This window comes from Tistrella sp., assembly GCF_002684955.1.
Classification (GTDB): domain Bacteria; phylum Pseudomonadota; class Alphaproteobacteria; order Tistrellales; family Tistrellaceae; genus Tistrella; species Tistrella mobilis.
Genome location: NZ_NYWI01000081.1, coordinates 1 through 57,671 on the forward strand (window position 1 = coordinate 1; position 57,671 = coordinate 57,671).

Consider the following 57,671-nt stretch of genomic DNA (forward strand, 5'->3'; position numbering starts at 1 on the left):
ATAGCGGCGGCGCGTCATTCAAAGCTCCCTCATTCGGAAGCCTTGAATCACAGCTGCCAAAAAACGCCAAGCGAATTTATGAGTTTACCGCCTAGGAACTCATCAGCAAAGACATCCCATGCGCGCGCCGCCGACAGCTCAGTCATCAACCATTTCGCTTCGGCCGCGATCCAGCCATACTGATCCTTGGGAAGGGTGGATTTGAAAAGTCTCAAGGAAGCGCGCAGCCGCCTCAGGGCGATACGCATCTGACGAACACCTTCGGGGTCATCCGTTGCCAGAGTGACAGTTTCGTTCATTTGCAGATGATCAAGGCTGTGCTGAACAAGTTCGGTCAGAACTTGTTCGACGGTGTCGTCTTTCGTGAGGCTGAGCTTCACATATTTCTGTGGTTTGAGTTCGTCCTGCGTCAGAAGTGCGTAACCGCGCGAGGCCTTGCTCATGGCGGCAAGCCGGAACGGAACTGCCTGGCGAATCTCGGATGCCAGTTCAAATAGCCGTTCGGGGGCGCCGCTGTGCAGTTCCAGTTCGAATTCGCATATTGGTTCGGAGACGTCACCGGCGATGATCTCACCAATGTCGAGGTCGAGCGATGCCGTACTGCCGTCCTCGAATTTAAGGGATCGCGAGTTGCGTTGAAAGTCCGTGCGAAACACGGGTTGCAGGCGCGCCGTGCCGGCGCGCCGTATTAGCCGGCGAAGTTTTTTGTCTTCGATGACGGAGACTGCGGGGTCCTGGCTCGGGACCGGCCCTTCCCATTCCATCCGCACCGGAATGCCGCCCAGTCGTTTGTGGGTCTGTTTTACGCACTGCACGTAGGCGCGGCCGATCTTCCGCACACGAAGGGAGAGGCCTTGCTGACGCAGGTCATAATCCGGCGTGTCGTAATAGACCGTCACAAGCTTCCTCGACCGCGCCCGTCCGACGGCTCGCTTCCTGATGGCCGCAAGATCTTTGACCTTGTCGAGTTGCTCCGGGCGAATTGTCGCCTTCAGTTCTATCTCGCGGTTTGCCGACATGGTGCGTTTAAGCCTCTCACCTTGATCATGGGGAGCCTGTCATTATTCTGCGGCAGTCAAGGTTGAATCTTCTTGGCCGTGGCGCAAACCGGTCTGCGCGCGGTCTACCAGTGCAAGTGTTCTCCGGAGCCTGACAGCTTCTGCGCCACGCCCTTGTCCGCGCCGTTCGAGCTTCTTCAGTTTTTCTCTGAAAATCGGCGCATACATCGTAATGAGTTGACTGCTTCTGCAGTCGTGCCGGTATTGGGCATGTGGCAATCTCCATGTCTTGGTCCGACGTATAGCTTTGCCGGATAATTCGTCGGCAGCAGGATTGCTGGTCCAGTCCGACTGAAGCTGCTCAGCTTCTGTTAAGAAAGACGATGCAGGTGGCGTTTCGTTACAGTTTTATGACAGCCATTGGCTGACTGGAGTGCCCTTGTGCTGAATGTTTCTGGTAATACGCGGGCGCTTAGAGTAGTAATCGCGATCAGGCTGGCCGACGATTGTTACGCTGCATTGGAGCCCTTTTTATCCTGCGTCTTCGGAGCCGCTAGGTAGTCTCGCGTGAGAGGCACCGCGTCTTGTCTCTTGGCGATCTGGATCTGGAACACGACGTGCCCGCCGTGCCGGAAGGCAAGCTCGCTCAAGATGAGATAGAACCGCCACATTCGGCAGAAGCGCTCGTCATAAATTACGCGAACCTTGTCCAGGTTTGTCTCGAACCGCTTGCGCCAGGCCTTCAGTGTCTCCGCGTAGTGCAGACGCAAAACCTCGACATCGGTGACATAGAAACCCGCACGTTCGATGACGGCGAGGACTTCCGACAGGGCTGGGCTGTAGCCGCCGGGAAAGATGTACTTGGCGATCCAGGGATTGGTGGCCCCAGGCCCGTCGGCCCGGCCGATCGTGTGCAGAAGCGCGACGCCGTCAGCCGCAAGGCGATTGTGCACCGTCGTGAAGAATTCGCGATAGTGGGGTACGCCGACATGCTCGAACATGCCGACCGATACGATGCGATCGAAAATTTCGTCGACTTCGCGATAGTCTTGCAGATAGAAGCGGGCGCGATCGTCGAGTCCTTCGGCCTGGGCGCGCTCGTCAGCGATTTTATGCTGCTCCTGCGAGAGCGTGACTCCGGTGACCTGGGCGCCATGCTCTCGGGCGAGGTAAAGCCCAAGCCCGCCCCATCCGCAGCCGATATCGAGGACACGGTGGCCGGGTTCCAGAAGAAGCTTGGCGGCGATGAGCGCCTGCTTGTCTCTCTGTGCGGTTTCCAGGCCGTCATCCGGATGCCGGAAATAAGCGCAGGAATACTGACGGTCGGCGTCCAGGAACAGGTCGTAAAGCGCGCCCGACAGGTCATAGTGATGCGCTACGTTACGTCGCGCCCGCTCGACCGGATTGAACTGCGCCAGCCCGCGACAGAGCCGCCGGAGACGCGCCAGCCAGCGATAGTGCCATACGTCGGGCTGATGAGCCAGATTGACCACGAGCAGTTCAATGAGACCGTAGATGTCGTCATCCTCGATGGTAAGTGTCCCATCCATATAGGCTTCGCCCAGCGCGAGATCGGGATTGAGGACAAGTTTCCGAAGCAGGGGCCACGTATGAAACCGGACGGTGACAGGTAAGGATGACGCTTCACCATATCGCACCGATCGCCCATCGGGGTATACAGCAACCAAGGCGCCCTGCCGGATCAGACGGGCGAGAAAAAGTGACAGAAATTTAGCCCACATTGTCTTTTCTCATCTTTGATACCATTAAGCCTTTACAAGGATTACTTCATCGCATTAATTAATGGGCCTGACCCTGGGGCGTCGACATGAACTCACCGGCGCTGCCCCGCCCCCCCTGCACGACTATCCTTAAGGACGACGGGGCTCTCTGTTCGTTACAATAGGCGGTTAACGGCGAGACAGGCGTCGTTCGCGCAAAGCTCGGTTGGAGGGCTGCGAAGGGAAAACGTTGAACTGACCATGTATTCGCACGGGAATGGATGTCGGGAGTGAACATGACTGACGATCAAGACAGCAAATCGCCGGGAGACGCCGTTCATGCGGTCATGGTCGAGGTTCACCAGGACATGCTTCGTTTCCTCACGCGCCGGCTCGGCAACGAGGACGAGGCCGCCGATGTCCTGCACGATTTCTATGTCAAGGTGCTGACGCGGATCGGCGACGTTCGCGAGACGGAAAAGCTTCGCGCCTGGATGCGCCGGGTGCTCGAGACGACCTTGATCGACTATTACCGCGCCCAGGGCAAAAGACGCCAATCCGAGAGCGAATTCCAATATCTGGAGTCAGTACGACTCACCGGCAAGGGCAAGGACGACCTCGATCTCATCATCTGCATGTGCCTTTACAAGCTCCTGCCGACCTTGAAGCCAGAATATGCGGACATCCTGTGGCGCGCCGACTTGATCGGCGAATCGCGCGAAAGCATCGCGGCAACACTCAATATCTCCGAGAGCAATTTGCGTGTGCGGTTACACCGGGCCCGCCAAGCCCTGCGGCAGCGGCTGGAGGAGGCCTGCCGGACGTGCCCGATCCATGGTTATCTGGATTGTGACTGCGATTATGGTTCACATATGCGCACCGGGATCGGGCAAGACGCGCCTAAACTGTAACGAAGGCTCCTTTGGACCGTCTATCTGATGACTGTCCAAAAGGAGCTGACCATGCCAGACACATCCAAATCCACCAATCCGGCGGTTCTGCGCTTCCGGGGTCTTGACCTCGAAGCCATGACGGCCCTGCAGATGCGCAATATCGACGCCGTCCGGCGCATGGCGAACCTGATGCTCGACAGCACCCAAGAGATTACCGAGCGCCAGGCCGCATTCCTCAAAGCCGGCGCCGACCAGATGAACGCCACGTTCGAGCGCGGCGAGGGCGCGTCGGATCCCAAGGCCATCTTCGAGCGGCAGACCGAGGCCTATCGCGATCTGTTCGGCGCGTTCGTCACCCATGTCGGCGAACTTGGCGAGATAACCTCCAAGTGCTGCGCCGGCCTGGCTCATGAGGCGACGGGGAAATTGACTGACCGTCCCACGCGTGAAAGCCGAACGGAACAGCCGGCGAAGATGGCTGGATGCTGCTGCGGTCCTAGCAAGGATGCGGCCGAGAATGAGGTTGACCTTCCTACGGCGGAAAACCGCACGGAACCGACAGCAAAACGCGCCGGCGCGGCCTCGAAGACCAGCCCGGCGAAAAAATAGCTGCAGGTGGGGTCCATGAACGCGCTGTTCTATTTCCTGATCTGGGCGGTGATCATCTTCCTGATGATGCGTTTTGGCTGCGGCGCCCACGTCATGGGACATGGCCACGGCAAGGCCAAACATGGCGGCGGCGGCCAAGAGGGGCGGGGAGAGGCCGAGGGTATGCGGTGGATCCCGCCGGCCAAGGACGTCGACCCCGTCTGCGGCAAGACCGTCAGTACCAACGGGGCCAAGCCGAGCGTCTATGAGGGCAGCGTCTACTATTTCTGTTCGCGGGAATGCCGCGAACGCTTCGAGGCCGCGCCCGAACAATATGTCGGCCCCCACGCCAAGGGGCCGCAGCCCCAACTGGAGAACAGCCATGTCTGATGCCACAGCGTCTTCGATGACCACACCTCGGTCCGGAACGCCCCTGCCAACTCAAGCCGCGCCAAGAGTTCCCATCATTGCATTCGGAATGAGCCTCGGCTTGTTTTTAGCGATCACGTTTGCGCTTTGCGTCGGCTTCGACCTCTTGTTTCCCGGCCAGGCAATGTACGAGAGCTGGCTCCGTCTGCTGCCCGGCTTCACATGGCTGAGCTGGCCGAGCTTCTTCCTCGGCCTTGCCGAAAGTTTCGCCTATGGCTGGTACGTCGCCCTGATCTTCGGGCCCCTCTACAACTTCTTCGCCGCGCGTAGCGGCCGCGCAGGCCGGCCATGACCACGACCGCAAGACAAAAGGCCCCCGCCCGCAATAAACGACCGGCACCTGCACTCAAGGTCGTGAGCCCCGTGGATGCCAAGCGAGACATGGTCGTGGAAGCGCCGCCGGTGCCCAGACTCCCCGGTCAAGACTTCCTCGATTATCAAGTCGACTTCTGGCAGCGGTCGGTCCTGTTCTGGGACACCCTTAGGCAGCGGGCCGACAACATGCTCGCGCATGAGCGCGCCGGCCTGCCGCCGCTCTTGGACTTCAAATACGAGACGATCCTCGACGCGCGTCGCTTCGACCATCCGGCGAACTACGCTTTGTTGCGGATTACGGAGGTGGGCGAGGACTGCTGGGACGATTGCGTCGATCCGGACAAGCCGCCGGTCATGGTGCTCGATCCGCGCGCCGGGCACGGACCGGGCATCGGTGGCTTCAAGCACGACTCCGAAGTCGGCATGGCCCTGCATGAAGGGCACCCGGTCTATTTCGTGATGTTCTTCCCCGACCCCGCGCCGGGTCAGACGCTGGCCGACGTACTGCATGCGCTCCGGCGTTTCGTCGAAGAGCTTGTCCGGCGCCACCCGGGCAAGCCGCCGGTGCTCTACGGCAACTGCCAGGCGGGCTGGGCCGTGACCCTGCTGTCGGCCGACTGCGAGGGTCTCGTCGGCCCGGCGGTCCTGAACGGGTCGCCGCTGTCCTATTGGGCGGGTGAGGCCGGGGTCAATCCGATGCGGGTGAGCGGCGGCCTGCTGGGCGGCGCCTGGCTCGCGCATTTCACCGCGGATCTCGGTGACGGGCGCTTTGATGGCGCCTGGCTCGCCCAGAATTTCGAGAACCTGAAGCCCGAAAAAGCCATTTGGGAGAAATATGCCGGCCTGTTCAACAAGATCGATACGGAGCGCGACCGCTTCCTCGAATTCGAGCGCTGGTGGAACGGCTTCTACTTCCTGAGCCGCGAGGAGATCGTCGCGATCGTCGAGAACCTGTTCATCGGCAACAAGCTCGAAAAGGGCCTGATGCGCATTTGCGACGGCTGTATCGCCGACCTGCGGCGCATCCGGAACCCGCTGGTCGTCTTCGCCTCCTACGGCGATAACATCACGCCGCCGCATCAGGCCTTGGCGTGGATACCCGCGGTCTACGAGAACACGGACGATCTCAAAAAGGCCGGCCAGCGCATCGTCTATCTGACCAATCCGCATGTGGGCCATCTCGGCATCTTCGTCTCGGCCAAGGTCGCTCGCTTTGAGCACCGCGCGATTCTCGAGAGCCTGGAGGAGATCGAGGCCCTGACGCCGGGCCTTTACGAAATGAAGATCGACAATCCGAGCGGCGATCCCGACTGCCACAAGCCGCAATATTCCGTGAGCTTCGAGGATCGCCAGGTCGAGGATATCGAGTTTCCGCAACAGACCGAGGCGTTCGAGCGGGTGCGCGAAGCGTCGGAATTCAACGAGTCGTTTTACCGCACCTTCGTCAGCCCCTGGGTTCAGGCGGCGACCAACCCGTGGGTTGCCGAAGGGCTCAAATGGCTGCATCCCATGCGGACCAGCCGTTACCTGTTTTCCGGCGCCTTCAACCCATGGATGCAGGGTATCGCAACCCTGGCGGATGGTATTGCGAAGACGCGAAGCCCTCTTCCTGAGGATCACCCGCTCCTGAATAAGGAGCGGGAGCTTATCGCTCATGTCTCCGATGCGATAGAAGACGCTCGAAACGCGCGGGACGGCGCCTACGAGCAGGCATTCAAACTGCTTTATGGCGACACCCCCGAAGGGACAGCCGGGAAATGACCGATGGCGTTGACGGAACGATCCTGGTCATCAACAGCGGCTCCTCCAGCATCAAATTCGCGCTATTCGATATGGCCGCGGACGAGCCCCGCCGGGTCTGGCAGGGAGCGCTGGAACGGATCGGCTTCGACGCCGGCCGCTTCGCCGCGACGGACGTCCGGGGGACGATTCTCATCGATGAGACCCTGGCAATACCCAACCACGTCGTCGCCCTCGACCTGCTGCTCGGCTGGGTCGAGGACCGGATGTCGCAAAAGGACCTCATCGCCGTCGGCCACCGGGTGGTCCATGGCGGAGAGGAGTGCGACTGCTCGCTCCTCGTCACGCCCGCGCTCGAAGTCCGCCTGAAACGACTGATCCCTCTCGCACCGCTCCACCTGCCGCACAACCTCGCCGGTATCGTGGCGGTTCGCCTGCGCCGCCCCGACCTTCCCCAGGTCGCCTCCTTCGACACCGCCTTTCACCACGGCTTGCCCCGCGTGGCGCGCTTGACCGGCCTGCCCCGCCGTTTCGAGGAGGATGGCGTCCGCCGCTACGGATTTCACGGCCTGTCCTATGAATACGTTATCGACGAGGTGCGTCGGCGGGACGACGACGCGGCTACAGATGGGCGGATCATCGTTGCCCATCTCGGCAATGGCGCCTCCATGGCGGCGATCAAGGACGGGCGCAGCGTCGAGACCACGATGGGCTTTTCGACGCTCGCCGGCCTGCCCATGGGGACGCGTCCCGGCGATCTCGACCCCGGGGTGTTGCTGCATCTCCTGATCGAGAAGCAGATGCCCGCCGAGGCGTTGCAGGATCTGCTCTACGACGCCTCGGGATTGCTCGGGATCTCCGGATTGAGCCGCAACATGGCCGACCTCTTGGCTCGGCGGGTCGCGCCGGAAGCGGCCGAGGCGATCGAGTTCTTCTGCCACCACGCCCGCCGGCATCTGGCTGGCCTGACGGCCGCGCTCGGGGGCCTCGACCGGCTCGTCTTCACCGGCGGGATCGGCGCCAATTCGCCCGAGATCCGTGCTCGCATTTGCGACGGTCTCGGCTATCTCGGCCTTGCACTCGATGCGGGCCGCAATGCCGGTCATGAGCGTGTCGTTTCATCGGACGGCAGCCCCGTGCTTATCGAGGCCTTTAAGACGGACGAGGAACTGGTCATCGCGCGGCATGCGCGGGACCTGCTGGGCGCATCGTCAACAGTCGAAAAGACGCATGCTCATGGTTAATCAAGCCGAGACCCTCAAGGATTTGGTAGAGGCGGCGCAAGCGCACGCGCCGATCCGCGTGGCCGTCGTCGCCGCCGATCAAGGACTTGTCCTCGAGACGGTGCGGGAAGCCGCCTCGCTTGGCCTGATCGAGCCCCGCCTTATCGGCGATCCCGACGGGATCCTCGCTTGCGCCAAGGACGCCCATGTGGAGATCGACCGGGCGGCGATCGTCAACGCGAAGAGCGACGCCGAAGCGGCGCGGGCGGGCGTCGATCTCGTTCGGACCGGAGACGCCGACGCGGTCATGAAAGGCAACATCCACACCGATGCCTTCATGCGGGCGCTTCTCGACAAGGACCGCGGATTGCGGGTCCCGGGCCAGCGGGTCAGCCACGTGTTCATGGTCGATATCCCGACCTACCCCAAGCTCCTCGCGATCACGGACGCGGCCATCAACATCACGCCTGATCTCACCGCCAAGGCGCAGATTCTTCAGAACGCCATCGAGGTCTTGGGACTGCTGGGCGTGGAGACGCCCAAGGCCGCTATCCTGTCGGCGGTCGAGACCGTCAACCCGGCCATTACATCGACCCTGGACGCCGCCTGTCTGACCCTGATGGCCAAGCGGGGACAGATCGCCGGCGCCATCGTCGATGGGCCCATGGCCTTCGACAACGCGATCTCGGCCGATGCCGCGCGAGAAAAAGGCATCATCTCGGGGGTCGCCGGCGATGTCGATATCCTGTTGGTGCCCGATCTCGTCTCCGGCAACATTCTGGCCAAGAACCTCGAGTATCTGGCCGGCGCCACGGCCGCGGGTATCGTCTTGGGTCTGTCGGTGCCAGCTGTGCTCAGTTCGCGCGCGGACCCCCCGGCCGCACGCCTCGCCGCGCTAGCGCTCACTGTCCTAATGCATCAACCCCGGGCGCAAAGGAGGGAAACAACGGAGCCGGAATCGGCCATCCATTGCGCACCCCAGCCCGAAGACGCTTGCTGTCCGATCGGAGCCTGAACCATGCTGCAGGTGCCAGACGATAAGCGAAAGGGACTCGACAGTACGTCGCCTTGTCCCGATGACGAGGCGAGGTCCCGGCCGTCTCTGGATCAACCCCTACACGCGGCGCTCGGGCGGCTCACTGCCGGGATTTCGCCGGTGGCGCTTGCTCAGGCCTATACGGATTGGGCCCAGCATCTCCTGCTATCGCCCGACAAGCAGATAGAACTGGTCGGGAAGGCGGCGAGCAAGTGGGCGCGCTATCTGGAATACTGTCCGCGGGCTTGCTCGGATCCTCATTGTGAGGTCTGTATCGAGCCCCTGCCGCAGGACAAGCGCTTTGCCGGCGATCCGTGGCAGACATGGCCATACAATGCGTTCTATCAGGGCTTCCTCCTGACCCAGCAATGGTGGCACAACGCCACGACCGGCGTCCCCGGAGTCTCCAAGCATCATGAGGAGGTTGTCTCCTTCGTCGCCCGGCAACTCCTCGACATGGTCTCTCCGGCGAATTTTCCGGCGACCAACCCCGAGGTCCTGAAGGCGACTCTCGACAGCGCCGGCCAGAACCTGGTTCATGGGGCCGCCAATTTTATCGAAGACTGGCAACGCGCCGTCAGGGGCGAGCGGCCGGCCGGCGCGGAGGATTTCGAGGTCGGCCGGAACCTTGCGGTGACGCCCGGCAAGGTGATCTTCCGCAACGAATTGATCGAGCTGATCCAATACGCGCCGGCGACGGACAAAGTTCATCCCGAGCCGGTCCTGATCGTGCCGGCCTGGATCATGAAATACTACATCCTCGACCTCAGCCCCGAGAACTCGCTGGTGAAGTACCTGGTCGAGAAGGGCCACACGGTCTTCATGATCTCCTGGAAGAACCCGGCGGCGGAGGACCGCGACCTCGGTCTGGAAGACTACCGCAGGCTCGGAGTCATGGCCGCGCTCGACGCGGTCTCCGTGATCATCCCGGAGCAGCGGATCCACGGCGCTGGCTACTGCCTCGGCGGCACACTCCTGTCGATCGCCGCGGCGGCCATGGCCCGCGACGGCGACGAACGGCTGGCGACTCTGACCCTGTTCGCCGCGCAGACCGATTTCACGGAAGCCGGCGAGCTGATGCTGTTCATCGATGAGGCCCAGGTCAGTTTCCTCGAGGACATTATGGCGGAGCAGGGCTACCTCGATACCAAGCAGATGGCCGGCGCCTTCCAACTGTTGCGCTCCAACGACCTGATCTGGTCGGCCATGGTGCAGAACTATCTCTTGGGCGAGCGCCGTCCGCTGTTCGACTTGATGGCGTGGAACGCAGATGCGACGCGCATGCCGGCCAGGATGCACTCGGAGTATCTCCGGCAGCTGTTCCTCGACAACGATCTGGCGGACGAGCGCTACTGCATCGACGGCCGCCCGGTTTCGCTGCGTGACATCCGTATCCCGATCTTCGCCGTCAGCACCCTCTCCGACCACGTCGCCCCCTGGCGGTCAGTCTATAAGATCCACGCCCAAACTAATGCCGATGTCACCTTCGTGCTGTCCAACGGCGGCCACAATGCCGGCATCGTCAGCCCGCCCGGCAACGCCAAACGCTATCACCAAATCGCCACGCACGACGACCTCGCCGCTTATCTAGATCCGGACAGCTGGCAGACGCAGGCGGTCCACCATGACGGCTCTTGGTGGCCCTGCTGGCAGGGCTGGCTCGCCGAACATTCGGGCGAGCCCATCAAGCCGCTCCGGCTGGGCGCGCCGCGCAAGGGCTATCGGCCCCTGGGCGACGCGCCCGGCGCCTATGTGCGCGAACCGTGAACATTGGCATACAAATGATCGGGGTCCGGAACGACCCGTAGTCGCGATGGGTGAGGGAGTGAGCGATGGCTTGGCTGGCAGAGAACTGGGTTTGGGTCCTGATCGGAATCGCGTTCGTCGCGATGCATCTTTTCGGGCACGGCGGCCATGGCGGTCACGGAGGTCACAGTGGGGGCGGTGAATCGAGCCGGCGCCCGAGAAATGAAAACGAGACGGATCGGTCCGGGCAGCACCGGCACTGACGGATCGTTTGACCGGCTCCGATCGCCGGCGCGCCGTCGGATGATGCCGGACAGGATTCTCATGTGCGCCGGATCAGAGGAAGCGGAACAAGTCGGCGAGATGAAGGATGAAGATTATGCTGAACACGAAGCTGGTCACATGGGCGTTGGGGATCTGGACAAGCATCACATTCGTGGTTTGCGTGATCTACGGTCTTGTGACACCGCAGAGCCTTCATATGAGCGCATTTCTTGAGCAGGTCCTGCCGGCCTTCAAATGGCTGACGTGGTGGGGTTTCCTGCTTGGTCTGACCGAAAGCTTCCTTTACGGCGCCTACGCCGGGCTTGTGTTCTGCCCGGTTTACAACTGGCTGCATCGGCGCTGGGGCGCGACATGAAAAACAATACAAGGATCGATTTATGAAAACGACCGTCATCGAGGTCGCGGGGCTGGTCTCCGTGCTTAGCGCCCGGGGCGTAGAAAAACGGCTCGCCCGGCTTCCCGGCGTTCGCAAGGCCGAGGTGAACTACGTCGCCGGCAGCGCCACCGTCGTCTACGACGAAAAGCGCACGGACCTCAAGGCGATCAAGGCGAAGGTGGCCGAGTGCGGCTATCACTGCGGCGGCGAACTCGTGCCGAAGCATGTCTGCGAGACCGAGGATCCGCCGGCTGAGAGCGTCGCCGTTGCGATGCCCGCGCACGAGCACCATGCGAAGGCGGGCAGGGCGAAGGCGGAAGCCGGAAAAGCGCCCGCCGTAGATCATGCGGCGCACGAGATGGGCCATGGCGGCGGCATGAGCATGGAAGCCATGGTTCGCGACATGCGCAACCGCTTCTGGATCGCGCTGGTTTTCAGCATACCGATTTTCGTCTACTCGCCGATGGGCGGGCTGTTCACGCCGCCTGCGCCGCCGTTCGGGCTGCGCTTGGACATCTGGCTCTTCTTCCTGGCGAGCGCCGCCGTGCTCTATCCGAGTTGGCCGTTCTTCGTCGCCGCCTGGCGGGCGCTGCGCAACGGCGTCCTCAACATGGCGGTGCTGGTCGTCCTGTCGGTGGGCACCGGATACATCTTCAGTGTCGGCGCCACCTTCTTTTTTCCCGGCGTTCAGTTCTACGAAGCGGTCGCCGTGCTCTTGGTTTTTATTCTGCTCGGCCATTGGCTGGAGATGCGCGCCCGAGCGGGGGCTTCCGACGCCATCCGCTCGCTGATGGATCTCGCACCGCCCATGGCCATTGTACTGCGCGACGGCCGCGAAATCGAGGTCCCCACCGCGGAAGTACTTAAAGACGATACGGTCGTGATCCGGCCCGGCAACAAGATCCCCGTCGACGGTGAAATCCTCGAGGGCGAGTCGCAGGTGGACGAATCCATGCTCACCGGCGAGTCCATGCCGGTGGCGAAGAAGCCCGGCGATAGCGTCATCGGTGCGACGATCAACAAGAGCGGCAGCTTTAAGTACCGCGCCACCAAGGTGGGCGCCGACACGGCGCTCGCCCAGATCGTCAAGCTCGTGCAGGAGGCGCAGAACTCCAAAGCGCCGGCACAGCTGCTTGCCGACCGGGCTTCGCAATGGCTGGTGCTGATCGCGGTCGTCATTGGCCTTGCGACCTTCGCCACCTGGTTCTGGTGGGTCGGCGAGCCCTTGCTGTTCGCCTTGACGCTGACGATCACGGTCTTCGTGATTGCCTGCCCGGACGCCTTGGGGTTGGCGACGCCGATGGCGGTGATGGTGGGTACGGGCCTCGGTGCCATGAACGGGATCCTGTTCAAGAACGCCGGCGCCCTGGAGGATGCGACCAAGCTCGATGTCATCGTCTTCGACAAGACCGGGACGTTGACGATGGGCGAACCGGACGTGGTCGAGGTTGTCGTGTCGTCCGACATGACAGAAGACAAGGTCTTGGCCTTGGCGGCGACCGTCGAGCAAGGCTCCGACCATCCGTTGGCGCAGGCGATTTTGAAGCACGCGGGCGACATGCAGAAGGCGCAATTGACCGGCTTCGAGAACATCGAAGGCAAGGGTGCGCGGGCGGAAATCGATGGGCAGGAGGTGTTGCTCGGCAACCGCCGGCTGATGGACGAACGCAAGGTCGCGATGGACGCGCTTGAACCCGAGGCGAAGCGGTTGCAAGGCGCCGGTCAGACGGTGGTTCATATCGCGCGTTCCGGACAACTGGTCGGTCTGATCGCCATCGCTGATGCGCCCCGGCCGACCGCTGCCCCGATGGTGGCGAAGCTGCGCGAACGCGGCGTCGAGGTGGCGATGCTCACCGGCGACAATCAGGCGACGGCCGACCGGATCGCGGCGGGCCTTGGCATCACGACGGTCCTGGCCGACGTGCTGCCGGGCCAGAAGGCGGACAAGGTGAAGGAGCTGCAAGATCAGGGCAAGCGGGTCGGTATGGTCGGCGACGGTGTCAACGACGCACCCGCCCTGACTCAGGCTGACGTGGGGTTCGCCATCGGGGCGGGCACGGACGTCGCGATCGAGAGCGCCGATGTGGTGTTAATGAAAAGCGACCCCTACGACGTCGTGGGCGCAATCGAGTTGTCGCGCGCGACGCTGCGCAAGATGCACCAGAACCTTTTTTGGGCTGTGGCCTACAACGTCGTCGCGTTTCCCGCGGCAGCCGGCGTTTTCTATCCCTTTGTCATCAGTCCCGAGGTCGCGGCCCTTGCCATGTCGGGGAGTTCGGCCCTGGTGGCGGTGAACGCCATGCTGCTGAAACGAACGCGGCTGGAGGGCATTCATGCCGCGCCCCGCAAAGCCTGAAGTTGAAGCATGGCGCCCTTACTTGTCACCGGACGAACCGGTGACCGTCGTCGGCGCCGGCGTGGCGGGGCTCGCTTGCGCCATCCTGCTGGCCCGAGCCGGTCAGTCGGTCATCGTGCGGGAATGGCACAACACGGTCGGAAGCCGATTCCATGGGGATTTTCAGGGCCTGGAGAACTGGAGCGACGACCGGGACATCCTCGACGAGCTGCGCGTCGCTGGCATTGAGACAAGCTTCGAGGCTCATCCCGTCCGCGAAGGCACTGCCTTCGACGCTTGGGGTCAAGCCTATCCGATATGCGGCGAGCGACCCCTTTACTATCTCGTCCGTCGCGGCGGCGAAGGCAGCCTGGAGCTCGCCCTGCTCAAGCAGGCCATCGGCGCCGGCGCCGAGGTGCGGTTCGGCGACCGCGTCGCAGATCCGGTCGGGTCGACCATTCTCGCGGTCGGGCCAAGGACTGCCGACGCCATCGCTGCCGGCTATGTCTTCGAGACCGATCGGCCGAACGGCAACTGGATCGCCTTCAATGATCGGCTCGCGCCGCTCGGCTACGCCTATCTCCTGATCCACGCCGGCCGCGGCACGGTGGCGAGCTGCATGTTCACCGGCTTCAAGCGGCAGGCGGAACATGTCGAACGCACGGTGGCCTTCTTCCGCGAGAAGGCAGGGCTTGAAATGTGCGATCCCAAGCCGTTCGGCGGTTTCGCCAACTTTCGCCTGCCGCGCACCGCTCTGCAGGGAGGGCATCCCGTGGTCGGAGAGCAGGCCGGGTTCCAGGACGCGCTCGCCGGCTTCGGCATGCGCTATGCTCTGCGCTCGGGCATTCTCGCGGCTCGTAGCCTGCTCGAGGGAACTGACTACACGCGGCTCTGGCGTCAAGAGCTTCTGCCGCTGCTCAGAACGGGCGTCAGCAACCGGTTCATCTTTAACAACGCGGGCGCGCGCGGGCGGCGCTGGGCGCTGCGCGGGATGAGCCGCTCCAATACGGCGGCGAAGCTGCGACGCCTTTATCGGCCGTCGGTCCTGACCCGTCTCGTCTACCCGCTTGCAGTTTGGCGCTACCGGGCGCCGCTCGGCGATCCGAGTTGCGATCATGTGGCCTGCGCCTGTGTCTGGTGCCGCCACGGCGTAGGCCATGCCGCGCCAAGCGACGTTTAGCTCGCTCTGCCGGAGAAGGAGTAATAGTACTTATGGAAGTCATCGATCTTAAGGGCCGGAAAGGCCTTGTGGTCGGCATAGCCAACGAGCACAGCCTTGCCTGGTCGGCGGCCCAGCATTTCCGGAACGCAGGGGCCGATCTGGCCATGACCTATCTGAACGACAAGGCCAAGCCGTTCGTCGAACCGCTCGCCCGCGAGGCCGGAGCATCGCTGTTCCTGCCTTGTGACGTTGCCGAGCCGGGTCAGTTGGAGGCTGTGTTCGAAGCGATAGATAAGGAATGGGGCCGGCTGGATTTCCTGCTGCATGCGATCGCCTGGGCCCGCAAGGAGGACCTGCACGGACGGCTGACCGATTGTTCGGCCGACGGCTTCGCCGAGTCCATGCTTATCTCCTGCCATTCTTTGATCCGCATGGCGAAGCTCGCCGAACCGCTCATGGACAAGGGCGGCAGCCTGATGACGTTGAGCTATTACGGCGCCGAGAAAGTGGTCGACCACTACAATGTGATGGGCCCGGTCAAGGCCGCGCTCGAGGCCTCGGTCCGCTACCTGGCGCATGAACTCGGGCGCCGCTCGATCCGGGTTAACGCGATCTCCGCGGGCGCGGTTGCAACCCGGGCCGCCTCTGGCATCGAACATTTCGATGAACTGTTGAACGAGACCGTTCGCAAGGCGCCGCTGCGGCGTACCGTGGACGCCTGCGAAGTGGGGCGCGCCGCCCTCATGCTGGCAAGCGACTATACGAGCGCCATTACCGGGGAAACCCTCTATGTCGACGCGGGATTTCACATCGAGGGGATGGTATTTCACTGATGGCTGCACTCGGACCCGAGAAGGACATGATCGTCACAGACCCGGTATGCGGCATGCGTCTGGCGCTGGAGAAGGCCGCGGCCCAGCACGAGCATGAGGGCTGGGCCTATTTCTTCTGCTCGAATGCCTGTCACAAGCTCTTTCTGGCGGCGCCGGAGCGATATTCTTCGAGTCGCCGCCAAGTCTCGCCGGCACAGGTCGACAAAGAACCCTAGCCACGCCAGCCCGCTGTTGACTGAAGCGGCTGATTCTCGGGCAATAGCTCGATTCGGAACAATGTCTGGTTGCGGGCGTTCTTATTTTCATTAGACTGGAGGCGTGAAGACATTCCGGCATTTACTGTGGGCTAGTACTGTGAATAGAGCGTGCCGACATCTTGTAATCCTCTTGCAGGTTCTTGCGCTCGTGACCTTCCCACAGTTGGAGAGCGTTGTGCGGGTCGACGCGCCGGAATTAAAACCTATGATGATCGGCGCTTCACCCCATCACCACAATGGGACCGTTCGCCGCGAAGCTCGCGGTCATGATCGCACTCAGGTCGAGGACTCCGAAAGTCGGACCTCCGCCGTTCCCACGGGCTCGCCAGTTGAGGTCCCGATTACATGTGATCCCTGCTGTACCGTGGGCATAGGCCACTGCGTTGCGCTCATGTTTGCACTGCCAGGGATCCCGGAACCAGAGTGGCTCCGCGCATCTAAAATCACAAGGGTCGACTCTCTGAACTCGCGTCAAGTCGCCCCGCTAGGTCATCCCCCCAAAGTTCACGCCTGATCGACGCGCGCTGACGTCCCGTCACTGGCTCTCGTCATGTACGGCTGAGTAAAGCTGCTTGCGCATGAGCCTGCCGTCTCGTCGGTAGCCCATCAAACGCAGAACTCCACGTGGTTTCGAAATGCTGATCCGCAGAGCCTCGGCTCGCGGGGCAGGGCTTGTTGGCCAAGTCCGCAAGCGGCGCGTTGCCGGACCACAGTGCAATCCAGCAATCAAGGTTGCCGCCAAGTGGATGCCGAACACCCGCAGGCAAGCAACCCGAGATCAGGAAGATCGAAATGACACCGCACTTGAAGAATCGGCCCGTCAAGCGACAGCTTGGCCAGTCGTCGTTGGCCGGGCATGGACGCCAACAGGATATCGAACCGCTCGATCCGAAACTTACGGCGATACTCACGGCGAGCCGCACGCAGTTTCTACGTTATCTCCAACATCGCCTCGGCGACCGGGACGAGGCCGAAGACGTGCTCCAGGACTTCCATATGAGGGTCCTTGCCAAAGCCAGCCAGATCAGGGACACGGGCTCTACCATGGCTTGGCTGCGTGCAGTGCTCAAATCGGTGCTTGCCGATCACTTCCGTCGCGCGGCAGCGGAAAGAAACGCTCGCCAACTGATGGTAGCCGACTGGTTGGCGACAAACACTGAACAGGAGATGATTCCGACCGAGGAAGAAGGTTTCGATCGCATTGCATGCAACTGCTTTTACAAGCTGCTGCCCACGTTGAAGCGGGAATATGCGGATGCTCTCATGCGGATCGACCTGGCGCAGGAGCCGCGCGAGGACGTCGCCCGCTCCCTTGGCATTACGGCGGGCAATATGAGAGTCCGGTTGCACCGTGCGCGTCGTGCCTTGAAGGAAACACTCAAACGCTCATGCTGGCGGTGCCGGGCGCACGATTGCTTCGGGCAATGTGGGCCGCCGGGTGGGCCAGAACGAGGGAATACACGCTCGACTTGCGAACTGTAACGAGGCCGCGATAAGCCCGTCGCCTATGAGGAGAAGACGGTGATAGCGCCGCTTTCCTTGTCGTATAGAGGCCGGGTGGATTTGCCACTACAGCGGATAGTGTTTCGGGACAGATTCCCGGGATGATCCGAGAGGCTGGCTTCAGGAACATCGCCGGGTTGCCAACCCTGCCCCGGAAGACCGCCGCGCTGTAACGCTTCGGGTTCCGATCCGTCTATTAGGATAAGTCAGTTGCTGAACTGCGACTGAAGTAGAGGTGCATGCCGTCACGAGCGAGCGATGGAGATTTACATGATGGCAAGACTAAAGGCGGCCCTGTTCGTATTCCCGAGCGCCTTCGTATCGCTGCCGGCCCTGGCGCAGGCGCCGGCTGATCGGCCGGGTTACTGGCATCCGGACTGGGGATGGGGTCATATGATTTTTGGTTCGCTCATGATGATCTTGTTCTGGGGCGGCATAATCCTGCTGATTATCCTTGCGGTCCGCTGGATAGGCGGCGGGCCCTCCGGTGAACACGCGTCTCCGGCCGCGCGCAAGACGCCGGTCGACATCCTTCAGGAGCGCTTCGCCAGAGGTGAAATCGACAAGGACGAGTTCGAGGAGCGCAAACGGCTTCTGTCGGATTGAACGCGACAATAGCGGGACATCAGCGGATGGCGCGCCGGACCGGCTACGGGACAAGACAACAGTTGAGGAATAGACAATGGAGAAAGTGGTTGAGTTCCCGGATCGCAGTGACAGCTCGGTCGCGGACAGACCGTCCCGCGGTGGCGCGCATATCGACCTTTCGGTAGGCGGCATGACGTGCCGTCATTGTCCGCCGATGGTCGAGAAGGCGCTTGAGGGGATCGATGGTGTCAAAGCGGCGCAGGTGAACCTCTCCTCCGGAACTGCGGCCATCGACTACGACCCCGGTCAAGCCTCAGTCGGCGACCTGGCAAAAGCGATCCGATCCGCCGGCTACAGCGCGGGCACCGCCAAGACGCGTCTCCTGATCAAGAACATGCATTGTTCTTCTTGCGTGACACGCATCGAACTCGCCCTGCGGATGACGCCCGGTGTGGTCTCGGCTCGGGCCAATCTCGGTCCCAACGCGGTCGATGTCGAGTACCAGCCGGAGGTCGTCGATTTCGCCGCGATCCGCAGGGCGATCGAGTCCGCCGGCCACAAGATCGCCGAACCCAAGCCCGCCGAGATCAAAGCCGCCATCGAGGAAGATGCCGATCCGGAAGAAGCGGCGCGCAATCAGGAATACCGTACCCTGATGCGCAAGTTCTGGTTCGCCGCGATCGTTTCGGTCCCGGTGATGGGGCTGAGCTATCCGGACCTGATCCCTGGCCTTCGTGACTGGATGCCGATGGGCAGCGAGACGCGGCGCATCGTCTGGGCGCTGTTGGGCGTGCTGACACTGCCGGTGCTTGTCTGGTCTGGCTCGCAGTTCTTCTCGGGCATGTGGGACGGACTCAAGCACCGGTCCGCCAACATGCACACGCTGATTGCCATCGGCGTCTCGGCGGCCTTCGTCTACTCGGTTGTTGCAGTGGCCTATCCGGCGATGTTTCCGACGGTTGCGTTGGCGGAAGTGTTTTGGGACGTGACGTCAGTGGTGATTGCCCTTGTCGTGCTGGGGCTAGCGCTGGAGTTGAAAGCAAAGGGGCGAACCTCGGAAGCGATCAAAAAGCTGATGAGCCTGCAGGCGAAGACCGCGCGGGTTCTTCGGGACGGCAAAGAGATTGACCTGCCCGTAGAAGAAGTCGTGGTGGATGACATCGTGATCGTGCGGCCGGGTGAGAAGATCCCGGTCGATGGTGAACTGTCCGAAGGGTCGAGCGCGGTCGACGAGTCGATGATCACCGGCGAGTCGATCCCAATCGAGAAGCAGGTCGGCGACGAAGTCATCGGCGGCACGCTGAACAAGACCGGCAGCTTTCAGTTCCGCGCCACCAAGGTTGGCAAGGACACCGCGCTTGCCAGCATCATCCGTATGGTGAAAGACGCACAAGGTTCGAAGGCGCCGATCCAGCGCGTTGTGGACCTGGTCTCGGGCTATTTCGTGCCGACGGTGATGATCCTTGGCATTCTCGCCTTCGTGGCGTGGTATCTGGTGGGTCCGGAGCCCAGAATCATCTATGCGACCATCGTTCTCGTCACGACACTGATCATCGCCTGCCCCTGCGCGCTCGGCCTCGCGACGCCCACCTCGCTGACTGTCGGTATCGGCAAGGGGGCCGAGAACGGCATCCTGATCCGCTCCGGCGATGCGCTCCAAACGTCCGAGAAGCTGGATTCTCTTATCCTCGACAAGACCGGCACCATCACCCGCGGCGAACCGGCACTCACCGACGTGGTTACGGCCGAAGGTTCTGATGAGACGGAGGTCTTGCGTTTAGCCGCGTCCCTGGAGCGCGGCTCCGAACATCCGCTCGGTGAGGCGATCGTCAAAGGCGCGGAGGATCGCGGCATCGATCTGACGAGTGCCGAAGGTTTTGCCGCTATTCCCGGTCACGGTGTGAGTGGCGGTATCGACGGCAAGAATGTGTTGCTCGGTAACGCCAAGCTGATGCGTGATCGCGGCATCGAGATCGATGCCCTGACAGCTGACTGGGAGCGGCTGGCAACCGAGGGCAAGACGCCGATGTATGTCGCGGTCGACGGCGCCGCAGCCGGTCTGGTGGCCGTAGCAGACACCGTCAAGTCGGACTCAAAGGAAGCCATCGATCTCTTGAAAAAGATGGGCATCGAGGTGGTCATGCTCACCGGCGACAACCAGCGCACCGCTGACGCTATCGCGCGCGAGGTGAATGTTGACCGGGTTCTGGCGGAAGTTCTGCCCGACGATAAGGCCCATGAGGTGCAAAAGCTCCAGCTCGAGGGCAAGCGGGTCGGCATGGTGGGTGACGGCATCAACGACGCCCCGGCGCTTGCTCAGGCGGATGTTGGTTTCGCCATTGGCACCGGCACCGACGTGGCGATCGAGGCAAGCGATGTCACCCTAATTAAGGGCAGCCTCATAGGTGTGGTCACGGCCATCGAGATCAGCCGGGCGACGATGAAAAACGTTCGCCAGAATCTCGTCGGCGCTTTCGGTTACAACACCGCCGGAATCCCGGTAGCTATGGGCGTGCTGTACCCGTTCTTTGGGCTGCTGCTGTCGCCCCTGATTGCGGCTGCAGCGATGGCGTTCAGCTCGGTGACCGTCGTCACAAACGCCAACCGCTTGCGCTTTTTCGAACCGAGGAGGGCCGTCAAATGACGCCGGATCGCTGGATCGTTCTTATTGGCGGGCTCGTGCTCGTTGCCTTCATCGTTTGGTTCTTCTGGCTGAAGCGCGCCAAGGGCGTGCGAGCGGCGGAGACCTCCGGCGGGCACCAGGAAGTCATGGTGCTGGTCAAAGGCGGCTACACGCCCGACACCATCATCGTCCGGCACGGCAAGCCGGTGCGCCTTAACTTCCGGCGCGAGGAAACCGCATCCTGCTCGGAGAAGGTCATCTTCGCCGATTTCAATAAGAGCGCCGACCTGCCGACCGGCGAGACGGTGCGCGTCGAGTTCGTTCCCGATACGCCCGGAGAGTACGAGTTCGCCTGCGCAATGGGCATGTTCCGCGGCAAGCTGGTTGTTGAATAGGGAATGGCATGATCATCGGCAGCGCCATGGAAGCCTTGGTCACTTGGACCATCGTCGGTCTCGAACTGGCGGCGCTCGCGGTCATTGCAGGCGGATTTGCGTGGAGCGCCGGGAAAACGTTTGTCGTTTACATCCGTGACAGAACGGAACAGCGCTACCCTTCATTTCGGCGGGAGCTGGGCCGCAGCACGCTGATCGCGCTCGAGCTTTTGGTGGCTGCCGACATATTGCGTTCGCTCGTGCTTGAGCCATCGCTATCGAACATCGCGGTTCTCGGCGCCCTTGTCGCCATCCGCACCTTTCTCAGCTTCTCCATCGACGTGGAACTGGACGGCTGCTGGCCTTGGGAGCGGGCGAAAGCTCGTCCACAAGGGGCGGCGGAGCAGGGGACACTATGAGTAACCGATCGACGCAATCCCATCCACGGTTCTGGCGTTCGCGCGCCGGTATCGTCCTTCTCGTTTTTCTGGGGATCGCTGGCTTCCTTCTGCTCTATGAGCATCGCGCTCATGTGTTCACGGGAAGCGGCATACTCATCGGCCTGCTCGTCTTTTGTATCGGCATGCATCTCTTCATGCACGGTGGGCACGGCGGCCATGGCGGTGGTCATGGTCACGACGCACCGACAAATCCGGACGAGGACTAACCATGGAAACAAGCTCCTACGGTCTATGGCTTCTGGTCGTCATTAACTCCGCGATTTTCATTCTGTTTGCGTTCAGCTTCTTCAAGCCGAAGACCGGCAGGGACTGGCGGTCCTTCGGCGCTTTCAGCGCTTTCCTCGTCGCGCTCTTCACCGAGATGTACGGCTTCCCGCTCACCATCTATTTCCTGTCCGGCTGGTTGCAGACCAATTACCCCGACATCGACTGGCTTGCCCACGATTCCGGCCATCTTTTGGAAATGCTGTTCGGCTGGAAGGGGAATCCGCATTTCGGGCCGTTTCACCTACTGAGTTTTGTCTTCATCGGCGGCGGGTTCATTCTGCTCTCGGCCGCTTGGCGCGTCCTCTATCAAGCGCAGCGGTCCGGAGCGCTGGCGGAGACCGGCCCCTATGCCCGCATTCGCCATCCGCAATATGTCGGCTTCGTCCTGATCCTGATCGGTTTCCTATTCCAATGGCCGACCATCCTCACCCTCGCAATGTTTCCGGTGCTGCTCGTCATGTACTGGCGCCTTGCTCTGCGGGAGGAGCGGGAGGTTGAAGCCGAGATGGGTGACGCCTATCGACGCTACGCTGCGCGGGTGCCCCGCTTCGTGCCGCGCCTGCAAGGCATCTTGGGCAAGTCGGCCGCCGAACAGGACCGGCCATGAGGCGAACCTGTTGTAAGCAGTAATGCAAGGGCGGCGACACGGAAAGGATCGATAGGAGTGACGTCTGCGACAGTTGATAGCCCATCTTCGGGTTCCGATTCTTTGGAGATCAAACGGCGCGATTTTCTCTACGTTACGGCCGGCGCCATGGCGACGGTCGGCACAGCGGCTGCCCTGTGGCCGTTTATCGACAGCATGAATCCGTCGGCGGACGTTCTTGCCCTGTCATCGACCGAGCTCGACCTCGCTCCCATCCAAACAGGACAGCGCATCACCGTGGTGTGGCGGGGCCAACCGGTGTTCATCGTCCGCCGCACCGCCGATGAGATCGCACGCGCCAGGGCCGATGACGGCAACCCGGACCTGATTGATCCGATGGCGGATGCCGCGCGTGTGCAGCGGCCGGAATGGCTGATCGTCGTGGGTGTCTGCACACATCTCGGCTGCGTGCCACTCGGACAGAAATCGAGTGATCCTCACGGCAAATACGGGGGATGGTTCTGCCCTTGCCACGGGTCCGTTTATGACACGTCAGGCCGCGTCCGGCGGGGACCGGCGCCGCGCAACCTCGACGTCCCGCCCTATACGTTCCTGGACGACTTGCGCGTCCGGATCGGATGAGACGGGGACCGGACACTCCGCGGATGGTTGCGGCGGAATTTTCCAAATTCCTGTACGGCGAAAGGGAGACAGAACCCCTCGAGCAAGTCCAGCAACACAGAGGACTTGGCGCCAATTGCAGGGCGAGGTTGGTAAGCCGGATCGCTTCCCACGCGGCATGCCAGCGTCGCGGCTTTAGCACCGCTAAGTGCCAAGATACTCCATCGACTCACAACGATCGGAGTTCCCAACAACCAGAAGGGCGGAATTAAGAATAGCATGGCCAACCGGGTCAACAGGAAAGGAAACTTAGCGCTCCTCGATCCGGGGGCTTCTTGCCTGCTGTTCATCGATTTTGACGAAACGTCGCCGGGCATAACGCTCGAAGCGCCAGTCGTGAGCACCACCCACCAAGAGGTTTTGAGCAAAGCGGTCGAGCTTTCCATTCCCGCCTTTGTTTCTTTTATGGCCAGTAAAGAGCATGAACACTCGAGCTCTCCGCTGGATCTCCTCATACCGAAAGAAGCCCGATTGCAGCGATCAGTCATCAATCCATGGAAGGATGACCGTCTCTGCCAAACGATCTCCGAACAGCGGCGACATTGCCTAATTCTCGCGGGTGGGTGGCCGGAGGGCTCTTTGGCTCAAGCCGCCCTCGGCGCATTGGGAGAGGCATACGACGTCTATGTTCTATTCGATTTATGCAATGGACTTCTCGACTTGCAAAACTCTCCGGTTGCAGCCCGATTGATGCAGGCCGGTGTCGTTCCTCTGACAGCGCGTCAGCTCATCCTTGAATGGACCGACGCAGCGGGGATTACTTAAAAGTCACTATCTAAACCCTCTCAGCCACGAAGTTAAATTACTGACCGCGACCTTAAGGAATGCGGCTTACCCAAAGGGCCCACTGTCGCATCATCTCACCCGCCTAGTCGCCAGACATCATTCATCTGAGCCCCGACTCCGCGCGGTCGTCGCTCATCCAGGACATGATCCCTCAGCCCTGCGCAAGATTTTTGGCCGTTGAGGGCGCCGCGAGCCTGCTTGTCGCTGCTCCCTGCGCGGAGGGTGCGCCCTTCCCCAAAAGTAAAAGTCCTGTTCCAGCCGGGCGAAGCCCGGCTTCCCGGAAAGCAAAGGGGCCGGAGCTTCTCCTCAAAACTTCAACCTGAAGGAGACTGGCTTATGACCCAGCACCAGACCCCACGGCACGAAATCGGGGAGACCGTGCATCTCCCGCTTTCCAAGCTCGTGATGTCCCGCGAGAATCCGCGCAAGACCAAGCCGAATACGGCGGACGACCTCTTGGTCGCGTCGATCCGTTCGCGTGGTCTTCTGCAAAATCTCGGTGTGCGTCCGTCCGACACCAGCGCCGGCAAGTACGAGGTCCGCTACGGCGGACGGCGCCTTGCGGCGCTCCGCCTGCTGACCAAGGAAGGCCATTTCACCAAGACGCAAGAGTTCCCGTGCCGGATCGTCCCCAGCGACGACGCCGACGCTTCCGAAGAAGCGCTCGCGGAGAACATCGTCCGTGAAGCCCTGAGCCCGATCGACGATTTTGAAGCCTTCGCCAAACTCGACGCTCTGGGCCTTAGCGTCGAGGAGATCGCAAAGCGCTTCGGCGCGACGGAGCGAGCCGTGCGCCAGCGCCTCTCGCTCGGCCAGGCCGCGCCCTGCGTCCGCAAGGCGCTGCGCGAGGGCGAGATCAGCCTCGACATTGCCAAACTGTTCGCGGGTTGCCCCGATCTTGCCCGGCAAGAGCGCGTCTTCAAGGCCATCGACGAGGGCGGACATTTCTCGGCCCATTCGGTGCGCAAGATGCTCTACGAGAACGCTGTCTCGAGCAGCGACGCCATCGTTAAGTTCGTGACACTCGACGCCTATGAGGCTGCGGGCGGCACGGTGGAGCGCGACCTCTTCAGCGACGAGGCGCATCTCACCGATCTGGAGCTTCTGGCCAGCTTGCGCGACGCTAAGCTTGCGGAAGAAGTCGAACGGCTCACAGCCGACGGCTGGTCCTGGGTCGAAGCTCACGAAGGCTACGCCTACGACCTGATGCACGGGTTCGATCGCATCTACGGCAAGATCGTCGAGAAGAGCCCGGAAGAACAGGCCGAGCGGGTCAAACTTGAAAAAGAGCTCGACGTCCTCCTCGAAAAGAACGCCGACGCCGAAGACTGGAGCGACGAAGACTCCGAACGCTATGACGCGATCGAGGAACGGCTCGACGACCTGCGCGACGTCGAACGGGCCTTCACGGCCGAGCAGAAGGCCGTCGCCGGCTGCATCCTCTATCCCTCCCATGACGGTGTGACGGTGCATGAAGGGCTCGTCCGTAAGGAGGACCGCAAGAAAGTCCGGGCTCTGACGGCGGACGACACCGGTGCCGGAGAGGGCGGTGCGGGTGGCAGTGTCGATGTGGACGGCGATGACGAGGATGCGCCGAAAGCAGCGCCTGGCTATGGCCTCGGCCTTCGCAGCGATCTCGCCGTCTACAAGGCCCAAGCGCTTCAGGCGGCGCTCGCGGATACCCCGGAGACGGCGATCCTCATGCACCAGTTCATCCTGGTGCGGCGCATCTTCGGCCCGGTATTCGCGTCGCCCCACGGCACGACCTTGCAGGCCAATAAAGCCGATCTGCGGGTCGAACGGGGCGAGCTCGGCGAAACCACGGCGGCGGCCCTTCTCGACCATGCCGAACGGGCGCTGCGCACCGACATCTTCGACAGCGCCGGCCTTATCGCAAGCTGGAGCGCATTCAAGGCGCTCGAGGCGGACGAGCGCGACAGCCTTGTCGCTTTCGCCGTGGCGATGACAGTCGAGTCCATGAGCAGCGCGACGACGCTCACGGCTCTGGTCGCCCATGAGATGGATCTCAACATCCGCGACTATTGGAAGCCCACCGGCGAGAGCTTCTTCGCCCGGATCAAGAAGGACCAACTCATCGCCTTCCTGAAAGAAACGGTGGGCGGCGACGTCGCGGCCAAGCTGTCGAATGACTTCAAGGCCAAGAAATCGGAACTGGTCGATCTCTGCGACGGGCTGATCCACGACACCACGCCGGTCGACACCAAGCATCGGGACGCGCTCGACGATTGGGCGCCGGCTGGCATGGCCTTCGCCGCGCCAGAGCCAGACGACGACAATGTCGATGACGATGAAGTCGGGGAAGACGCCGCGCCCGGCGCCGAAGCCGAGATCGACCCCGGCGAAGACCCGGCCACCGACGAGATCGCCGCCTGACGGCGCTCGTCGACACCCTCTCAACCTTCCACCAACGCCCGCGGCTTTCGCGGGCGTTTTTCTTTTTCGGAGACAGACTATGACACGGCACAAGAAACCGCGCCGCGATGTGGCGCAAGAGATCACCGATCGCATCATCAAGGCGCTTGAGGCTGGCGCGCCGCCTTGGAAGCAACCCTGGAAGAACGGCCTCGGCGCGCTGCAGCCGCTGCGCAACACCGGCGCGCCTTATACCGGCATGAACGTCCTGATCCTCTGGGACCGCGCCAGCGAGATGGGCTTCGAGAACCCGCGCTGGATGACCTTTCGCCAGTCGCTGGAGCTCGGCGGCCATGTGCGCAAGGGCGAGAAATCCGTGGCCATCATCTATTACGGCACGACCACGAAGCGACAGGAGGACGACCAGGGCGAGGAAGTCGACGAGACCATCCGATTCCTCAAATGCTATCCGGTCTTCAATGTCGAACAGATCGACGATCTGCCGGCGCATTTCTATCAGCACCACCGGTCGGAGATCGAGAAGACGCCGCCGCCGTCCGAACGCGAAGCCTTCTTCGGCCGGATTGGCGCCGAGGTGCGCCATGGCGGCGACCGGGCCTTCTATCGACGCTCGGAAGACTTCATCCAGATGCCGCCGTACGGGGCCTTCGACGATCCGGAACGTTATTTCGCGACCCGTGCGCACGAGACGATTCATTGGTCGGGAGCGCCGCATCGCCTCGACCGCACCAAGGGTAAGACCTTTGGCGATACTCGGTACGCGTTTGAAGAGCTCGTCGCCGAGATCGGCTCCGCCATCCTGGGCGCCAACATCGGCCTTCCCCCCGACCATGTCGAGGACCACGCCGCCTATGTGAGCTCCTGGCTCAAGGCGCTCAAAAACGACAAGCGCTTCATCCTCAAAGCTGCCGCGGACGCGCAGAAGGCGGCCGATTTCGTGCTGGCGCGAGCCGGACACCCGGCCGCGGACAGCAACCGACCGAACGCCGACGGGACCGGCGTCCGGTCCGCGGCGTGAGGGAGGCGGACCATGGGTTGGACCTACACCTCCGATTATCGCGGCGGCGGCGTCCGCGCCTATCTCGACGCCCACTTCGAGAGCGAGAACGATGCCGGCAAATGGGAAATCCTCGACAGCGCGCTGGTTCAGATGCGCCGCTATTACGCCGCCATGCGCTGGACGAACAAGACAAAGGGCGAGGTTCGCACGCTCGCCCTCGTCGGCCTTGTCAATCACGTCCCGCGTGCGAGCGACGGCTATACGCTGGGCTGGAAGGACATGTCCGAGGACATGGGACCGGTCGTCATAGACTGCCCGTTGCGCATTCTCGACCGGCTCGATCCGCCGGCTAGCGATCATGCCCGCAAATGGCGCGAAGACGTCCGGGCCCATCACGCCCGCCGCCGCGCCCGTCCCAAGGTCGGCGACATCTTCACCCTGGCGGAGCCGATGACGTTCACGGACGGTTCGGTCGAGCAGCGCTTCCGCGCCGAGCGGTACGGCAAACGCGGGATCGCCCATCGCGGCCTCACGACCGGAACGCTCTATCGCATCGCCAGGATCGAGACGGTCGACCTCACCGTCGAGTCCGAGCCGTCCGCCGAAGCGGCGTCGGAGCAAGACCGGCCGACGCAGACGTCATTGCTCTGACGCCGGCATTAACGCCTACCCATTCCAACAACGAAAGGAGGCCTGCCATGTCAGGCTCAAGGATCATTCTCGGCTATGCGATCGTCGATCCGGAGGGTCGCTTTCCCGAAACCCCCGAATACGGGATCGGCTGTCTGAACGAGGCGCGTGAAGAAGCGCGCGCCCTCAATGAGGATTTCGCGGAGGAGCTCGACGGCGGCGCCTACGCCGTCCTCACCCTGTTCGCCGACGGCGGCGCGGAGCGCGTCGCATGACCTCCTTCCGCCCCTCTGCACCCGAGGTGCGGGCGCTTTCCGAAAAGTCAAAGGCCGGGTTCCGGGCGGGCATGAGGCCCGCCGAGGGGAAAGAAAGCGGGCCTTCGTCACCTCACACAGGAGATCCACCCCATGAATGATTTCACGACACAACCCGATCAAGCCCGCGACGCGGACAGCCGCGGAAAAGTGGACGCCAGGATGAGATGCCCGAGTTGTGGCTCATCCGATCTGCGCGTCAGCGCCGAGATCACCTGCCGGGTTGTTCAGAAGCAATCGCTTAATGGCGATCCGTATGACGCCCTTGAGGCGTTGACCGGCAGCGAACCCTATTGGGATCGCGACACGTTTACGTCCTGCGCCGATTGTTACCACGACGGCGCGGCAAAGGACTTCGAACCGGCGCCTTCGGAAACGGAGGTTCGCCATGGGCATGATTGATCAATCGACCCCGCGGTCGGGGCCGACGCCAAGCAAAACCAACCGCATTGACGCGATCGAAATCGCCGCCATGCGCAACCTTTCGCAACATGTCGGCGATCCTGATCGGGAGATCGTGACGATCCGTCCGATCAAGCCCGGCGAGACGCCGGACCTTTGGACGGTCATCGCCCGCCTGTCGGGTGGACGCGGCGAAGTCCTAGCCGACGAAGACAGCCGCAGAGCCGCCTTCGCCTTCGCCCGCCGCTTTCGCCGCAAGCTCGCCGGCGCTAACGCACCGGCCCCGTCGCATCGATCGCTCCAGATCATTGAACGATAAGGCATGCCAACGGCGAGACCCTGCGCCTTAAGCGCCGCCGCCGCTAACGCCTGAGACCCAGACGCCGGATACGGCGTCCACGACCCTTCACCCGCAACCCCTGGAGACACACCATGACCGATATGGTTACGCACATCCGCGCCCGGATTTCAGCCGACGCTCTCGACAAGGCCACCCGCTTCTTCAACGCGGGCCTCGAAGACATCTTCAACGAGCTCCTTCAAAACGCCCGCCGCGCCGGCGCGACCCGGGTGGAGATCATTGAAGAACCCGATCACATCATCGTTCGCGATGACGGCGTCGGGATGCGCAATCCCGAGACGCTTCTGTCCTTCGGCAAAAGCGGCTGGGAGGGCGAGACCGCGCGGCTGGAAGATCCCGCCGGCATGGGGTTCTGGAGCCTGTCGCGCCGGGGATGCGAGATCTGGTCCATGCCCGAAGGCGCCTTGTCCGGATGGTACGCGAAGATCACGTCGAAAGCGTTTCAGGGCCGGGAAAGCGTTCCTTTCGAGACGCTTGACGATGAACGGCAGGGGACGGGCATCTCCTTTCCCAAGAAAGACGGCGGCGAAATGTCGGTACGTCCCCTCCTGGAAAAGGTCGCCGGCTTTTACCCCATCCCCGTCTTTTACAGCAGTCATCCGGACGACCCCATCGAGATCGTCCGCAGCGACTTCCTCGAAAAAGCCGTCCGTATCGAGACATTTGACGGCGGCCGGATCGGGGTCATCCCGAATGGCCGTTGGCGCGACACGATCGCCGCCAATTTCTTCGGGCTGACCCTCTCGCCGTCGACGCCTGATGTTCATGAGACCTTCAACGCCGGATCGTACCACGCCGCCTTCGATTTTACCGGCGGCGCCGGGCTGGAACTGGTTCTACCCGCCCGCAAGGAAATGGTGCTGAACGATGCCTGGCGCGACTTGCTCGAGGCCGGCGAGCGGGCGATCTACCGGCACATCGCATCCTGCAAAGACCATTCCCTGGCGTACAAGGACTATTGCCGAGCCCATGAGCTCGGCGTCGACCTGTCGCAAGCGCGGGACTGGCTGCGTTCCTTTTCGCCTCCGACAGCTCAGGACAATTGGGCCGGCTTAGATAAGCTCGAATCGGTCAAGGACGGGGCCGTCGTCATCGCGGTCAACGAAAGCCCGGTCATCATGCAGTGCCTGTCTCGGGCACTCGACGGCGGCGCCTTCAGTCACCTCTACCAGGAGCATGCGGCCTATGAGGGCTATCGCTGGTATGACGCCTTGGCGAAAATCATCGAAGTGCGTTGGACGTTGATCGACGGCGACAGTGAACTCGTCCTCCTCGATCTCGATGGCGCACACGCCTCGATAGACGGCGTTTCGTTCGACGGCCTGACCGATAAGGATTGGGCCGACCGGGCGCGGCCCGACAGGATCGTCGCCAATCTCGTGATCGAACAGGACGGCGCGCGCCGGTCCCTCGATATCGATACGGACCTCATTCTGATCGGCGAAGGCGATGACGCCGAAGAGGTCCTGCCGATCATCACAAAGACGGCTCTGACCGAACGCGCTCTCGATCCCGACGACCTCTCCACGCTCATCGTCGACAGCTATTTCAGTCCATCCGACGACGCCGAGGCCAATTCCTATCAGACCCAGCGCCGCGACTATGAGATCGCCGCCTATGCGCGCGCCTGCGAGGTGCTGATCGGCAAGGAGGCGGCATTGATCGCTTTCATTCGCGATCACGCCGCCGAGCATGTCCGCTGGACCTGCCCGTCCGACAGGCGCGTCGTGATCGTCATCGACAATTACAACGTCGACGTCGCTTTCGCCGAGCCTCCCATCGAAGTCGCCGCCGCCGACAAGACTGCGGCCCCGCCGCCCGGCGCCTGATCCGCCGACACCACGCCTGATCCAGCGAAAACGCCGCCTCCGGAACCCTCCGCGGGCGGCGTTTTCGTTCGCCCTCGAAGGAGACAGACACATGGACCTCTTATCGCTTACCGAAGACCCGCCGACCGGGCCGAACGCCGCATCGGCGCAAGGCGCGGCACATGCCTTACCGTCACCCAATCCCCGTATGGAGGCCGCACGCCTCATCGCCTACCGCATCGCCAATGCGCAACGCATCACCCGCGCCAAGCTGCGTGAGGCGATGACCGCAGCCTATGGCGGCTCCGACGCCGAGGGTGCCTGGAGTTGGAAGGACGCCTATGACGCCGCCGAGGTCGCCGAAACCCGCCATCTCCTGAAGGTCGGCAAGACGCTCATCGCCGCCGATCCAGCGACGGCGCTCGAACGCCTCGACGCCATGGCGGCGCTGCAACCGCCCAATCGCCTCCGGACCGAAGACAGCATGGCCCTGCAACAGTTCTCCACGCCCGCGCCTTACGCCTACGCCGCCTTCCTCGCCGCCGAAATTCGCGACGGCGACCTGGTGCTGGAGCCTTCCGCCGGCCACGGCGCGCTCGCCGCCTTCGCCCGCATCGGTGGCGCGAGGCTCATCCTCAACGAAATCGACCCGGACCGCGCCGGTGCCCTCGAGGCCCTGTTCGACACAAGCGTCCACCGCGAAGACGCCGCCGAGATCGACGATCTCCTGGGCGATCCCGAGCGTCCCTCTGTCGTCCTGATGAACCCGCCCTTCGCAAAAGGGCTGGCGCGCGGCGACCATGCCGGAGAAGCCGCCGCCCATGTCTGGAGCGCTTTCAAGCGCCTGGCGCCTGGTGGACGGCTCGTCGCCATCGTCAATCACGGCCTCGCGCCCGGCGCGCCGTCCCATGGGCGGTTCTGGCGGCGCCTGTTCGAGAGCGGACAGCTGCGCCTCGCCGCCGGCCTCGACGGCGCGGTCTACGCCCGCCGCGGCACGACCATTTCGACCCGGCTCCTCGTCATCGACAAGCTCAAGGGCGACCGGCCGCGCGGCGCCGATCCGGAGGCCTCATGCGAGGCGGGAACGCTCCAGGGGCTCCTCGACCGGATCGCAGCGCTGCTCCCGCGCGCGGGCGCCGCCAAAGCTGCGCCGCGCCGCATCGACCGCAAGCCGCCAAAGGCCACGAGGGCGGTCGCTGCGTCCGCGCCGATCATCCGCAGCGTCACCCGTCAGGGCGCGGAGATCGACTATGAGGTGATCGACCCCAATGAGGCCGGGGGCCCAGATCCCAGAACCGGCGCCGCAATCGACGCATCAGGCATCTACCAGGCTTATCGCGTCGCGCGCATCCGCATCCCCGGCGCAAAGGACCATCCGACGCCGCTCCCCCAATCGACCGCGCTCGGCTCGATCGACCCGCCGGCGCCGACCTACCGCCCGCATCTGCCCACGATGCTGGTGACCGACGGCATCCTTTCCGACGGCCAGCTCGAAAGCATCGTCTATGCCGGCGAGGCCCATGCCCGCTTCATGGACGGCGCCTTCGTGCGCCATCCCGAAACCGGCGAGGTGACGGAGACAGGGGAGGACGACCCGGCAGGCTTCCGCCTGCGCATGGGCTATTTCATCGGCGACGGCACCGGCTGCGGCAAGGGCCGCCAGGTCGCCGGGGTCGTCATGGACAACTGGATCAAGGGCCGCCGCAAGGCCGTCTGGATCTCCAAATCCGATAAGCTGAAAGAAGACGCGATCCGCGACTGGACCGCGCTCGGCGGCGGCGCGGCCGAGATCATCCCCCAATCGCGCTACAAGCTCGGGCGGCGCATCGGAGCCTATGAAGGCATCCTCTTCACCACCTTCGCCACCTTGCGCGGCGCGGGGCGGGATGGCAAGGCCTCGCGCCTCGACCAACTCCTCGACTGGCTCGGCGAGGACTTCGAGGGCGTCATCGCCTTCGACGAGGCCCACGCCATGCAGAACGCGGCCGCCGTCAAGGGCGACCGGGGCCTCAAGGCCGCGTCCCAGCAGGGACGGGCAGGCGTCGATCTGCAACTACGCGCGCCCGGCGCCCGCGTCGTCTACGCCAGCGCTACCGGCGCCTCGGCGGTGGAAAACCTCGCCTACGCCGAACGGCTCGGGCTCTGGCGCGGCGCGGACGCGCCCTTCACCTCGCGCGAGCACTTTATCGCCGAGATGAACAAGGGCGGCGTCGCGGCAATGGAGATGGTCTGTCGCGATCTCAAGGCCATGGGGCTCTACTGCGCTCGCAATCTCTCCTTCGACGGGGTCGAATACGCCTTCCTCGACCATCAGCTCACCCCGCAGCAGGTGGAAATCTACGACGCCTATGCCGGCGCCTTCAAAGTCATCCACCACAATCTCGAAGCCGCCCTGGAAGCGATGAACGTCGTCGACGAGGAGGGCTCGAAGAACCGCCACGCCGTCGCGGCCGCCCGCTCGGCGTTTGAATCGACCAAGCAGCGTTTCTTCAACCATCTCCTGACCGCGATGAAGGTCCCGACGCTGATCAAGGCGATCGAGGCGGACATGGAGGAGGACCGCGCCGCCGTCGTCCAGATCGTCTCCACCGGCGAGGCGGTCATGGACCGCCGTCTTGCCGAGATTTCCGCCGCCGATCTGCGCGACGGCAACTTCGATCTGACGCCGCGCGAGGCCGTCATGGACTATCTCGTCCATTCCTTCCCGACCCAGCTGTTCCGGATCGTGCGCAAGGAGGACGGGTCGGAGGTTGCCGAGCCGGTCTTCGACGCCGCCGGCGCGCCGGTCCACAGCCAGGAAGCGCTGGAGCGACGCGACGCGATGATCGAACGCCTCGGCGTGCTGCCGCCGGTGACATCGGCGCTCGACCAGCTCATCTGGAAATTCGCGCCGGAGAATGTCGCCGAGATCACCGGACGGCGCCGGCGCGTGATTCGTCACAAGGAGCTCGGCGGCGAACGCGTCGAAATCGAAAACCGGCCAGGCTCGGTCAACATCGCCGAGACCAACGCCTTCATGGACGACCGGAAACGCATTCTCGTCTTTTCCGAAGCAGGCGGCACCGGGCGCTCCTATCACGCCGATCTCGGGCGGCGGAACCAGCGCCGACGGTCTCACTATCTGCTGGAAGCCGGATGGAAGGCCGACGCCGCCATCCAGGGCCTCGGCCGATCCCACCGCACGCATCAGGCGTCCGCACCGCTGTTCCGTCCGGTCGCCGCCGATGTGAAGGGCGAAAAGCGCTTTCTGTCGACCATCGCGCGCCGGCTGGATGCCCTCGGCGCGCTGACGAAGGGCGAACGCCAGACCGGCGGCCAGGGCCTCTTCCGCGCCGAGGACAATCTCGAAAGCAACGAGGCGCGCGAGAGCCTGCGCATCTTCTTCCGGCGTCTCGCCTTCGAACCCCAGGGCGGAATCACGCTGGCACAGTTCGAGGATATGACCGGCCTCACGCTTCTCGACAAGGACGGGACGCTGAAAGAGGATCTGCCGCCGATCCGCCGCTTTCTCAACCGGCTTCTGGCGCTGCCGATTGCTGTGCAGAACACACTGTTCGGCGTCTTCGAGGAGATCGTCGAGACCCGCGTCGAGGCCGCCCGCGCCGCCGGGACGCTCGATGTGGGGGCGGAGACCATCACCGCGGACTCCCTCAAACTGATGGATGCCCATGTCCTCCGGGTCGACCCCAAGACCAAGGCCGAGACGAAGCTCCTGCGCATCGCGCGGCGCACGCGCAATCGCCCGCTTAGTCTTGACGCGCTCCATGGCGGTTATGGGTCGAAGAAGGCGGAATACTTCGTCAACGAGCGCTCGAAGCGCGCGGCCGTCGTTCGCCCGGCCACCCCGCTCACCGACGAGAACACCGGCGCCGTCCTCGCGCGCATCGAGCTCATCCGGCCTAACGAACGCCAGAAGATGCTCGCCGAAGAGTTCGAGGAGACGGCCTGGGCGCCAGCGACGCGCGACGCCTTCGAGCGTCTGTGGCGCACCGAGGTGACAGCGACGCCGGAGTTCAGCCAAGACGAGTTCGGCCTTGTGGTCGGCCTGATCATGCCGCTCTGGTCGCTGCTCGCGGCCAAGCGTCCGATCGTCTACCGCCTGACCGACGATGACGGCGCGGCTCATCTCGGCCGCTATATCGTGCCGTCCATGATCGCGCCCTTGCTGGAGGCCTGCGGCGTCGAGGGCGCCGCCGTCCGCATGACGTCCAGCGACATGATTGCCGCGCTTGAGCGTTGGGAGCGCGTGCCGCTGTCCGAGGGCGCGTTCATCGCTGCCTGCCGCGTGATGGATCAGCAGCGTCTCGAGATCCGCGACGCGCCGGCGTCCTGGCTGCCGGGCCTCAAAGCCTGCGGCTGCTTCACCGAGATTATCCAGTGGCGCACCCGGGTCTTCGCGCCGGTCGGCGACGCCCAAGTCCTTGAGCGCGTGATCGCCCGCTATGGCCCGCCGCTCGCGTGCCGTACGGCTTGATCCGCGTCCTGTCCGACAGATCATGCGCCGGCATCTTCGAACGCCGGTCGCGTTGGGCGGTCGCCGGGTGTCTTCGTCTCCTCGCCCCGCGGCCGTTCTCCTCTCTCCCCCTCAAGGCCGTCCATGCCGGGCTGACGACCGCCGCCGATCCGTCCGGGCGACACCGGTGAACCGGCTCGCTTCATCCTTCTCTAACCCGCGCGATCGAGACCGCCATCCGCCATCCGCGGTGCGTTTGGCCATGGATCGCGTCTCTCCGCCTCGGTTCGAAAGTCCGCCCGCTCCCCGAGCGAAGGGGCGGGGACCATGCGGCCGGGCGCCCGTCAGTCAAGCGCTGACGCGCTCGGGCTCGCTGACGCGGCCCGCCCAAAGGGTGACAGCCGGGCTCGGTTCCCGGCCGCCAAGGGGTCCCGCCGCTCGGGCAGGCCGGGCGGCCTCGAACCAGGAGATGACGACCCATGGACTCACCAACCGCCCGCATCTGTGACGATCTCGCCCTCTACGGGCCTGGTCCCATTCCGATCGAAGACGATCCGCTCTCCGAGGAACGCGACTTTGACCGGTCCGCCGCCGGCTTCGTCGTGGCCCTTCACGACATGTTCGACGGCACCGCGCTCGAGAGGCACACGGAAGACCTCGCCTGGAGCCTCGTCAACGTCTTCCACCGCAAGATAGACCGCCTCGAACGCGACCTCGGCGACAACGAAACCCGCCAGCGCACCCTCATCGACGAACAGGACGGCTCGGAGATCAGGTCGGTCGAGCTCGAACGCGAGACCGCCAAGGGCCAGGCGCTTTTGGAGCATATCCGCGCCTTCGAAGACATGCGCGCCGCCATGGCCGACGCCTTCCAGACGGTCACCGGGTCGAGCTGGAAACCCCGGTCCGGCTCGCGCAAGGCCGCACCAGGCCTCACCTCCGCCATCGTCGACTCCCGTGATTTTTCGCGCGCGCTGGTCAAGCGCGAGCTCGCCGACCATCTCCCCGAGGGCCCGAAGATCGCCTTCGGCGGCGGCCCCGACTGGCTCGATATCGACGCCGTCTACCTCGTGCTCGACAAGGTCCGCGGCCGCTATCCCGACATGGTCCTCTGCCACGGCGGACAGGCCCGCGGCGCAGAAGTCGCCGCCGCCGCCTGGGCCGAGGTGCGCGGCGTCGCCCAGATCGTCTTCAAGCCCGACTTCGCCAAGCACGGCAAAGCGGCGCCCTTCAAGCGCAACGACATGATGATCGCCGCCGGTCTCACCGGCGTCGTCCTCTTCCCCGGCAACGGCATCCCCCTCAATCTAGGCCAGAAAGCCGACAAGGCTCGCGTCACCGTGATGCGCTGCGGAGGCGGCCGTTAGGCCGCCTCCGCCCCTGAGCGTCACCGCGATTTTGACCCATCGCGCGGCTCTATGCCGATCCTGACGCGGCGCAAAGGCCAGGCGATCGCCGGCCCCCATCACACTTTCCTCAAAGCCAGTAGGCGCACAACGTCTCATCTTGGGCTTTCACCAACCTGAGCCCGGCAAGGTAGTTGGGTCGAGAAACTCCGGACATGATGGTCTTAGTTTGTGCAGGTTTCTCGGTCTTTCATGATCGTTGAACCGAACGTCAGCTTTCGCATTGGAAGCCGGCCGTCCAGCTGCGGCCATCGGTTATGGCGTTCCTAGCCAGGAGAGGATCTTGCGCTCGGCACTCAGAGCGGAGGTTGCCATCCCACCTACTATATTTCGGTTGATGGGGACAAAAAGTGACTGTATCTTGATCTGTGTTCGTGTATTGTTCCCGCCAGTCGATTTAGTTGAATCAGGGCCAGCGTATGAGTCACTCAGACACTGTTCGCGAACTTGTGTCGCTTCTCAAGCCACATAACGAGGCGCGCCCAACAGTTTTGTTGGGCGCTGGCGCTTCATTCTCGTCCGGAGTGCCACTCGCCGACGAAAGCGTCAGGCGAATTGCGAGACGGTACTATGCCGAGCGAGTGGTCGCCGGTCAGGTGCTGCCTGAACAAGTGAAAACCTCGGAATGGATGGCCTGGCTTGGCGATCAGCCTTGGTTCATCCGCGATCCCGCGAGGCTCTCAGAAAACTTTCCGTTGGCCGTCAAGCATCTGCTCAGACCACAAGCATATCGGCAGAGATTGCTACTCGACTTGATCGCACCCAACGCCGAGATTGGAAACGGATATCGGCACCTCGCTGAACTTGTCTTGCGCGGGCTAGTCGGAACGATTCTCACGACCAATTTCGACATCTGTCTTCCACGGGTCCTAAACGACAAGCGGCCGCATATCCGTCACGTCGCGGAAGTAAATCGGGGTCCGGACGATTTCCGCGAATTTGACATCTTCAACCGGGCCCAAATCGTATGGCTCCACGGGAAAGCGGAGCAATATACCGACAGGAATCTGTCGGAAGAAGTCGCACAACTCGATCCGAAGCTAGTGGGAGTCCTGCTCCCGCTTCTCCAGTCCACGCCTCTCGTCGTGGTCGGCTACCGAGGTGCCGAGCCATCGATCATGACCAGCCTGCTTGGTGAGACCGGAGACCTCGCGTTCAAGAAGGGAATATTCTGGTGCCATCGTGGTGGCGATTTGCACCCGAATGTCGAGGCGCTTCAGGAGCGACTCGGCAGCAATTTCAAACTCTGCGACATTGATGGCTTTGACGACCTGTTCGCCGATCTCGACAAAGAACTCGCTCGGCAGCAACGAAACCTCGGCGCTCCCGTCGTAGACGCCATTCCGAATTTCGACGATCGTATGATGGAAGGTGCGACACTTGCCGATCTTGATCTGGACCTTGCCCTTCATACAGCCCTCCAATATTCACGCAAGTTGGGCCTCCGAGAACCTACTGCAGGCACGCTCAAGGTGTTTCTGCGCGAACTTGGACTCCTTGTTGGAGCGGCCGAAATCGAGCGGCCCAGCATAGCAGCAATGCTCCTTTTCGGACGAGAACCGCAGCGCTTTCTGCCTCACGCGATCGTCACCGCGACAATCGATGGAAAGAAGCGCAAAGTCTTCGCGGGAAACCTCCTGAAGCAACGGAGCGAGCTTCTGGAATGGCTGGAGCAACCCGACGTTAATCCAACCCTGAAGGTGAAAGTGCGCGGGAAGCATGAAGAGCGACGCGCATTTCACGAACGTGCCTTGATTGAGCTGTGCATCAATCTGCTGGTTCACCGCGACTATGACGACGACCGTCCCGCGACCATGGAGGTTCGAGGCAACAACGGGATCTATTTTCAAAATCCCGGCCGGTTGCCAGAGCGCGTCGCGGACAGGCTCACGCTGGACGCGTGGGGACGGTTCGAGCCAGTCCACGAATTGACCTCACCAAGGAACCGCGCCCTTTGCGACATCTTTTTCGGCATGAGCGTTATGGAACGGGCCGGTACCGGACTCTCTGATGTTGTCAAGTTCGCGAAGGAAGGCGATGGCGACGCAATTTTCAGTATCCCGCCAGGGAGTGATGATTTCAGGGCTGAGATCTTGCAGCCCGATGCCTCCGGCAGGTCGTCACCGGTAGCGCGGGAGACGCGGCCAATCGGCACCTACGTGATCAATCTGATGCCGTTCTCCTCCCTCCCGCCGGCGGTCTCAAGAGTTCGTGTTTCTGGGACAATGCAAACGATCGCAAAGAAAGTGCCGTTGGACGAGATTGACACGGCATTGGTCCATTCAGGCGAGCTTTGGTCATTCGCACCGACACCGCTGCTCCATACGGTTCTTAAACCCGTGATGACCGAACAGAATGTCCGAGAAATTCCTAGAGAAGTCTTGGCAGATGATTCAGACTCTGCGCGCGTTCTTTCGTGGCTGCTTCGAAAGCACTTCGAAAGCCACCTGCACGCTCTGCGCGGGCAGGGGTTTATGATCGAGCCCGACCGCAAGTCCAACCGCCGCGCCTACTTCTTCGGAGAGAAGAATGGGCCGAGAATGATGATCTACGACACACCGCGCCGTCGCGGTGTGCCGCGTGAAGTCGTGAAACAACGCGGCGACCCTCCGCGCGCGTGGTTCGAGAACGAAGGGATAGCCTACGAGATTGCCCGATTGGGTTCCGTGTGGGGCGTGCGAGTGAAGCCGTTCTACATGTTCACCGGCCCCGATGCGCGTACGCCTTTACCAGGATATGCCAGGACGGCGAAGGCGGCCCGAAGAATGAAGTTCGATCGCAATCAAAGCGTCGAGAGTGATCTGACTTTCTGGGGCCGTTTTATCTCGGGAGGCGCGCCCGTCGTGAACCTCGGCCATGGCCCGGTCAAAGATCTGCTGCTCGAGGGCTCATTCATGTCATTGGATGTTCCCGAGGAAGGATTGCTTGATGTCGATGGCGATAAAGATCAAATGTCTGCCTGAACCGGAGTTGCAGTTCAGCAACGGGCGGCGAGATCTCGATCCGCGCCGTGCGCTTTCCGCGAACGGCCCTGCCGACCACCGTGGATTACGAACGATCCGAATTGGCCTGATCGCTCTCAAGGACGATGTGAATGCGGCGCACGCTTGGATCGAGAGCCTGAGTATCTTCAAGGCTGCACACGAGCGCAATGCCCGTCGATTCCGGGATTGGCCCGGGGCTGAAAAGGCGCTTGGCGCCAAGTTCGAAATCGAACAGCAATTCGTCCGCATAATCGACAAGTTACAGTTCCAGCGTCTTTTTAGAGAGCGCATCACCGGTGACGAATTCGAAGCACTTGTTGAGCTTTTCGAAGGCCCTCTCAGCGCGATGTTCGGTGACATTCGCCCGGACTGCATCGTCGTCTGCATTCCAGATGACCTGGGCGATCTGCGTGTGCAGAACCCCGGGCTTTCGGCAAGGGAGCGAAGGGCGCTTGAAATTCTCAAGCGTGAGGAGGAAAGCGCCCAAGGCGATCTGTTTGCCCCAACGGAGGAGGAGTTGGCGGAGGCCGAGGCGCTGCGCACAACAGCCGAAGACTTGCTGTTCCGCACGTTCTATCGGGCGTTGAAGGCTAAGGTTCACAAATACGACAATGCGGTTCCCATTCAGGTGTTACGCAGAAGCACGATCGATCGCCCGGAGGATGCCGGACATAGCCAGGCCACGCGAAGCTGGAACTTCGCAACCGCGCTCTACTACAAAGCAGGTGGCCTTCCTTGGCGACCGGCTGATCTGCCTGAAGGCGTGTGCTTCATCGGAGTATCTTTCCATCATCTAAAAAAGCGAGGCGGGCATCTTGTCTATGCCAGCGTCGCTCAAGCCTTTTCGTCTGACCACGAGCCGTTCTGTCTGAAGGGCGCGCACATTGACCACGAGCAACGGCGCGACAGGCAGCCATATCTCAACAAGTCGCAAGCGTTTGCAATGATGCGCGACATCCTTCACGGCTACGAAAAGCGAACCGGTGTAAAACCAAAGCGCGTTGTCGTTCACAAGACATCGATGTACCAGCCCGAAGAAGAGGAAGGTTTCCGCGAGGGCACGAAGGACATTGTGCCGGCCTGCGATCTTGTCTGGCTCAGGCAGACGTCTTTTCGGCTTGTTCGGAAAGGCTCGCAGGAGCCTTGGCGCGGAACGCTCTGTCGAATTGAAGGCGAATCTTATTTGTTCACGAGCGGGTATGTGCCGTGGTGGGATGAATTTCCCGGCGCTCATATTCCAGCGCCGCTGCAAATTGGGTCGGCGGGACCAACGGATATCGAGGCACGGTCAAAAGAGATTCTAACGCTGTCAAAAATGAACTGGAATTCAAGCGACGGAATCACCCGTCTTCCGGTAACGATCTTGTTTGCCAAGAAGGTTGGAGAGATCATGACAGAGCTATCCGACAACGTGACGCCAAATCCCTCTTTCCGGTTTCATACATGAAGTTTCGAGAGCAAGTGACGTAGCATAGCACTTGAGCAAGAGCCGGAGCGCACAAGCAGTCGGCGTCAGTTAGCGGTGGAGGGTGTCTACGTGGGGTATGCGCGACGATTCTGGCCAACGTCCGCTCGCCGCCCAAGCGCGCAACCTTGGTCTCACCGTCATCACCGCGAACGCCGAAGAGTTCTCGCGCGTGCCCGACCTCCCCATCGAGACCTGGCTCTGACGTTGAAAACATCCTCGTCTTTACTATCCTGATCGCCCGCGCGGCGCCGCGATTGAGGTCTGCGGGTGCACGCCGAGCGCTGGATCCGTGATCGCGCCATCATGGTTGAGATGGGCTGCACGGTTTTTCCGACGGCGGACCGGGCCGGGGCCGGCAGGCGTCCCTGTTTTCGCTCTGATACGGCGGCCTCACGGAGGCGGTGGCCATCGGCGCTCGACATGAAGCGTGGCGGACGTCGCAGCGCTCTGATCCGGGAGGCTTTTTTGTTTCGCCCAGGCGGTGCTTCGCTTTGCTTCACTTGGCGCCAACCCAAATTCGCGACGCTCGCTCTCCGTTCTTCATCGTTGACGCCTGTTCGAAGGACCTGATCCCTTCGTTCGGACGGGTCTTATGAGGGACGCGATACGGGCCTTCAACCCGGCCCGGCTCCCCCCGTGTTGTTCGCGGGGGCGCTGCATAGGAACCCGCGCCGGACTGACGCCGGCGCGGAACCCTTGCGCGCCATGCCCGCTCACGGCCCGCGCCAGGAGGCCGGTCCGGGTCCTCCGCTGCCGCTCCGGTCCGCGCGGAAGGTTTAAGAGACGGACCGCTTTCGCGGTCCGGCATATCTTTTCGCGCGGATGAAACCCCGATCTTTGCGCCCCTCATTGGCCGACCCGTCGAAGGGATCGGCCCTTCGGCAGTCACTTTGAAGAAGGAAATCGAACGATGTCGAACATTGGCTATGTGAAGCAAACCGGCGAACACCGCTATGAGGGCGAACTTTCCGGCCTCCTGACCTGGCGCGGCAAAATCCGCCTCCAGCCTCTGACGGGCGCGGTCTCGGCCAACGCCCCCGAGATGGAAGTCGTCGCTGAAAACGGCGCCCAGATCGGCACGGCCCGGGTCCGGGTCAGCAAGAAGTCGGGCAACCCCTACGTCAACGTCGCGATCAAGCATCCCCAGATCGCTCGCGGCGGCCCGATCTTCGCCAATCTCGGACCGGCCAACGATCAGGACGACGAGGAAGTCTTCGCCATCATCGCCAACTAACCCCCGGTTGGCGATACCGGCCCCGCGCGGGAAGCCCCTCCCGGCCCGCGCGGGGCCTCCTTATTGAGACGGCTGCGCGCTCGGGCTCACCACAGGGATGGCCGCCCTCCCGCTGCGCCGCGCGCCGCTCGCCAAGCGGGGCGAGCGAGCGACGGCGGCTCCGCGGGGATGGCTTTACCGGCCCGAACCCTTTTCGGGAAGGGACGGAGCCTGCTGCAACACCCTGGTTTCCGTTCGCCATTCCCCAAGTCTGCCGCAAAGCGATCGGCCGCCTCAACGATCGGCGGTCCCCCCAATTTTTCCCTCCGCTGCGCTCCGAGAAAAATCGGTTCCCCCGCCGGCCCTCCGGGCGCGCGTACCGCGCGTCGTTGACCCGGCCGATCGTTTCCGACCGCTGGGCGGTGTCGAAACACACTCAAAGGAGACACCGAGATGACCACTCCCACCGACATCGCTTTCCCGTTCGATCTTACCGAAGAGATCGCCGTCAGGCGCAAGGAGCTCGACCGCGAGATCGCCCATGTCCGATCCGCCGAGGCCGACTTCGACGACTACGGCGTCGAGGGAACACCCTATCTCAAAGAGATCGCCGACCGCCTCGACGACCTGATCGCCCTGGCGAAATCAGAAGAGGAGGCGGAGCGGGGGGCGGCTTGAGCCCCCCCTTTTTGCTCACGGCAGATCGGGAGGCGGGACGGCTGAACAGCGCATCCGACTGACGCGCCGGTGCGCCTTGCGTTCCTTTGCAAAGGCGTCCCACTGGGACGTTTTTCGGCTTCGACCCTCTTGGAGAGCCCTCAGTGCGTCCGCCACGGGGCCGGGTCAAGACCGGAACGCCGCCGGCAGGCGGGGCCGAAAGGCCGTCTTGACGCGGGTTTGGGACGCGCTCGGCATGGCATCCATGAGGGTCTGCCGCGCCTCGACAGGGCCGGCGTCTTGGGGCTGTATCGGGAAGGAGCCACTCGCATTTTAAGCAATTCGTCATAGTTCTTAACGGATCGTTGATGACTACCTGTCATGGTTGAGCAACGAGATTGACCCCAACCGAGGTCAGTGGCGCGGCGGTTGAAGCGCCGGTTGAGAACATGACGCATAAGAAGAGAGGGGCTTGTTTGAGACCACGACGCTGACCGCGTCGGCCGCCGCCGCCTTGCCGAAAGGAGAAGGTGATGGTGGCGTATTCAAAGCCGTCAGCAGCCGGTCTGCCAAAGCTCAGTGACTATGATTATCTGCGGTTTCTCACCCGCTCACGGTTCGCCTGGGAGTATTTGAGGCGCAATCCCGATTACCGACGGGACTGGCGTCTTTCCGCGCCAGGACGTCCGAACCCCATCAACTTGATCGACGGCACGATCCTGCTCCGGGCCCGGCGGCGCTTTGCGCGCGCCGAGGCCTGGGGCCTCTGTATCTTTCGCGGACCCTGACGAAAGCGCGCTCAAAGCCGGCGTCTTCTGGCTGGTGGAGGATTTTCGGCGGGCTATCTCCGCCTATGTGCGCCACGGCGGCGACCCCGGGTTGGGCAGTGTCGTCTCCCTTGCCAAGGTGCGGTGCCGGAAAACGCTCCTGAAGGCGGTCGACGGCGAGCAGCACCTTCTCTTGAGCGGCCGCCATCGCGTCGTGCAGATCCGGTGCATCGGCGCGGATATCCGGGTCGAACCCTTTGTGCTGGAGCCTGTCGTCGACCAATTTCCCGACGTGGAGCATCCGCAAAGGCTCATCCGGCGGCTTGCCGATCTCTATCGGAACCGCCTGATCGGCGGCCCTCAGGGCGGCTGGACGGTCGAGGCGATGCGCCATCGCGATGCGCTGATCGCCGTCGATTTAAGGCGGCGACACTGGTTGTTTCAGGACATCGCGCGGTTCATTCACGGCGATGAATTTGTCGATGAAGAGTGGACCAACCCGAATGCGACGCTCAAGAACCGCACCACTCGCGCCTACAAACGCGGGCGGCGCTACATCAATGGCGACTATCGAAAGCTGTTGAGGTAGCGGCTCGTGAGAACCATCAGGGGTATCGTTGTGACGACTCGGCGAGAACGATACTCCCGCCGATAAGCGCCTTGGATCATGTTTTCCCGGCATAGCGCAATTACGCGGAAGCCGGAGGGCGTATGACCGAGCATGATACAAAAGCCGCTGTCGATGGACCTTTCCTGACCACCAAAGAAGCGGCCCGTTTTCTCAAGCTTAAGCCCAACACCCTTGAAAAAATGCGGGTCTATGGCGGCGGTCCGCAGTACCGGAAGCATGGCCGTTTTGTGCGCTACCACATCGACGATCTGACCGCCTGGTCGGACCTGCGCAAGAAGGACTCGACCGCCGATGTCTGAGCCCTTCACCCGCGTCGAAATCGCGTTCTACCCGGAACATCTGAACCATTGGCTGCGCTTCGGCGCGCCCGATGAGCAACAGGATCTGGATCGCCGGCGGTCGCTTGCCTTCTTCAAACCGGGACGGGTACTCGGCTATGTACGCTGGCGCGCCAACGAGTACGGCACCCAGGACTGGCGATTCACCATCGTCAAAACGGTCGAGCCTTCGCTGCTCCTGAGCAGGTTTGAGGGCGTTCATCCGGGCGGCGAAATCCTCCTGCTGGCGACGGGCAACACGAAAGTCAAGCGCGCGCTTTTGCAGATCGACGCTCTTGAAATGGACGGGTTCGAGCCCGCCGACGTGTCGCCCGCATACTACCGCCATGTCCATAACCGGATCGCTACGAGACGGCCGATCCGCACGTATTCGATGGCCCAGCATCAAGCCTATTTGGCGGCCCAACAGGTGGCGAAGGGGGCGTAGGCATGAGGCGGATTTGGCTCCTTGTAACAGCGGTTCCGGTCCTCGCTTTGGCGGTCGCATCGCTTGTCAGCCTGCCGAAAAAGCTCGTCTACAACGGCTCCGCAAGCGCCCCCATCGGCCTTTATTGGCTCGACAAGCGGCCCGTGCGACGCGGAGATTACGCCCTCGTTGGCGTGCCCGAACGGGTTCGGAATCTCGTCGAAGGGCGCGCATATTTGCCGCCGGACGTGCCTCTTTTGAAACGCGTTGTGGGGCTGAACGGTGACCGAATCTGCCGCCGAGGGGAGGAGATTTTTGTCAATGACGAGAGGGTCGCAATCGCAAATCGCGTCGACGGGTTGGGCCGAGACATGCCGGATTGGCACGGCTGCCACATCCTGACTGAGCAAACGGTCTTCCTGCTACAAGACCATCCGCAATCCTTCGACGGACGGTATTTCGGACCGGTGGATCGGCGGTTGATCATCGGTCGGGCGACCAGGCTGCGGTTTCCTTGGCGGGAGCGCGAGGAAAGTTGATCCGGCGTCAGGAAGGAGTTGGAGCGTGGGAGAGGTCTGAGGCGGCGGAGGGCAAGAGAAAAGGATCAGCGTCAATGACGCTTAAGTTCCTGTCTGCACATCTCTTTTTTGGCGCCAGAGGGGTATGGGTGACTCCCCATTTTTGCGTAACCCATTGATGAGGCTTGCATATTGATGACGTTACCTTGTTTCCGGCGTTTGCCGCGCTGATCTGGAAGCCATGGCTACAGACGGTGAAGACCGCTTCAAACCGAAACTCGGGAAGATCCGATCCCGCGGCGACAGGAAGGCCAAGACCTATCTGCAACGGGTGCTGCATGCGGCCAGTCTGTCCGGGCCGGGGTTCGGGCGCATGGGCGCCTCCGCGTTCAGCGGGTCCCGGATCGGGCGCGGCGGTGGATGGGGGACCGGCGCGGCGATGCGGCGCGGACGGGTGACCGGCCGCCGGCGGGTCATCGTCAAGTCGCGGATCGTCAAGCTCCAAGGACAAGGGATCGGCGCCGCGAGAGCGCACCTCAAATACATCCAGCGCGACGGCGTCACCCGCGAGGGCGAGCCCGGCCGGCTCTACGATGCGACGAGCGACGAGGCGGATGGCAAACAATTTCTGGAACGCAGCGACGGCGACCGCCATCAATTCCGCTTCATCGTCTCGCCGGAAGACGGGGCCGAGCTTGACGATTTGAAGCCCTTCGTCCGTGGCCTGATGGCGGAGATGGAGCGCGACCTCGACACCCGCCTCGACTGGGTGGCGGTCGACCACTTCAACACCGACAATCCCCATAGCCATATCGTGCTGCGCGGCAAGGACGAGTTCGGCAAAGACCTGGTGATTGCCCGCGACTATATCTCCCATGGCATCCGGGAGCGGGCGAGCGAGCTGCTGACGCTGGAGCTGGGACCGGTCAGCGAACAGCAAATCCAGCGTGGCTACGCTCGCGAAGTGGACCAGGAGCGGTTCACCCGCCTCGACCGCGAATTCCTCGGCCAGGCGGACAACGGCGTGGTCGATCTGCGCCGCGATCCCAAGGGTGACTTCGCCCGTTTCAAGCACACGCTGAAGATCGGTCGCCTCCAGACGCTCGAACGCATGGGCCTTGCCGAACCGGCCGGGACCAAACGCTGGCGGCTTTCGGCAGGGCTCGAAACCACGCTGCGCGACATGGGCACGCGCGGCGACATCATCCGGACGATGCACCGTGAGATGCGCGCGGCGGGCGTGGACCGCGCCGGCGCCGATCATGCGATCTTCGATCCCGCGCAGCCGAACGCGCGGATTGTTGGCCGTGTCGTGGCGCGCGGGCTCTCCGACGAGCTCAACGACCGGCACTATCTGATTGTCGACGGAACCGATGGGCGGACGCACTATGCCGAGGTGGGCGAGCTTGCCGATCCCGGCGATTATGAACCGGGCGCGATCGTCGCTATCGAAGGTAAGGCGGCCGAACCGCGTCGCGCCGACCGGACCATCGCCGAGATCGCCGAGCAAAGCGGCGGTCTCTACAGCGAGCCGCTGCATCAGGCCGTCGACCCGCGCGCGTCGGCTGAGTATGTTCGCGCCCATGTCCGGCGGCTGGAGGCCATGCGCCGGGCCGGCTTCGCCGAGCGCTTCGCCGACGGCTCCTGGGCGATCCCCGAAGATTTCCTCGACAGGGCGCGCGCCTATGAGGAGGGTAACCGGATGCGGCAACCGGCGCGCCTGGCCCTTATGTCGAGTTTCAGCTTGGACCAGATGGGAGAGACGGAGGGTGCAACCTGGCTTGACCGCCAGCTCGTTGCGGAGCGGCCCGAGCCGTTGCGGGGGAGCGGACTCGGGCGGGAGGCGAATGACGCGATTGAGCGCCGGCGTCGCTGGTTGATGCAACAGGGGCTCGCCAGGGAGCGCGACGGCCGGACCGTCTATCAGCGCAACCTCTTGACCGAACTCCGCCGCCGCGAGGTGAGCGCCGTATCGGATCGGCTGTCGAAGGAGTTGGGCAAGCCGTTTTCCAAGCCGCTTGACGGCGAGCGTATCGAAGGTGTCTATCGAAGACCAGTCCGGCTTGCGAGCGGCAAGTTCGCCGTCATCGAGAAGTCGAAGGAATTCACGCTCGTTCCTTGGCGGGCCGCATTGGAACGCCAGCGCGGCAAAGTCGTTGGCGGCATCGTGCGCGGATCATCCGTGTCTTTCGATTTCGGAAAGAAGCGTGGGATTGGGATTGGTTGAAGAAGCTCTGAAACCGACCAGCATCCGCCATTAGCTGCGGCCAGGGCAATGACGGGTTCGAGCCTATAATGACCGATGCTGCGAACTTTTCCGATGGCCGCTTCGGAGAAGCGATATTTCGGCAGGCGCGCTTAATTTACGTCAGCCCATCCACCGGCTGCGCCAAGAAGTTGCGGAGACGCCCAGGTCCATTCAGATCACGACCGTTCATCAGATTGTCCAAGTGTTCCGACGTGCCGCAGCGCCACCGCCGAGAGGATGGCGAGCACTATCATGCTAATCGCGCTAACGACGGCCGCACTGTTGAACCCTGCTGTGAACGCAATTTGCGCTTCTTCGATCAGCCCAATTGGCAGGTCTGGCGCTATGGCCGATGCCGCCCAGAGGCTGTCGCTGACCGCTTCGCGTGTGTCTTCGGCCAGGTTATCGGGCATATGATCGAGCATTGTGCGTCGATAGACGGCGGTGGCGAGGCTTCCGAGAACGGCGATACCGATCGAAACACCAGTATCCTGAACGGTCTCGGACATGGCCGAGGCCGATCCCGCCTTCTCGGGCGGCGCCGCGCCGACGACGAGATCGGTGCCGAGCGCAGCGATGAGCCCGTTGCCGAGATAAGCAAGACCCAAACCCGCCACGACCACCGCGATACTAGCGCCGCCGTTACCGACCCCGGCGAGCATCAGATATCCGACGGCTGACAGAACGAGCGATCCGGCAACGACGAAGCCGGGCCGGATGGACCGGGCAAGGAGCGGTGCACCCACGCCGCCGGCGATCATGCCCAGCGCCGCAAGGCCCATCCACAAGCCTGCGGCAAAGGGTGCGTAGCCGGCCACCAGTTGCAGATATTGAGCGGAGAGCAACATCGTCCCGCCAACCGCCACCAGTCCGACCAGCAGCACGATCAGGGCCACAGAAAAGGCCCTGTTGCCGAACAAGCTCATATCGACAAGCGGATCGGAAAGCCGCCTTTGCCGCCGCACAAAGAGCACGGCGAAGACAAGGCCCGCCGCGATGGCGCCGATGGCGTCGGGAGCGAAACCATATTTGGCGATCTGCTTGATGCCGTAGATCACCGGCAGCATGGCGGCCAACGAGATCGCCACATTGAACAGATCGATCCGACCAGCATTCGGCGCGCGATATTCAGGCAACAGAATGGGGGCGAGCACAAGCAACAGCGCGACGATGGGCACAGCAAGCAGGAAGGTGGCGCCCCACCAGAACTGCTCCAGAAGATACCCTCCCAGGACAGGTCCCAGCGCATAGTCGACCCCAAAAATTGTGGCCCATATGCCAAAAGCGAGCGCGCGCTCACGGGGATCGGCGAAGAGATTGCTGATGAGCGCCAGGGTCGAGGGCATCCGCGTCGCGGCGGCCACACCGAGTGTCGCGCGCGCCGCGATCAACATCGCAGCGCTCGTCGAAAAAGCCGCAATTGTGGGGTCTGATGCCGGAGGGAGCAGAATAGTACGAGACCATCTTGATCGTTCTCGCAAAGCCCCCCAATTTTCAGTGTTATATTAAAAATAGGGTGATTCAGCACGTATGTGGCGGCAATGTTTTGCCGCCACTATTCTTACCAGATTAGGAACGGAGCTTGAGGCGTTTCGAGGCGAAGTATGATATCAGGCGTCTTTTTGCTTGAATACCTGAATGGCTATTCCAAAAAGCGGGATACCGATCGCGAGCAACGCGAGCGCGCTCGGCCACAATTCGCGGATTCCCACACCTTTCAGAAAAACTCCCAGCGTAATGTCCATGTAATGGCGCAACGGACTTGCCAGGGAAGCAATCTGAAGCGCTTTTGGCATGCTCTCGATCGGCGCCAGCGTGCCGGACAGGAACATCAACGGAAAGAGCCCGAAAAACGCCAGCAGCAGCGCCTGCTGAAGCGACCGGCTGACGCTGGCGATCAGAACACCGATGGCAATGGCGCTAAGCAGGAATACCGCAGTGAGGCCGAGAAAAAGAAGCAGACTGCCGCGCAGAGGGATGCCGAACCACCAGACGATCAATAGGCTGGGGAACACCGACAGAAGTCCCACCACCAGCGTCGGCAGGGTCTTGGCGACGAACAGCTCAAACGTCCGGATCGGCGTGACGCGCAATTGCTCGATTGTTCCCGCCTCCTTCTCGCGTACGATGGACGCGGCGGGATGGATCACGCCGACCATCAGCGCGGCGAGCGCCACCATCGACAGCACGATAAAGGCAGTAAAGGTCTGGTCGGGATTATACCAGACCCGCACCATCGGCACCGGTCCAGCCGCAATCCCACCGCTGTCGCCGCCATTGATTGAGAAGCGCCCGACGATCTCAAGGGCGTAGCCCCGTGCCTGGGCAGCCATGTTGGAGTTCGCCCCGTCCAGCAGCAGTTGCAGTTCAGGCGTCCGATCATTCTGAAGATCGCGCTGGAACCCCGGCGGCACCACCAACGCCACGCGGGCGCGTCCATCCTGCAGCCAGGCACCGGCCTCGGTCGCGCTTGCGGGCCGGCCAGCATCGGCGAAGACGTCCGTTGCGAGAAACTCTTGCACCAGCGAGCGGCTTTGCGGGCTGCGGTCCAGATCGACGACTGCCAGCGGCATGTTCTCGACTTCAAAGGACAGCGCGTAGGCGCAGATCACGACCTCGATCGTGTAAAGCCAGAGGATCAGGATCAGGATCAGCGGATCGCGCAGGAGCTGGATCAACTCCTTCACCAGTAGACCTGCGAGACGTGCGCCCATCACGCCACCTTCTTTCTGAAACGCCAGACCGCCAGCGCAAAGATCACCAGCGTATAGGTCAGTATCAGCAGCGCTGAAGGCCACAGCTCGGCAAGGCCTGCTCCCTTCAAGACCACACCGCGCGAGAAATCCACGAAATACTGCGCCGGGAAGAGCCGCGTGTAGAGTTGCAGCACGTACGGCATGGTGAAGATCGGAAACAGGAAGCCGGAAAACAGGAAAGACGGCATCAGCGAGAGGATCAATGCCAGCAGCATGGCGGCGAGCTGGCTGCTGGTGATCGTCGAGACGAGCAGCCCGATCCCGACCGTGGTGAAAACATAGATCATGCCGACCCCGAACAGCAGACCGAGACTTCCCTTGAGCGGCACGGCGAACCAGAGGAAACTCACCGCGATCACCATGACGAGCTGCAGGAACGCGATCAGCCCGTAAGGGATCAGCTTGCCGGACAGGAACTCGACCGGTGTCACCGGCGAGGCGAATATCTGCTGGATCGAACCGGTCTCCTTTTCACGGGTGATCGCGAGTGCGGTCAGGAGCGGCGGGAAAGCCATGAGTATAACGCCGAACAGGCCGGGCACGACAAAGTTCACGCTGCGCAGCGCAGGATTGTACCAGACCCGCGCAGCCACTTCGATCGGAGGTGCCGTCTGGACACCGAAGCCGGTGATGATCGCGTTGGCATAGGCCGCCACCAGATTGGCGGTTGCCGAGAATGTCCCATCCACCAGCGCCTGAACCGGAGCGGGTTCCCCCCGCGCGAGTTGGTCCGCGAAACCCGGCGGAATGATCAACGCTAGCATGACGGCACCGCGCTGCAACGCGGTCTCGGCCTCGATTGCGCTTCGGTAACTGTCGGCCATGACGAAATACCCGCTGGCCAAAAACCGATTGACAAGCGCCCGGCTTTCCGTCGACTGGTCATGGTCGAGCACTCCAATCGCGACGTTGTCCACATCGAACGAGATCGCGTACCCGAACAGGAACAACATCACCGCCGGTATGAGCAACGCCACCGCGACGGTAACTGGATCCCGGATGATCTCCTTCGTTTCTTTCTCGACGATGGCGAGTATTCGCGACAACTTCATGAGACGGCTCTCTCCGACTGCGGCCTGGCCCGCTCACGTTCCATGAAGGCCAGGAAGACATCCTCCGCCGTTGCTAACTCCTGCCCGGGAAAATGCGCGCGCAGTGCCGGCAGGTCACCGACGGCGATCATGCGACCCATGTCCATCAGGCCGAGACGGTGGCAATAGGCCGCTTCCTCCAGATTATGGGTCGTCACGAGAACCGTCATTCCTTCTTCGGCGAGGATCCGGATCAGGCGCCAGAACCGGAACCGCGCCAGCGGATCGACGCCCGAGGTCGGTTCGTCGAGGAACAGTGCTGCCGGGCGGTGTAGGACGCTGCAGCCAAGCGCCACGCGCTGGCGCACCGCACCGGAAAGACGTGCCACCATCTCACCTTGCTGGCCACCGAGTCCGGTCATCTCCACCGCCCAGCCGATCGCCTCGCGGGCATCGCGCCACGACAGCCCGTAGGCGCTGGCGAAGAATGACAGGTTTTCGCCGACGGTCAGATCGGGATAGAGCGAAAAGCGCTGTGACATATAGCCGATCCGCTGCCGCAGCCGACGTGGGTCCGATAAGACGTCGACGCCGGCCACCGTCGCGCTGCCCGCCGAGGGCGGCAAGAGGCCGCAGAGCATGCGGATCAATGTCGTCTTACCCGCGCCGTTCGCCCCCAGCAGACCGAAGATTTCGCCCGGCGCGATAGTGAGGGTGACTTCTCCCACCGCGACGAAATCGCCGAAGCGGCGGGTCAGCCCCTTGGTCGCGATCTCTCCCGTCTTGCCTGTTGCGGCGCGCGCGACGGGCTGGGTCGCCACAGCGGTATCGGACTCTTCCGGTACGGACTCGCCCCCGCGCAGGATCGTGAACACGTCCTCCATTCCCGGCTCCGCCACCGCGACCTGTCCAAGATCGTCCAGACGTGCCCGCTCGTCTGGCGAAAGTTCGGCACCCGGCTTCATCACGAAACGCACGCTGTCTACGCGCCACTGGATGCCCAGAACTCCTGCGATTCCATGCAGTGCCGCCTCGGCTTCCGCTGGCTGGTCAGAGACGATGGAATGGACCTGTGCCTTCGCCTGCGCGCGCAGTTTATCGGGTCGCCCGAGCGCCATCAGCCGGCCCCTGTCCAGAAACGCCACCCGGTCGCACCGGTCGGCCTCGTCCATGTAGGATGTCGCGAGCACGATTGTCGTCCCCTGGCGGCGGAACTCGTCGAGGATTTGCCAAAGCTCCCGGCGGGAGAGCGGATCGACTCCGAGCCCTGGCTCGTCGAGAAGCAGCAGCGGCGGCTCGTGGATCAAATTGACGCAGAGTGCGAGCTTTTTGCGCATCCCCCCCGATAGCGCCCCCTCGCGCCGGTCGAGAAAGGGTGCCAGCCCCGCCATCTCCAGCAACCGGCGGCGCCGGGCCATATAGACTGCCCCCGGCACGCTGCGGGTTCTGGCTGCGAAAGACAGATTCTCAGCGACGGTCAGCCGGTCATAGAGCGTGAAGCCCTGGGCCATGTAGCCGATCTGCGAAGTGATACGGGCCGATTCCGCCACGGTGTCGTGACCCAGCACTCGACATCTGCCTTCGCTGGGATCGAGAATCGCCGCGAAAAGTTGCAAGAGCGTCGTCTTTCCCGCACCGTCCGGTCCGACTAGGCCGACGATCTCGCCGACACCGATCTTGATGTCGATGTCGCTCAGCGCCCGGTGTGACCGATACCGGCGCCCGAGCCCCTCTGCTTCAATGACCGTATCGTTCGTTGCCATGGCGGAGCCTTCGCTATGTCGGCACGAACAGCCGCTCGGGCCATCCGGCATCGGGTTGCCACAGGATCCAGGCATCGGTCGGCATTCCCGGTTTCAGCACGCCGTCGGGATTGTCGATCGCGAGCGTCACGCCGAAGACCAGTCGCACCCTTTCGTCGGGCATGTGGATGTCGCGCGGCGTGAATTGCGCGGTCTGATCGACCCGCGCGACCCGCGCCTCGAACAGCCGGTCGGGAAAGGCGTCGACGCGCAGGCGCGCCGGTGCGCCCAGTTCCACCTGTCCGATCCGGCTTTCGGGAATGAAGACGCGGACCTCCGCTCTGGTAAGATCGAGCAGCGTGACCAATGGCTGTCCCGGTTGAACGAATTCGCCGGGTTCGGCCGCCTTGACCAGCACGGTGGCGTGCAGCGGGGCGGTGATCCGGGTCTTGGATATCTGGTTGTCGAGAAGGGCGATCTCGCGCTGCACGGCGGTGATGCGCTTGCTCATCGCGCTTTTTCCCGCTTCAAGCGCCGCCACATTGCCCTGCGCCTCGCGAAACGCATTCTGGGCGATTTCCAGCGTCCGGGGCGCAACGGTGCCGCGGGCCTCGAGTTTCCGTACCCGGTCCAGCTCGGTCCGGGCCGTGCCCAGATGATGCCGGGCCACTTCGAGTTCGCTTTCCGCGCGGTTGAGTTCCGCCTCAAGGGCTTCAATCTCCGCTTCTGCGCGCGCTTTGTTCAGGTTGGCATCGGTGTCATCGAGCCGTACCAGCAGGTCGCCCTCGGCAACCAACGCACCTTCGACAAGTTCGCTTTCGACAACGCGGCCGGCCACTTCGGCGGCAACCCGGATTTCCGTGCCCTCCACGACGCCATTTCCGTAAACAACCTGCTCGGGAAGCGGCACGGGCCGGAGATAGACATAGAGACCGTAGGAGCCTCCCGCGATCAGGAGAAGTACGATTGCTGTCCAGATCCAGGTCTTGCTCATCCCGTCTTTCCTTCTTCATCGAAAGGTCCAGACATCGGTCGCCTTTGCGGCCGCTGTCGATGATGCAGGCAGATTTAAACGATCGCGAGCGGCCGGCGCCTACTTTGGTCTCGTGCCCCGACGATACCAGTCGGGCGAGACCGAATCGTACCTCGAAAACTCTGGAAGATCACCCCACACAGCGTACGAAGAGCTTCTCCGCACCGCCGAGTAACAGCGCTTCAGGCGAGAATCCACCGGTCGTGGCGGCAAGCCTAAGCTCCGACGCGTCGACGCCCTCAAGGTCGAATTGAACAGTCTCATTGATGACATCGTTGCGAAAGTCACGTCGGAAACCATCATATTCGACGCGATGATCGAAGCTCATGATCACCGTGCCGTCGCGCAGCTCCCATCGGCCCGTGCGCCATGGCAGGAGCCCAACGTCCTGGTTCGCCGCGCGCCACCATTCGATCGTGCCGTCCCCATCTCGCTCGAACAGGATCACGCGCTCGTTGGCGCAGTCGGACTGACTGGCGGACCAGACACCGGTCAGCGCAGCGCGATCACCGCCGGATACCCGGCCAATCAGCCCGGCCGGCTGCGCCTTGGCAACGCTTTCCGCAAGAGCCACGTCATAGGTGGCGCGAACCTCGGCAATCTCAGCGGCCCGCTTATCCGCACGAACTCGATCCGCCGCCTCCCGTTCGGCCTGGGCCGCCGCCAGTCGCGCGTCCCGGTCCGCCGTGATTGCGGCGGCTGTATCATCAGCGCCGCCGGCGGCGGCGGCGACGGTGTTGCGGCGAACCCGAAGTTGATACGCGCCGGTGAACGAAGAGACCACTGCATCGAGGACGCGCACGTCGCCCATAACCCGGCCCTGCGTATCGGGCGCGCCGTCGCCGACAATGATGCCAGCGACCTTGCGCTGGTTCGACGGATTGGCGCCGAGCGACCGGCAAAGCTCGGCATAATGGGTCATGCCCGTGAGCGCGGCGGATTCGATCAGGGTGTCGTTGCGCAGTTGATCTCGATTTTCGAACAGAAGAACGATCTCGCCGAGCTCATGGCATTTCGGATCGCCGGGGTTCAGGACATGAAGGGCGACATCGATGGGTTCGTCATAAACGAACCAGGCGGGTCCGCCATCGAAGGCTCGGATCTCATACTCGGCCGCTGTCGCCACGTTGGCGATCCCGCACGCGGCAAATGAGAGCGCTGCGAGGCCCCGCAGGGCGGAACGACAAGCGAAACGCATGGATCATCTCCTTTTTAGTCCCCGCGAATCCCCCGCCAGACAGCGTTTGCGCGGATTTCGCAATGTGCCATCGCTTCGGTCCAACTCCATCCAAGAACTTAGCCATTCCGGCCACCAAAAATAAGATCTGACGGTCTTGGCTAATCATTGCCGTACTTGGCGCTTGCTTCTTCTTTTATGAACACTTGGATCAACTTGGAAGTTACTTCATTGATTAAACACTGATTTTGCCGCGATCTTTTGCCAACTGCAACGGGCGTTTTGCTCAAACAAAGCGGTAAAAGATCGATGACTCCAACCAAGCTTCTGATCGGCCAGATCATCACCGTCTTCGCCATCGTGATTGGCGCGGTCTGGTTTGCGACGCAGTGGACGGCCGGGCAACTCGGTTATCAACCGCGTCTCGGCCCGGCTTGGGTATCGATCGGCGACTATCCGGTTTATCTGCCATGGCGGCTATTCGAGTGGTGGTACGCCTACGAGGCCTACGCCCCGGCGATCTTCAACCGCGCGGGCGCTATGGCGGCGGCGGGCGGCGTTCTCGGCGTCGTTGTCGCCATTATCGGATCGCTCTGGCGGGCGAGACAAAACCGGCTGGTCACCACCTACGGCTCGTCGCGCTGGGCGTCGAAGACAGAGATCGAGAAGGCTGGGCTCTTCGATTCGGGAGGCGTCTTTCTTGGAACGCTGAAGGGGCGCTATCTGCGTCATGACGGACCAGAACACATCATGTGCTTCGCGCCGACCCGTTCCGGGAAGGGCGTCGGCCTTGTCATCCCGACGCTTCTGAGTTGGCCGCATTCGGCCGTCATCCACGATATCAAGGGCGAGAACTGGCAGCTCACGTCTGGCTGGCGCGCCAAGTTTTCGCACTGCCTGCTGTTCAATCCGACCGATCCGGCGAGCGCCAGATACAACCCGCTCCTGGAAGTGCGCAAGGGCCGCAACGAGGTCCGCGACGTCCAGAACATTGCCGACATCCTGGTCGATCCCGAAGGCTCGCTTGAGAGACGGACGCACTGGGAGAAAACGGGCCACTCGCTGCTCGTCGGCGTGATCCTCCACATCCTCTATGCGGAAGAAGAGAAGACGCTCGCCCGCGTCGCGGCCTTTCTCTCCGATCCGTCGCGCTCCTTCGAGCGGACGCTCCGGGTCATGATGAGCACCAATCATCTCGGTACGGAGGACAACCCGCAGGTCCATCCCGTCGTCGCCCAGGCCGCGAGAGAATTGCTGAACAAGAGCGAGAACGAACGCTCGGGTGTGCTGTCGACCGCCATGTCCTTCCTCGGGCTCTACCGCGATCCGACCGTAGCGGAGACGACGAGCGCCTGCGACTGGCGCATCGCCGATCTGATGGACGCGGAACGGCCGGTCTCGCTTTACCTGGTCGTTCCACCCTCGGACCTGTCACGCACCAAACCACTGGTGCGTCTGATCCTCAACCAGATCGGCCGGCGTCTCACGGAACGTTTGCAGGGCGAGCCCGGTCAGGGTCACCGCCACCAGCTTCTGATGATGCTCGACGAGTTCCCGGCGCTCGGGCGGCTCGACTTCTTCGAAAGTGCGCTGGCCTACAAGGCCGGCTACGGCATCCGCAGCTTCCTGATCGCGCAATCGCTCAACCAGATCTCCAAGGCCTATGGCGAGAACAATGCGATCCTCGACAATTGCCATGTCCGGGTCGCGTTTGCCTCGAACGACGAGCGCACGGCCAAGCGTATCTCAGACTCTCTCGGCACGGCGACGGAACTGCGCGCCCAGCGCAACTACGCCGGCCACCGGCTCGCGCCGTGGCTCGCCCACGTCATGGTCTCGCGGCAGGAGACCGCCCGGCAATTGTTGACGCCTGGCGAGGTGATGCAGCTCCCGGCCGACGAGGAGATCGTGATGATCTCCGGTCAGGCGCCGATCCGCGCCAGGAAGCTGCGCTATTTCGAGGACGCCAACTTCACGGGCCGGGTGTGCCCCCCGCTGGGCCTGTCGGCGGACGGTCCCTATGCGGATCGTCCGCCCTCCCGCGCCGACGACTGGTCGGGACAGGTGCGCAAGCCCCATGCCGATCTCATCAAGCCCTGGTCCGAACTCGTTTCCGGTGGCGAAGAGG

Annotated in this window: 52 protein-coding genes and 1 pseudogene (1 of these 53 running past the window's edge); 45 read left to right on the top strand and 8 right to left on the bottom strand. The window is 62.7% G+C overall.

Translation table 11 applies throughout. From position 1 onward, the window contains the following. Window positions 1-47: 47 nt before the first annotated feature. Together CMO28_RS27150 and CMO28_RS27155 are read right to left on the bottom strand one after the other, a co-directional pair. Entirely contained in the window at window positions 48-1,019 is a 972-nt protein-coding gene (locus tag CMO28_RS27150; RefSeq protein WP_296719903.1) for an inorganic triphosphatase, read from the bottom strand. 488 nt (window positions 1,020-1,507) lie between these two features. Next, a complete protein-coding gene (locus CMO28_RS27155) occupies window positions 1,508-2,740 on the bottom strand; it encodes an SAM-dependent methyltransferase (RefSeq protein ID WP_086466606.1) in 1,233 nt (410 codons plus the stop codon). A gap of 275 nt (window positions 2,741-3,015) precedes the next feature. Here CMO28_RS27155 and CMO28_RS27160 point away from each other — a divergent pair, with 275 nt between their 5' ends. From CMO28_RS27160 to rlxS, 43 genes are all read left to right on the top strand, one after another. Further along, entirely contained in the window at window positions 3,016-3,630 is a 615-nt protein-coding gene (locus tag CMO28_RS27160; protein WP_086466675.1) for an RNA polymerase sigma factor, read from the top strand. A 27-nt stretch (window positions 3,631-3,657) separates the two neighbouring features. After that, window positions 3,658-4,221, top strand: coding sequence for a phasin family protein (locus CMO28_RS27165; protein WP_086466607.1), 564 nt, complete (start codon window positions 3,658-3,660; stop codon window positions 4,219-4,221). 15 nt (window positions 4,222-4,236) lie between these two features. After that, window positions 4,237-4,590 (top strand): YHS domain-containing protein, encoded by a 354-nt coding sequence (locus CMO28_RS27170; RefSeq protein WP_086466608.1) that lies wholly within the window; start codon window positions 4,237-4,239, stop codon window positions 4,588-4,590. Between the two features lie 16 nt (window positions 4,591-4,606). After that, on the top strand, window positions 4,607-4,921 hold the full coding sequence (locus CMO28_RS27175) for a DUF5676 family membrane protein (RefSeq protein WP_086466676.1): 315 nt from the start codon (window positions 4,607-4,609) through the stop codon (window positions 4,919-4,921). Further along, window positions 4,918-6,705 carry a DUF3141 domain-containing protein gene (locus CMO28_RS27180; RefSeq protein ID WP_086466609.1) on the top strand — a complete coding sequence of 596 codons (1,788 nt, stop codon included), beginning with the start codon at window positions 4,918-4,920 and terminating at the stop codon, window positions 6,703-6,705. Before CMO28_RS27175 ends, CMO28_RS27180 begins: the two co-directional genes overlap by 4 nt. Continuing rightward, complete coding sequence (locus CMO28_RS27185) at window positions 6,702-7,928, top strand: acetate/propionate family kinase (protein WP_086466610.1); 1,227 nt, start codon at window positions 6,702-6,704, stop codon at window positions 7,926-7,928. Before CMO28_RS27180 ends, CMO28_RS27185 begins: the two co-directional genes overlap by 4 nt. Then, the gene (locus CMO28_RS27190; protein WP_245825961.1) at window positions 7,921-8,922 is read left to right on the top strand and encodes a bifunctional enoyl-CoA hydratase/phosphate acetyltransferase; all 1,002 of its coding nucleotides are present in this window, start codon (window positions 7,921-7,923) and stop codon (window positions 8,920-8,922) included. Before CMO28_RS27185 ends, CMO28_RS27190 begins: the two co-directional genes overlap by 8 nt. Window positions 8,923-8,925: 3 nt before the next feature. Continuing rightward, window positions 8,926-10,710, top strand: a complete 1,785-nt coding sequence (locus CMO28_RS27195; protein WP_176342563.1) for a PHA/PHB synthase family protein — start codon at window positions 8,926-8,928, stop codon at window positions 10,708-10,710. A 65-nt stretch (window positions 10,711-10,775) separates the two neighbouring features. Next, on the top strand, window positions 10,776-10,952 hold the full coding sequence (locus CMO28_RS30005) for a DUF2933 domain-containing protein (RefSeq protein ID WP_086466612.1): 177 nt from the start codon (window positions 10,776-10,778) through the stop codon (window positions 10,950-10,952). Window positions 10,953-11,068: 116 nt separating this feature from the next. Next, window positions 11,069-11,329, top strand: a complete 261-nt coding sequence (locus tag CMO28_RS27200; RefSeq protein WP_086466678.1) for a DUF5676 family membrane protein — start codon at window positions 11,069-11,071, stop codon at window positions 11,327-11,329. A gap of 22 nt (window positions 11,330-11,351) precedes the next feature. Next, entirely contained in the window at window positions 11,352-13,706 is a 2,355-nt protein-coding gene (locus tag CMO28_RS27205; RefSeq protein WP_086466613.1) for a heavy metal translocating P-type ATPase, read from the top strand. Between the two features lie 40 nt (window positions 13,707-13,746). Beyond that, complete coding sequence (locus CMO28_RS27210) at window positions 13,747-14,865, top strand: NAD(P)/FAD-dependent oxidoreductase (RefSeq protein ID WP_176342564.1); 1,119 nt, start codon at window positions 13,747-13,749, stop codon at window positions 14,863-14,865. Window positions 14,866-14,897: 32 nt separating this feature from the next. After that, window positions 14,898-15,680, top strand: a complete 783-nt coding sequence (fabI, locus tag CMO28_RS27215; protein WP_086466615.1) for an enoyl-ACP reductase FabI — start codon at window positions 14,898-14,900, stop codon at window positions 15,678-15,680. Next, window positions 15,680-15,895, top strand: coding sequence for a YHS domain-containing protein (locus tag CMO28_RS27220; RefSeq protein ID WP_086466616.1), 216 nt, complete (start codon window positions 15,680-15,682; stop codon window positions 15,893-15,895). The genes fabI and CMO28_RS27220 overlap by 1 nt, the downstream gene beginning before the upstream one ends. Before the next feature lie 834 nt (window positions 15,896-16,729). Next, on the top strand, window positions 16,730-17,419 hold the full coding sequence (locus CMO28_RS27225; RefSeq protein ID WP_086466617.1) for an RNA polymerase sigma factor: 690 nt from the start codon (window positions 16,730-16,732) through the stop codon (window positions 17,417-17,419). 279 nt (window positions 17,420-17,698) lie between these two features. After that, window positions 17,699-18,046, top strand: coding sequence for an SHOCT domain-containing protein (locus CMO28_RS27230; protein ID WP_245825962.1), 348 nt, complete (start codon window positions 17,699-17,701; stop codon window positions 18,044-18,046). A gap of 76 nt (window positions 18,047-18,122) precedes the next feature. Next, window positions 18,123-20,672: a heavy metal translocating P-type ATPase gene (locus CMO28_RS27235; RefSeq protein WP_296719941.1), complete on the top strand. Its 2,550-nt coding sequence runs from the start codon at window positions 18,123-18,125 to the stop codon at window positions 20,670-20,672. After that, window positions 20,669-21,046: a cupredoxin domain-containing protein gene (locus tag CMO28_RS27240; protein ID WP_086466619.1), complete on the top strand. Its 378-nt coding sequence runs from the start codon at window positions 20,669-20,671 to the stop codon at window positions 21,044-21,046. The genes CMO28_RS27235 and CMO28_RS27240 overlap by 4 nt, the downstream gene beginning before the upstream one ends. Window positions 21,047-21,054: 8 nt before the next feature. Continuing rightward, on the top strand, window positions 21,055-21,444 hold the full coding sequence (locus tag CMO28_RS27245; RefSeq protein WP_217895505.1) for a DUF1622 domain-containing protein: 390 nt from the start codon (window positions 21,055-21,057) through the stop codon (window positions 21,442-21,444). Beyond that, window positions 21,441-21,692 (top strand): DUF2933 domain-containing protein, encoded by a 252-nt coding sequence (locus CMO28_RS27250; protein ID WP_086466620.1) that lies wholly within the window; start codon window positions 21,441-21,443, stop codon window positions 21,690-21,692. Before CMO28_RS27245 ends, CMO28_RS27250 begins: the two co-directional genes overlap by 4 nt. Window positions 21,693-21,694: 2 nt before the next feature. Beyond that, a complete protein-coding gene (locus tag CMO28_RS27255; protein WP_296719951.1) occupies window positions 21,695-22,360 on the top strand; it encodes a methyltransferase family protein in 666 nt (221 codons plus the stop codon). A 57-nt stretch (window positions 22,361-22,417) separates the two neighbouring features. Next, complete coding sequence (gene petA, locus CMO28_RS27260; RefSeq protein ID WP_176342566.1) at window positions 22,418-22,981, top strand: ubiquinol-cytochrome c reductase iron-sulfur subunit; 564 nt, start codon at window positions 22,418-22,420, stop codon at window positions 22,979-22,981. 258 nt (window positions 22,982-23,239) lie between these two features. Beyond that, window positions 23,240-23,785 carry an isochorismatase family protein gene (locus tag CMO28_RS27265; protein WP_296719956.1) on the top strand — a complete coding sequence of 182 codons (546 nt, stop codon included), beginning with the start codon at window positions 23,240-23,242 and terminating at the stop codon, window positions 23,783-23,785. Window positions 23,786-24,142: 357 nt separating this feature from the next. After that, the gene (locus CMO28_RS27270; protein ID WP_296719959.1) at window positions 24,143-26,200 is read left to right on the top strand and encodes a ParB/RepB/Spo0J family partition protein; all 2,058 of its coding nucleotides are present in this window, start codon (window positions 24,143-24,145) and stop codon (window positions 26,198-26,200) included. A gap of 79 nt (window positions 26,201-26,279) precedes the next feature. Further along, window positions 26,280-27,218 carry an ArdC family protein gene (locus CMO28_RS27275; RefSeq protein ID WP_296719962.1) on the top strand — a complete coding sequence of 313 codons (939 nt, stop codon included), beginning with the start codon at window positions 26,280-26,282 and terminating at the stop codon, window positions 27,216-27,218. A 12-nt stretch (window positions 27,219-27,230) separates the two neighbouring features. Next, window positions 27,231-27,851 carry a DUF6927 domain-containing protein gene (locus tag CMO28_RS27280; RefSeq protein ID WP_296719965.1) on the top strand — a complete coding sequence of 207 codons (621 nt, stop codon included), beginning with the start codon at window positions 27,231-27,233 and terminating at the stop codon, window positions 27,849-27,851. A 47-nt stretch (window positions 27,852-27,898) separates the two neighbouring features. Then, the gene (locus CMO28_RS27285) at window positions 27,899-28,105 is read left to right on the top strand and encodes a hypothetical protein (protein WP_296719968.1); all 207 of its coding nucleotides are present in this window, start codon (window positions 27,899-27,901) and stop codon (window positions 28,103-28,105) included. A 132-nt stretch (window positions 28,106-28,237) separates the two neighbouring features. Continuing rightward, window positions 28,238-28,546: a hypothetical protein gene (locus CMO28_RS27290; RefSeq protein WP_296719971.1), complete on the top strand. Its 309-nt coding sequence runs from the start codon at window positions 28,238-28,240 to the stop codon at window positions 28,544-28,546. After that, the gene (locus CMO28_RS27295) at window positions 28,533-28,865 is read left to right on the top strand and encodes a hypothetical protein (protein WP_296719974.1); all 333 of its coding nucleotides are present in this window, start codon (window positions 28,533-28,535) and stop codon (window positions 28,863-28,865) included. The genes CMO28_RS27290 and CMO28_RS27295 overlap by 14 nt, the downstream gene beginning before the upstream one ends. Window positions 28,866-28,978: 113 nt before the next feature. Beyond that, the gene (locus CMO28_RS27300; protein ID WP_296719977.1) at window positions 28,979-30,736 is read left to right on the top strand and encodes an ATP-binding protein; all 1,758 of its coding nucleotides are present in this window, start codon (window positions 28,979-28,981) and stop codon (window positions 30,734-30,736) included. Between the two features lie 91 nt (window positions 30,737-30,827). Continuing rightward, entirely contained in the window at window positions 30,828-35,189 is a 4,362-nt protein-coding gene (locus tag CMO28_RS27305) for a strawberry notch-like NTP hydrolase domain-containing protein (protein WP_296719980.1), read from the top strand. A gap of 458 nt (window positions 35,190-35,647) precedes the next feature. Further along, window positions 35,648-36,535, top strand: a complete 888-nt coding sequence (locus tag CMO28_RS27310; protein WP_296719982.1) for a DUF2493 domain-containing protein — start codon at window positions 35,648-35,650, stop codon at window positions 36,533-36,535. A 620-nt stretch (window positions 36,536-37,155) separates the two neighbouring features. Then, window positions 37,156-39,537 (top strand): SIR2 family protein, encoded by a 2,382-nt coding sequence (locus tag CMO28_RS27315; RefSeq protein WP_296719984.1) that lies wholly within the window; start codon window positions 37,156-37,158, stop codon window positions 39,535-39,537. After that, window positions 39,509-41,005, top strand: a complete 1,497-nt coding sequence (locus tag CMO28_RS27320; RefSeq protein WP_296719987.1) for a hypothetical protein — start codon at window positions 39,509-39,511, stop codon at window positions 41,003-41,005. The genes CMO28_RS27315 and CMO28_RS27320 overlap by 29 nt, the downstream gene beginning before the upstream one ends. A 97-nt stretch (window positions 41,006-41,102) precedes the next feature. Further along, window positions 41,103-41,228 (top strand): hypothetical protein, encoded by a 126-nt coding sequence (locus CMO28_RS27325; RefSeq protein WP_296719993.1) that lies wholly within the window; start codon window positions 41,103-41,105, stop codon window positions 41,226-41,228. 708 nt (window positions 41,229-41,936) lie between these two features. Beyond that, window positions 41,937-42,260: a DUF736 family protein gene (locus tag CMO28_RS27330; RefSeq protein ID WP_296719995.1), complete on the top strand. Its 324-nt coding sequence runs from the start codon at window positions 41,937-41,939 to the stop codon at window positions 42,258-42,260. A gap of 432 nt (window positions 42,261-42,692) precedes the next feature. Then, window positions 42,693-42,917 carry a hypothetical protein gene (locus CMO28_RS27335; RefSeq protein ID WP_296719998.1) on the top strand — a complete coding sequence of 75 codons (225 nt, stop codon included), beginning with the start codon at window positions 42,693-42,695 and terminating at the stop codon, window positions 42,915-42,917. Window positions 42,918-43,429: 512 nt separating this feature from the next. Continuing rightward, window positions 43,430-43,684: a transcriptional regulator domain-containing protein gene (locus CMO28_RS27340; protein WP_296720001.1), complete on the top strand. Its 255-nt coding sequence runs from the start codon at window positions 43,430-43,432 to the stop codon at window positions 43,682-43,684. 34 nt (window positions 43,685-43,718) lie between these two features. Further along, entirely contained in the window at window positions 43,719-44,252 is a 534-nt protein-coding gene (locus tag CMO28_RS27345) for a DNA -binding domain-containing protein (protein ID WP_296720005.1), read from the top strand. 122 nt (window positions 44,253-44,374) lie between these two features. Continuing rightward, window positions 44,375-44,593, top strand: a complete 219-nt coding sequence (locus CMO28_RS27350; RefSeq protein WP_296720008.1) for a helix-turn-helix transcriptional regulator — start codon at window positions 44,375-44,377, stop codon at window positions 44,591-44,593. Further along, window positions 44,586-45,059, top strand: a complete 474-nt coding sequence (locus CMO28_RS27355; protein ID WP_296720010.1) for a DUF2840 domain-containing protein — start codon at window positions 44,586-44,588, stop codon at window positions 45,057-45,059. Before CMO28_RS27350 ends, CMO28_RS27355 begins: the two co-directional genes overlap by 8 nt. Before the next feature lie 2 nt (window positions 45,060-45,061). Further along, window positions 45,062-45,577 (top strand): S26 family signal peptidase, encoded by a 516-nt coding sequence (locus tag CMO28_RS27360; protein ID WP_296720013.1) that lies wholly within the window; start codon window positions 45,062-45,064, stop codon window positions 45,575-45,577. A 220-nt stretch (window positions 45,578-45,797) separates the two neighbouring features. Beyond that, window positions 45,798-47,783: a relaxase/mobilization nuclease RlxS gene (gene rlxS, locus CMO28_RS27365; RefSeq protein ID WP_296720017.1), complete on the top strand. Its 1,986-nt coding sequence runs from the start codon at window positions 45,798-45,800 to the stop codon at window positions 47,781-47,783. Window positions 47,784-47,980: 197 nt separating this feature from the next. On the opposite strand, the gene CMO28_RS27370 is transcribed toward rlxS, so the two are convergent. The 5 genes from CMO28_RS27370 to CMO28_RS27390 all read right to left on the bottom strand — a co-directional run bounded on the left by CMO28_RS27370 (window position 47,981) and on the right by CMO28_RS27390 (window position 54,327). Continuing rightward, window positions 47,981-49,285 (bottom strand): MFS transporter, encoded by a 1,305-nt coding sequence (locus CMO28_RS27370; RefSeq protein ID WP_296720020.1) that lies wholly within the window; start codon window positions 49,283-49,285, stop codon window positions 47,981-47,983. A 129-nt stretch (window positions 49,286-49,414) separates the two neighbouring features. Then, entirely contained in the window at window positions 49,415-50,518 is a 1,104-nt protein-coding gene (locus CMO28_RS27375) for an ABC transporter permease (RefSeq protein ID WP_296720021.1), read from the bottom strand. Then, the gene (locus tag CMO28_RS27380) at window positions 50,518-51,612 is read right to left on the bottom strand and encodes an ABC transporter permease (protein WP_296720023.1); all 1,095 of its coding nucleotides are present in this window, start codon (window positions 51,610-51,612) and stop codon (window positions 50,518-50,520) included. Before CMO28_RS27380 ends, CMO28_RS27375 begins: the two co-directional genes overlap by 1 nt. Then, window positions 51,609-53,354: an ATP-binding cassette domain-containing protein gene (locus CMO28_RS27385; protein WP_296720025.1), complete on the bottom strand. Its 1,746-nt coding sequence runs from the start codon at window positions 53,352-53,354 to the stop codon at window positions 51,609-51,611. Before CMO28_RS27385 ends, CMO28_RS27380 begins: the two co-directional genes overlap by 4 nt. Window positions 53,355-53,367: 13 nt before the next feature. Next, window positions 53,368-54,327: an HlyD family secretion protein gene (locus tag CMO28_RS27390; RefSeq protein WP_296720026.1), complete on the bottom strand. Its 960-nt coding sequence runs from the start codon at window positions 54,325-54,327 to the stop codon at window positions 53,368-53,370. A gap of 31 nt (window positions 54,328-54,358) precedes the next feature. On the opposite strand from CMO28_RS27390, the pseudogene CMO28_RS27395 reads away from it, so the two are divergent. After that, window positions 54,359-54,472: pseudogene (locus CMO28_RS27395) on the top strand (transposase); the annotation flags it as partial. Between the two features lie 24 nt (window positions 54,473-54,496). Here CMO28_RS27395 and CMO28_RS27400 read toward each other — a convergent pair. Further along, a complete protein-coding gene (locus CMO28_RS27400; RefSeq protein WP_296720029.1) occupies window positions 54,497-55,564 on the bottom strand; it encodes a hypothetical protein in 1,068 nt (355 codons plus the stop codon). 288 nt (window positions 55,565-55,852) lie between these two features. Here CMO28_RS27400 and CMO28_RS27405 point away from each other — a divergent pair, with 288 nt between their 5' ends. Continuing rightward, window positions 55,853-57,671, top strand: partial view of a conjugal transfer protein TraG gene (locus CMO28_RS27405; protein ID WP_296720031.1) — the 5' portion only. The gene runs 224 nt beyond the window's last position; only the first 1,819 of its 2,043 coding nucleotides appear in the window; the start codon lies at window positions 55,853-55,855; the stop codon falls past the right edge of the window.

What these genes read in the sequence shown, in the direction of transcription:
- CMO28_RS27150 (WP_296719903.1), bottom strand. Translation starts at nt 1,019, where the DNA reads ATGTCGGCAAACCGCGAGATAGAACTGAAGGCGACAATTCGCCCGGAG.
- CMO28_RS27155 (WP_086466606.1), bottom strand. Translation starts at nt 2,740, where the DNA reads ATGTGGGCTAAATTTCTGTCACTTTTTCTCGCCCGTCTGATCCGGCAG.
- CMO28_RS27160 (WP_086466675.1), top strand. Translation starts at nt 3,016, where the DNA reads ATGACTGACGATCAAGACAGCAAATCGCCGGGAGACGCCGTTCATGCG.
- CMO28_RS27165 (WP_086466607.1), top strand. Translation starts at nt 3,658, where the DNA reads ATGACTGTCCAAAAGGAGCTGACCATGCCAGACACATCCAAATCCACC.
- CMO28_RS27170 (WP_086466608.1), top strand. Translation starts at nt 4,237, where the DNA reads ATGAACGCGCTGTTCTATTTCCTGATCTGGGCGGTGATCATCTTCCTG.
- CMO28_RS27175 (WP_086466676.1), top strand. Translation starts at nt 4,607, where the DNA reads ATGACCACACCTCGGTCCGGAACGCCCCTGCCAACTCAAGCCGCGCCA.
- CMO28_RS27180 (WP_086466609.1), top strand. Translation starts at nt 4,918, where the DNA reads ATGACCACGACCGCAAGACAAAAGGCCCCCGCCCGCAATAAACGACCG.
- CMO28_RS27185 (WP_086466610.1), top strand. Translation starts at nt 6,702, where the DNA reads ATGACCGATGGCGTTGACGGAACGATCCTGGTCATCAACAGCGGCTCC.
- CMO28_RS27190 (WP_245825961.1), top strand. Translation starts at nt 7,921, where the DNA reads ATGGTTAATCAAGCCGAGACCCTCAAGGATTTGGTAGAGGCGGCGCAA.
- CMO28_RS27195 (WP_176342563.1), top strand. Translation starts at nt 8,926, where the DNA reads ATGCTGCAGGTGCCAGACGATAAGCGAAAGGGACTCGACAGTACGTCG.
- CMO28_RS30005 (WP_086466612.1), top strand. Translation starts at nt 10,776, where the DNA reads ATGGCTTGGCTGGCAGAGAACTGGGTTTGGGTCCTGATCGGAATCGCG.
- CMO28_RS27200 (WP_086466678.1), top strand. Translation starts at nt 11,069, where the DNA reads ATGCTGAACACGAAGCTGGTCACATGGGCGTTGGGGATCTGGACAAGC.
- CMO28_RS27205 (WP_086466613.1), top strand. Translation starts at nt 11,352, where the DNA reads ATGAAAACGACCGTCATCGAGGTCGCGGGGCTGGTCTCCGTGCTTAGC.
- fabI (WP_086466615.1), top strand. Translation starts at nt 14,898, where the DNA reads ATGGAAGTCATCGATCTTAAGGGCCGGAAAGGCCTTGTGGTCGGCATA.
- CMO28_RS27220 (WP_086466616.1), top strand. Translation starts at nt 15,680, where the DNA reads ATGGCTGCACTCGGACCCGAGAAGGACATGATCGTCACAGACCCGGTA.
- CMO28_RS27225 (WP_086466617.1), top strand. Translation starts at nt 16,730, where the DNA reads ATGACACCGCACTTGAAGAATCGGCCCGTCAAGCGACAGCTTGGCCAG.
- CMO28_RS27230 (WP_245825962.1), top strand. Translation starts at nt 17,699, where the DNA reads ATGGAGATTTACATGATGGCAAGACTAAAGGCGGCCCTGTTCGTATTC.
- CMO28_RS27235 (WP_296719941.1), top strand. Translation starts at nt 18,123, where the DNA reads ATGGAGAAAGTGGTTGAGTTCCCGGATCGCAGTGACAGCTCGGTCGCG.
- CMO28_RS27240 (WP_086466619.1), top strand. Translation starts at nt 20,669, where the DNA reads ATGACGCCGGATCGCTGGATCGTTCTTATTGGCGGGCTCGTGCTCGTT.
- CMO28_RS27245 (WP_217895505.1), top strand. Translation starts at nt 21,055, where the DNA reads ATGATCATCGGCAGCGCCATGGAAGCCTTGGTCACTTGGACCATCGTC.
- CMO28_RS27250 (WP_086466620.1), top strand. Translation starts at nt 21,441, where the DNA reads ATGAGTAACCGATCGACGCAATCCCATCCACGGTTCTGGCGTTCGCGC.
- CMO28_RS27255 (WP_296719951.1), top strand. Translation starts at nt 21,695, where the DNA reads ATGGAAACAAGCTCCTACGGTCTATGGCTTCTGGTCGTCATTAACTCC.
- CMO28_RS27265 (WP_296719956.1), top strand. Translation starts at nt 23,240, where the DNA reads ATGGCCAACCGGGTCAACAGGAAAGGAAACTTAGCGCTCCTCGATCCG.
- CMO28_RS27270 (WP_296719959.1), top strand. Translation starts at nt 24,143, where the DNA reads ATGACCCAGCACCAGACCCCACGGCACGAAATCGGGGAGACCGTGCAT.
- CMO28_RS27275 (WP_296719962.1), top strand. Translation starts at nt 26,280, where the DNA reads ATGACACGGCACAAGAAACCGCGCCGCGATGTGGCGCAAGAGATCACC.
- CMO28_RS27280 (WP_296719965.1), top strand. Translation starts at nt 27,231, where the DNA reads ATGGGTTGGACCTACACCTCCGATTATCGCGGCGGCGGCGTCCGCGCC.
- CMO28_RS27285 (WP_296719968.1), top strand. Translation starts at nt 27,899, where the DNA reads ATGTCAGGCTCAAGGATCATTCTCGGCTATGCGATCGTCGATCCGGAG.
- CMO28_RS27290 (WP_296719971.1), top strand. Translation starts at nt 28,238, where the DNA reads ATGAATGATTTCACGACACAACCCGATCAAGCCCGCGACGCGGACAGC.
- CMO28_RS27295 (WP_296719974.1), top strand. Translation starts at nt 28,533, where the DNA reads ATGGGCATGATTGATCAATCGACCCCGCGGTCGGGGCCGACGCCAAGC.
- CMO28_RS27300 (WP_296719977.1), top strand. Translation starts at nt 28,979, where the DNA reads ATGACCGATATGGTTACGCACATCCGCGCCCGGATTTCAGCCGACGCT.
- CMO28_RS27305 (WP_296719980.1), top strand. Translation starts at nt 30,828, where the DNA reads ATGGACCTCTTATCGCTTACCGAAGACCCGCCGACCGGGCCGAACGCC.
- CMO28_RS27310 (WP_296719982.1), top strand. Translation starts at nt 35,648, where the DNA reads ATGGACTCACCAACCGCCCGCATCTGTGACGATCTCGCCCTCTACGGG.
- CMO28_RS27320 (WP_296719987.1), top strand. Translation starts at nt 39,509, where the DNA reads ATGGCGATAAAGATCAAATGTCTGCCTGAACCGGAGTTGCAGTTCAGC.
- CMO28_RS27325 (WP_296719993.1), top strand. Translation starts at nt 41,103, where the DNA reads ATGCGCGACGATTCTGGCCAACGTCCGCTCGCCGCCCAAGCGCGCAAC.
- CMO28_RS27330 (WP_296719995.1), top strand. Translation starts at nt 41,937, where the DNA reads ATGTCGAACATTGGCTATGTGAAGCAAACCGGCGAACACCGCTATGAG.
- CMO28_RS27335 (WP_296719998.1), top strand. Translation starts at nt 42,693, where the DNA reads ATGACCACTCCCACCGACATCGCTTTCCCGTTCGATCTTACCGAAGAG.
- CMO28_RS27340 (WP_296720001.1), top strand. Translation starts at nt 43,430, where the DNA reads ATGGTGGCGTATTCAAAGCCGTCAGCAGCCGGTCTGCCAAAGCTCAGT.
- CMO28_RS27350 (WP_296720008.1), top strand. Translation starts at nt 44,375, where the DNA reads ATGACCGAGCATGATACAAAAGCCGCTGTCGATGGACCTTTCCTGACC.
- CMO28_RS27355 (WP_296720010.1), top strand. Translation starts at nt 44,586, where the DNA reads ATGTCTGAGCCCTTCACCCGCGTCGAAATCGCGTTCTACCCGGAACAT.
- CMO28_RS27360 (WP_296720013.1), top strand. Translation starts at nt 45,062, where the DNA reads ATGAGGCGGATTTGGCTCCTTGTAACAGCGGTTCCGGTCCTCGCTTTG.
- rlxS (WP_296720017.1), top strand. Translation starts at nt 45,798, where the DNA reads ATGGCTACAGACGGTGAAGACCGCTTCAAACCGAAACTCGGGAAGATC.
- CMO28_RS27375 (WP_296720021.1), bottom strand. Translation starts at nt 50,518, where the DNA reads ATGGGCGCACGTCTCGCAGGTCTACTGGTGAAGGAGTTGATCCAGCTC.
- CMO28_RS27380 (WP_296720023.1), bottom strand. Translation starts at nt 51,612, where the DNA reads ATGAAGTTGTCGCGAATACTCGCCATCGTCGAGAAAGAAACGAAGGAG.
- CMO28_RS27385 (WP_296720025.1), bottom strand. Translation starts at nt 53,354, where the DNA reads ATGGCAACGAACGATACGGTCATTGAAGCAGAGGGGCTCGGGCGCCGG.
- CMO28_RS27390 (WP_296720026.1), bottom strand. Translation starts at nt 54,327, where the DNA reads ATGAGCAAGACCTGGATCTGGACAGCAATCGTACTTCTCCTGATCGCG.
- CMO28_RS27400 (WP_296720029.1), bottom strand. Translation starts at nt 55,564, where the DNA reads ATGCGTTTCGCTTGTCGTTCCGCCCTGCGGGGCCTCGCAGCGCTCTCA.